Genomic DNA, 57,671 nt, shown 5'->3' with positions numbered 1-57,671 from the left:
ATTATCACAACAAAACCTGATCAAATGGTCCAAGGTATCTATGATAAAATGCGGCGTGGTGTCACAATCATTAACGACGCGCGCGGTGGTTATACGGGTGAAGGGCGTTATGTTTTGCTTACTGTTATTACCCAGCAAGAACGTTATGAACTACGTGAGGCGATTAAATCTGTTGATGAAAAAGCATTTTCTTCGACATGGAAAATTGAACACACAGTTGGTCGATTTTATGAGCCGGAGCTATAAAAAAAGCAGAATCTGATGATTCTGCTTTTTTATTACTTACGATTTTCCAGCAAATTTTCTATGCGCTAATGTACCAAAAATCAAGGTGAAAATAATTGCGCCGATGGCTGGCATTCTTGAGTCGGATTGGAAAAAGAGGCTCACATAAATAGCAGCGAAGAATAATAAAGTGAGCGGGCTCGTTAATGAATAAGCGGGCATGGTAAAGCCATTAGGTAGGTAGTCAGATGATGCGCGGAATTTTCGGTGTGCATACATCGTCATTGCGTAGACAATAATATACATGTTTGAAGAGACGGCGGTAATGAAGCTAAATGATGATGTGATTTGGGGAATGGCGTTGATGACTGGAGACAATAAAACTAAAGTGGCAGTCAGCAAAATTGCATTTGCAGGCACACCGTGTTTAGAAATTTTTTCAAATCTTGACATCACAGGAATATGCGATTCTTGTGCTAATTGATAGAAGTGTCGTCCCGCAGAATAGATAGCAGAATTTAAAGCAGAAGCAGCTGAGGTCAATACGACAAAGTTAATTACAGCGGCGGCGGCCTTGAAACCAGCCAATTGAAAGACCATAACAAAGGGACTTTGTTCAGGCGTTTTGGCAATAACATGCCAGTCAATAATGGACATAATAATCGTCATAGCACCAAGATAGAAGATTAAAATACGTAAAATAATTGTATTGATTGCACGCGGTAACACGCCGCGAGGGTTTTCTGTTTCTGCGGTTGTAATACCAACGAACTCCATTCCTTGAAAGGCAAAGAATACCATTGGGAAAGCAGCGAAAAACATAGCAGGGCCATTTGGAAATAATGAAAAATGATGCGTAATATTGCCAAATGATGCAACCGTATTACCACCCGACGCAGGGGCTTTAAATCCAGTAAAAATTAGGAAGAGACCAGTAACAATCATAGCGATAATAGCAATAATTTTAATCATGGCAAACCAATATTCGGTTTCTCCAAAAACTTTAACAGCAACCAAATTCACCAGTGTCAGAATAGCTAAAAAGAAAATTTGGATTAACCATGTTTGCCATGTCGGAAACCAGAATTTAACATAAGTTGAAACAGCTGTAAGCTCGGCCATGGCAACGAATGTCAGACCAATCCAATAAGACCAGCCCGCAAAGTAGCCAGCACCTGGACTGACGTATTTACTGATGAAGGCAACGAAAGTGTGTTGAGAAGGATCAGCATACAACATTTCGCCAATACCACGCATCATCAGAAAGAAAAATAGACCTAAAATAGCATAAACAATTAAAATTGAAGGTCCTGTCTTGGCGATTGAGTTACCTGCACCAAGAAATAAGCCAGTGCCAATTGTGCCACCTATGGCAATCATTTGCACATGTTTCTTTTTTAATCCACGTTTTGTGCCGTCTGCGTTGATTGCTAAATCTGAATATTCAATCATAAAAAGCCCTCCGTCATAAAGCATATGATATCGTGTTGTTTAACAATATTAACATGACATAGTCTCTTGAAGTGTCTAAAGTTAACAATTTATTAATTCGTTTTTGTTAAATCTGCACAATCACAATAGCATCAAAGCCAATCTAATATCTAGCAGCACATCGGGCATTTCTAAATCGACCCCGAGTATATCACTAACACGTTTAAGTCGATAAGTTATTGTATTGCGGTGTACAAATAAGGTTTTGGCAACCGCAGTGACATTTTGGTGTAAAAAAATATATGTCTTCAAGGTATCAAGCAATTCAGAATTACTAAGAATAGGGCCTAGTGTTTGCTCGATAAATGTTTGCGATTCTTGCTCTGGGAGGAGATGTAACAATTCTTCGGCACTTTTTGGACGGAAGCGCATGATTGGCTGTTGTATAGAAGTTAGTTTTAATGCATGATTGGCTTGACTGTATAACTCGGCTAAATTATGAATTGATTCAGATATTCTAGAAAAGCCTATTCGTAGCGGGTGATGCAAAGTTTGCTGCGCAGACAAAAAATGACGTAAAGCTGTCAAAAATTCTTGTGGTGCAATGGTTTCATGCATGAGTAAAACAAGTTGTTGACGATGTGAGAAAGTTAAAACGTGCCAATGAAATTCTTGTATAAACCAACGTGTTAATTGTTGACGAATATCGAGTTGATGAGATTCAATAATTTTTTCTTTTTCCGCAAAGTCGACAATTGCGACACGAAAATGCTGTTTACTATCAATTTTTGCTTCATACAAATAATTGTCAATGGCTTCAGTGTTAAGACCACCCTGCATCACATTTAAAAAGAACCCAGAACGATTACGAAATGCAGTTTCGTTTAATAAGTCTGTCCGTGAATTAGCTAAGCCAAGTGTGTTCATGACTTGTTGTCGTTTAAGAATTTGAAAGCTAGAAGGTTCATCCTCGTTCACTACAAAGGCAGCAAAAGCTTTATTTTCATTCAATGCTGAAAAAATGGGTAAGATATCAATCGCGCGGTGGTTAAAAGTGACACGTGTAGGTGTAGTTAAGTTAAGATAATCAATTTTAGAGTCATGGCGTAAAAAGTGTGTTAAAAATTCACGTTGCGCAACCCATTCACTGCTGGCGTACAGTGCGGTAAAGTGAGCATTAAGTAGGGCCAATGATGTATCTAAAATATGTGCACTTTGGTCTAGTAAATGTTGGTACGTAATGTTTTGTGCGTTTAGATCAGATAATTGTTGATTAATTGAGATAATTTGTTTGAGCTCGGTGTTTTGTGTTGCCAATATAACGGCGGTAAGACGTTTTACAGTAAGCGACAAAAAATCACTTGCAGGTGTCCACAATATTGGTATATTGAGTTCATCAGCTAACTTCAGAATATTGGCTGGTATCGTTGTCATATAACGGCCTTTTTTAATCGCAATACCACTCGCGTTATTTTTGGCCATACCAATTATGAGGTCTCGTAAAAGCGATGGTTGCTGTTGAAAATGGTAACCAGAAGTTACCAATAATTGACCGTCAAATAAGAAGTCCGTAATGTCTGGGGCATCAATCATGCCGACCTGAGAAACATCTCGTGTTAGTCCGTCAAAGCCAGCAACAACTCTGATATTGGCTAAGACCTTGTGATTGAGCATCTCATTTAATTTCATATTCTCACCTCACATTAGTTTTTTCTTATTCTACTCTTATTATCCAATGTGCACAAATTTAATCAGTTTATGCTGCACTTTGCATGACACTCTGCTTTTCATAAGCGAATAAGTTGCGCTATAATGATTAAAAGGAGTGTACCTTATGCGAACTGAAAAGAAGATTATAAGTAATGTATTAAAGGGTTCTTTGGGTAATCTCATTGAATGGTTTGATTGGTATGTTTATGCCTCATTTGCCGTTTATTTTGCACCATCGTTTTTCCCAGCACATGATAAAACGGCAGAGCTATTGAGCACGGCAGCAGTCTTTGCCATTGGTTTTTTGATGCGACCTTTAGGCAGTTTAATTCTAGGTAAATATGCTGATCAACATGGCCGTCGAGCGGCTTTAACCTTATCAGTTTTGATTATGGCTGCTGGGTCATTTGTGATTGCTATTACGCCTAGCTATGCCAAAATCGGTATTCTCGCACCAATTATTTTGGTGTTAGCGCGATTATTCCAAGGTTTATCCTTGGGTGGTGAGTATGGCACCTCAGCGACTTATTTGTCAGAAATGGCTAGCCCAGGACATCGCGGTTTTTATGCGTCGTTTCAATATGTCACTCTAATTAGTGGGCAGTTAATTGCCTTAGGGGTTCAGATTGTGTTGCAAATGACCTTATCTGAAAGCACTTTGCTACAGTGGGGCTGGCGTATACCTTTTGTAATTGGTGCGTTGGGTGCTATTATTGTGTTATTTCTTCGTCTTAGTATGGAAGAATCAGATCAATTTACCGCACAAGAAAACCATGATAAAGGGCAGTTGCGGGCATTGCTACGCTACCCTAAAGCTGTGCTGACAGTTGTTGGTCTAACATTGGGGGGAACCATTGCGTTTTATACGTATACGACTTATCTTCAAAAATTTATGATTAACACTGTGGGATTGCCTAAACAAGAGGTCACTTGGATTAACTTTGCAGCATTATTTATCTTTATGATGATACAGCCTATTGCCGGAGCGTTATCAGATAAAATTGGTCGTAAACCTTTATTATTCTGGTTTGGTGGCCTCGGCACGCTCTTCACGATTCCTATTTTTACTGCATTATCACACACAAAAAATGGCTGGGTTGCTTTTGGCTTGATGTTAGCTGGGCTTGTGATTGTTAGTGGTTACACATCAATTAATGCCATTGTCAAAGCAGAGATGTTTCCAACAGAAATTAGGGCATTGGGTGTTGGCTTACCTTATGGATTAACAGTTGCCATATTTGGCGGAACTGTTGAATATCTTGCTTTATATTTAAAGAAAATTCAGCATGAATCTTTGTTTTTTGTTTACGTAACAGTGGTTATTGCGATTAGTTTAATTGTTTATTGGCGAATGTCTGACACAAAGCATACATCCACCTTAGATGCACGATAGATTGAGAGGGCACCAAAGCTAACGCAATCGATTGAAAATGTCATTGACACCAGAAGATATTATTGATAAAATTAATAAGTATTTACAGCATGTCGTTAAAACGAAATAAAATGCGAGAAAGGAGGGTTATCACATGGCAAAGGTCATCGTACGTAAGAACGAATCTTTGGATGATGCATTGCGTCGCTTTAAGCGCGGTGTTTCAAAGGACGGTACTCTCCAAGAATACCGTAAGCGCGAATTCTATGTTAAGCCTTCAGTTGCTCGTAAATTGAAGTCTGAAGCAGCACAAAAGCGTAACAAGAAGAAGGGCCGTTAATTGGTTCTAAACGTCACTTAGGTGGCGTTTTTCTTTTGTATTCTATGTTAAAATAAAGGCATACAAACTAGAAAGAAGAAATATAATGAGCTTATTAGAAACACTAAACGCTGATATGAAGCAAGCAATGAAGAATAAGGACAAGGAGGCTTTATCTGTCATTCGAATGGTTAAATCAACGGTGATGAATGAGGAAATTAATTTAGGGCACACTTTGACAACGGATGAAGAATTAACTGTTTTGTCACGTGAGGTTAAGCAACGTCATGACTCCCTTTCTGAATTTGAAAAAGGTAATCGTGAAGATTTAGCGGCAGGTATTCGTAGCGAACTTGATGTATTATCTAAGTACTTGCCAAAGCAGCTATCTGATGATGAAGTGAAAGCCATTATTCAAGAAGCGATTACGCAGACAGGTGCTACAACACCCAAAGATATGGGAAAAGTTATGGGGATTGTTACACCCCAAGTTAAGGGGAAGGCAGATGGCAAGTTAGTTGCTAACTTGGTCAAAGCGGCATTGGCATAAGCGTTTATAAGTATGTAGGTAAAATCGGCTCAGCCGATTTTTTAGCATAATGTCAACAAGACATGTTAAACTAAAGTATTAAAGAAAAACGCGTGAAGTTGCGCGTCAGAGGAAAAAATAATGACGAACCCAACAGTTGGCGAAATAATCAAAGCCCAAGTAACAGATGAAAATGACGCCTATTTTTTTGCCCAAGTAGACGGTTACACATACGAAGTAGATAAACTCGAACTAGAAAAGCCGCTAAAATTAGGTGGTTTTGTGACGGGTTTTGCTTACGAAAACGAAAATCATAAGTTGCAGATTACAAAAAAAATACCCACAGTGCAAAAAGACAGTTATGGCTGGGGCACAGTCGTCGCTACGCGCCATGACTTAGGTGTGTTTGTAGCTATCGGTTTACCTAATAAAGATTTGGTTGTTTCATTAGATGATTTACCAACGATAACCACATTGTGGCCACAAAAAGGTGACCGCCTGATGGTGGCAATGAAATCTGATAGTAAGGGACGTTTGTGGGGCGAGATTGCACAGCAATCGATTTTTGATGCCGTTTCACGACGCGCACCAGAAGAAATGAAATCTAAAAAGGTGAAAGCAACCGTTTATCGTAACAAAATTGCGGGAACACTCATTGTGACAGAAGAGTACTATCTTGGCTTTATTCATCCTTCGCAACGATACGATGAACCCCGCTTAGGTCAAGTTGTTGACGCGCGAGTAATTGGCGTTCGAGAAGATGGCAGCTTGAATCTATCTGTTAAGCCATTAGCGTATAAGACAATGGATGAAGATGCGCAATTCTTACTGCTACAGTTACAACGTCGTGCTGATCATTTTCTACCTTTTAATGATAAAAGTGCCCCTGAAGCGATTAAAAAGCAGTTTGGCTTTAGTAAAAGTCAATTTAAACGGGCACTGGGTCATTTATATAAAGCACGTTTAATTACGCAAGTGGATCAAGGTATTCAGTTAGTTGAAAGTGATGACACAACAAATTGAAGATGCAATTTCGGATTATATACACTACATTCGAATCGAACGTGGGCTATCCGAAAATACCATTACAAGTTATCGTCAGGATTTGAATCAATTCGGTATGTATTTATCCCAAGAGCATTTACTATTGGGAGAAGTTGATCATATCGTTGTTTTGTCGTGGTTAAATCGCTTACGAACAAACGGTAAATCCAACAGTTCAGTCATCCGAATGGTCACCTCTTTACGTCGTTTTTTTGGCTATCTCACTCAGGAAAATATGATTACGCATAATCCAATGAGTCATGTAAAGCCGCCTAAGAAAGCCGCACATTTACCCGCAGTTTTAAGTTTTGAAGAAATTGATACACTTTTAGGCGTGCCAGTACCTAGTACACCTTTGGGAATGCGAAATCGGACCTTATTAGAGGTGATGTACGCTACAGGTTTGCGTGTGAGTGAGCTAGTTAATCTGAAAATGAGTGATTTACATATACAATTAGGTCTCATTCAGACGCTTGGTAAGGGCGATAAAGAACGGATTATACCAATCGGTGAAGTGGCAGTTGATTGGTTAGAACGATACTTTGCTGGTGCTCGTTTAACGCTGTTAAAAGCGCAAGAATCACCTTACGTATTTGTTAATGATCGTGGTGGTCAGTTAACAAGGCAAGGTGTTTGGAAGATTATTAAAAAATTGGTACTGGAAGCTGGCATTACAAAAGATGTTTCACCGCATACATTGCGTCATTCTTTTGCAACGCATATTCTTGAAAATGGTGCTGATTTACGTATTGTGCAAGAGTTATTAGGCCATGCCGACATTTCGACAACTCAAATATATACTCACATTTCAAAAAAGCGATTAAGTGAAGTATACGATGAGTACCACCCACGCGCATAAACAGGGTCATCTAGTAGTGATACAGGAGAATATATGTTAACGCAGGCAAGAAATGACAATGAAAAAACAGTGATGGGTATTTTATCATTACTACCAGGTCTAAGAGAATTACAACATCTTAACGCTGAAATCGCTTGGTATAATGACCGTGATACAAGACGATTATATATTTGGCGTGGTGAAGAACAAGCGCAAGGCGTTTTGGGTGTAGAATTCTTAAAAAAAGACATTGTACTCATTCGTCATCTAGCATTGACACCGGAGGCACGTTCAGCGAGCCATTATTTTGCTATGCTCACTGAGTTTCAGAAACAAAATCCAGATGTTTTCTTAATGGGTACTTTGGATAATCAAAAGTTGATTAATAAATGGAGAAGAACATTGTGACTCAGCGTTTAACAATCAAATTAAGTGAATTTGAAGGGCCATTAGATCTGCTGCTACATCTTATTAAGAAAGCGGAATTAGATATTTTTGATCTGCCTATTGCTGTGATAACTGAACAATATCTATCATTCATTCAAAAACAACAGAGCATGCAATTAGATGTTGCTAGTGAGTATTTGGTCATGGCAGCAACGCTTGTTCAAATTAAATCATCTGATTTACTGCCAAATGACACAATTGAAGTTGACGATATTGAAGTGGATTTTCTTGATCCTAAAGAGACACTAATGTTGCAATTGTTAACGTACAAGCAATTTCAAGTGGCAAGTGAATCCTTGCGAGAACGTGAAAATACCAACCAACAATCATTTTCGCGTTTACCAGCCTTGTCACCGGAATTCAATCAAATGGCGCTAAAGCCGCTCGCACCAGGGCTTGAACTGATAGATTTACAAGTTGCTTTTGAACATCTTTTACGTAAAAAAAGGCAGCAACAACCAATTAGTAGACGTGTTGTCAGTGAAAAATTTACGTTAGCGATGGCATTTGATTATATTGCCCAACAGCTACACGGACAACCCAGAGGCGCAATTATAGCCTTTGATGACTTGTTTGAGAATATGGCTGATAAGGAAGCAATGGTTATGATTTTTTTGGCTTTACTTGAAATGGCTAAGGAAACTAAAATTTCGTTTCACCAAGCTGATGCATCAGCTGATATTTTTTTAGAAATTGAGACATTAAGTGATGATGAATAATTTAGCGCAAATAGAGGCCTTGTTATTTGTGGCTGGCGATGAAGGGATTACTAGTCAAGCGTTATGCCAAATAACACAATTTGATAAGCCGGCAGTGATTGCATTAATTGAACAATTAGCTAATAAATATGCTAATGACACGATGAGCGCTCTAGAAGTAAGAGAAACTGATGGCGCTTACCGATTGGTCACCAAGCCTAGCTTAGGGGGCATAGTTAAAAACTTTTTTGATGCACCTGACAATGCCACACTGTCCCAAGCACAGCTTGAAACATTGGTTATCGTAGCTTATAAACAACCTGTGACACGTGTGGAAATTGACCAAATTCGTGGTGTACAGTCGGCGGGCACGCTTCAAAAATTGATGTTACGCCAGTTGCTTGTTGAAACGGGGCGAAAAGATGAACCGGGACGGCCAATTATGTATGGTACTTCAGCGATGTTTTTAGATTATTTTGGTCTCAAGTCGTTAACTGAGTTGCCACCGTTACCTGATTTTGAAACGTTAGATGTTGATGATGGTGGGACATTATTTGCAAACGTACTGGAATCAGAAAATTTAGAAATGAAAGAAGGGTAAAAAAATGTCTGAAGAAGAAATGCGTTTACAAAAAGTTGTTGCCCAAGCGGGGCTAGCTTCACGAAGAGGAGCTGAAACAATGATTACTGAGGGGCGTGTCAAAGTCAATGGTGAGACTGTCACAACACTTGGTGTCAAAGTTGGCATACATGACACTGTGGAAGTAGATGGTGCGCCGATTGAAGGACGTGAAAAGCTAGTTTATTACCTATTAAATAAACCCCGTGGTGTCGTTACCACAACTAGCGACGAGAAGGGTCGTAAGACAGTTCTGGACTTACTAGAAGATATTGATCAACGTGTTTACCCTGTTGGACGACTAGACTATGATACGACTGGCGCCTTGTTACTGACTAACGATGGCACTATTGCTAACCAATTAATGCATCCAAAGTCACGTGTCGACAAAATTTATCTTGCTAAGGTGTCTGGGATTGCGACTGTTGAAAAATTAGCGCCTTTGAAGCAAGGCGTTATCATCAAAGGCCGAAAAACAGCGCCAGCTCGTGTCACGATTGAACGTGTCGACAAAGATAAAAAAACTAGTATGGTACGTATTATTATTCATGAAGGACGTAATCATCAAGTCAAAGATATGCTGCAAAAAGTGGGCTTACCAGTGGATAAATTAACGCGTGAACAATATGCTTTCTTTGATTTAATTGGCTTACAGTCCGGTGAATATCGTAAATTAACTGGTGTTGAGGTTAAACGACTCAAAGCACAGGATTATAAAAATTATCGTAGAAAATAAATAGATTGCTTTTAATCAGTAATTTTGTTATGATATCAGTTGTAAAATTAAATATTACTTCAGGGTCGGGTGTAATTCCCAACCGGCGGTGAGACATGTTGAACATGGTAAGCCCGCGACCTGTGCAAACAGCTGATCTGGTCAAATTCCAGAGCCGACCGTAAAGTCGGGTATAAAGAAGTTAAAAAAGAAAGTTAAGACTGCCTTTTTGTGATACCCTGACAAATTGTGCAGTTTTTTTGAGGCAAAGAATATGTCTATTTCATTTACACGTACACAGCATTTGACGTTGATTGCTATTTTAAGCGCAATCTCATTTGGTCTAATGCTTTTTCCGCAGATACCCTTGATTCCGGGAGCGGATTTCTTAAAGCTTGATTTTTCCATTGTGCCTGTCTTACTAGCTGGTTATTGGCTTAATGTCACGGCCGCTATGTGGGTTGTCATACTGCGAACAGTCTTAAAGCTCATTTTGGCAAATGAGGGAATTAATACCTATCTGGGGTTGCCTGTCAATTTAGTAGCAGTAATGGTATTTACCTTGTTAATGTTTTGGGTCATGCCAATGTTTGAAACGCGTCAATTCCCACGCCAATTATTAGCAATAATCATAGCAACAGTTGGGTTAACTGTTGCTGCTGTGTTGATGAATTGGTTCGTTGCTGTGCCACTTTATTCGCAGTTTGCACATTTTGACATTGCGCGAATCATTGGCCTGGGACGTTATTTTATAGCCATGGTGATACCATTCAATATTGCACAAGGTATTATTTGGGGGCTAACAAGTATTATTGTGCTTTCGGTTATGAAACCGATGCAACGTAAAGTGATATCTTAATGAAACGTTATAAACAGAGACGACCTCAATGTGGTAAACTTTTAAGTGAACCTATTATAATGGAGGTCGTTTTATTATGAGCGATTTTGAGCCAAATAACATGAGCCGTATGGCACGTTCAAAAAAACAAAAAGTTGAGCCTGAATTTGCGCGCCAATCAGATAGAAGTAGCCATAAGCATAAGGGCTTTAAAATATTTTTGATTGTTTTGGGATTTGCTATTTTATCAAGTGTGCCCATTTATGGTGCACTTAATCACCAGAAAACGCCACAGCAGATAGCGACAGCAACTAGTAAAAAGTCGACATCACAGTCTCAAAAAGCTTCATCTGAACAATCATCTGAGACATCAGCACAAAGTTCCTCAGAACAAGCAAGTTCATCGGAAACAGTGGCTAGTAGCACAGAAGCGCCAGCTGCGGCTTCAAGTGAAGTAGCTGCCAGCAGTGCACCGACGGCACCAAGTACGCCAACAACTAATTCAGCAGTGTTGGGCGCTAGCCAAACACTATATAATTTTGCCGTGACACATGGCATGACAACGGATCAAGTCATTGCGCTTAATCCTGGTTTGTCAGTGAATAATTATACACAATATGCTGGCAGAACACTAAATGTTAAATAACTAATTTTAGAGGTTGATATGAGTCACAATTTTCAGATTGCAATTGATGGGCCAGCGTCGGCTGGAAAATCAACAATTGCTAAAATATTAGCAACAAATTTAAAGTATGTTTATGTCGATACAGGAGCCATGTACCGCACCATGACTTTAGCCGCTAAACAGGCAGGTCTGGCTTATGAAGATGAACAAGGTGTTGTTGATTTACTTGCAAAAACAGTGATTCGTTTTGAGCCCGGAGTGCCAACGCAGCGTGTTTTTCTGAACGATAGTGAAGTGACAGAGGCGATTCGTTCGACTGAAGTCACTAATAACGTGTCGTTGATTGCTTCTTATAAAGCTGTCCGAGCAGACTTGGTTCGTCGCCAACGTGACATAGCCAATAGTCAAAATGTCATTATGGATGGACGTGATATTGGGACAACGGTGTTACCAAATGCTCAAGTTAAAATTTTCTTGGTAGCTAGTGTGTTAGAAAGAGCAGAGCGACGTTACAAAGAAAATAAAGCCAAGGGCATGACAGTTGATTTAGAAACACTAAAAAGTGATATTGAAACACGAGACTACAAAGACTCTCATCGAGCGATCAGTCCTTTGATACAGGCAAAAGACGCGATTTTGGTAGATACTACCGGACAAAGTATCCAAGCTGTAGTATCAGAGATTACAAAGATTATTGAAAAAAAACAGAAACCCTAAGTTACAGCGTGAAAACGCTGTTTTTTACTATACAAGTGGCAATTATTCTGGTAAACTATACCCATAGTGTAAATTGTAGGAGGACGTTAGACGTCATGAGTGAAACAAACAACGAGTTCTTAGCAGCTCTCGAAAGCGCAGCAGATCAAATTAAGGTGGGAGATGTTGTCACTGGTGAACTTTTAGCCATTGATAATGATAACCAAGCGGTTGTTGGTTTGTCTACCGGTGAAGAAGGAGTTGTGCCAGCACGTGAGTACTCAGACGATCGTAACATCAACCTGGCAGACGAATTGAAAATTGGAGACAGCATTGAAGCTGTTGTTATTTCTAATGTTACTAGCGACAAGGAAGGCGTAGCTTACTTGTTGTCAAAGAAGCGTTTAGATGCACGCAAAGCATGGGAAAACTTGGACTTTGCTGAAGGCGACACTGTCGATGCAAAGGTTGTTAATGCAGTTCGCGGTGGCTTGATTGTCATGGTTAACGGCGTACGCGGTTTCGTGCCAGCATCAATGGTTGCAGAACGCTTCGTTTCTGATTTGAACCAATTTAAGAACAAAGATATTAAAGCACAAGTTATTGAAATTGACGCTGCTAATGCACGTTTGATTTTGTCACGTAAGGCTGTTGCTGCGCAAGAACGTGCTGCTCAGTTGGCTGAAGTATTTAGTAAGTTGTCAGTTGGTGAAGTGGTTGAAGGAACTGTTGCTCGCTTGACAGACTTCGGTGCTTTCGTTGACTTGGGTGGTGTAGATGGTTTGGTTCACGTATCAGAAATCTCACATGATCGTGTCAAGAACCCAGCCGATGTTTTGACAAAGGGTGACAAGGTTAACGTCAAGATTTTGGCTTTGGACACTGAAAAGGGTCGTATTTCATTGTCAATCAAGGCAACACAGCGTGGACCTTGGGACGAAGCAGCTGATAAGATTGCTGCTGGATCAGTGCTTGAAGGTACAGTTAAGCGCGTGAAAGACTTTGGTGCCTTTGTTGAAATTTTGCCTGGTATCGAAGGACTTGTCCATGTATCACAAATTTCAAACAAGCGTATTGAAAACCCTTCAGAAGTTTTGAAGTCAGGTGACAAAGTACAAGTTAAGGTATTGGATATTAAGCCAGCCGAAGAACGTATTTCATTGTCAATGAAAGCTTTGGAAGAAAAGCCACAACGTGAAGACCGTCGTAACAATGATGGTTCAGCATCACGTGCGGATATCGCTGCATACAAGCAACAAGATGATTCAGCTGCAACATTGGGTGACATCTTCGGCGATAAGTTGTAAGATATGACTAGGTAAGAGAGCTGGTTCGCCAGTTCTTTTATTTTGAACAAAGTTGAGTGGATAGTTTTTGGTAGTCCACGGTAAGAAAAAAGGAGGTGTCAGCATGGCAGCACCAGTAGTAGCTATTGTTGGTCGACCAAACGTCGGCAAGTCAACGATTTTTAATCGTATGGCTGGTGAACGTATTGCGATTGTTGAAGATAAACCTGGCGTAACGCGAGACCGCTTGTACGCGCCAGCAGAATGGTTGAACTATGAGTTCAGAATGATTGATACAGGTGGTATTGAGCTTGGAGATGAACCATTTCTAGCTGAGATTAGAGCACAAGTTGAATTAGCCATTGATGAGGCTGACGTCATTGTCATGGTAGCATCTGGTCGAGAAGGTGTAACCGCAGCTGACGAAGTTGTCGCAAAAATGTTATACAAGACAGATAAACCAGTGATTTTAGCTGTCAATAAAGTAGATAATCCTGAGATGCGTCAGGATATTTATGATTTTTATTCACTTGGTTTGGGTGATCTATTTCCTGTTTCTGGATCACATGGCCTGGGTCTAGGAGATTTACTTGATGCTGTTGTTAAGCATTTTCCTGATGAGGCAGCCGAACAAGAAGATGACGGAGCCATCCGTTTTAGTATTATTGGTCGCCCAAATGTCGGGAAATCATCTATTGTTAATGCGATGCTTGGTGAAGATCGTGTGATTGTTTCTGATATTGAAGGGACAACACGTGATGCCATTGATTCGCGCTTTGTGACGGCAGAAGGCGATGAGTTTATCATGGTTGACACTGCCGGTATGCGTAAACGTGGTAAAGTTTACGAGAATACAGAAAAGTATTCAGTCATGCGCGCGTTAAAAGCAATTGACAATAGTAATGTGATTTTAATGGTGCTAGATGCTGAAGCTGGCATCAGAGAACAAGACAAGCACGTGGCAGGTTTTGCTCATGATGCAGGTCGTGCGATGATTATTATTGTTAATAAGTGGGATGCGATTGAAAAAGACGGTCACACGATGAAAGAATTCGAAAATTTGATTCGTTCAGAGTTTAAGTTTTTGGACTATGCGCCAATTATGTTTGTCTCAGCAAAAACAGGTCAACGCTTAGATCGTATTCCACAGTTGGTTAAAGATGTGGACGATAATCATCGTAAGCGTATCTCGTCGTCAACATTAAATGATGTGATTATGGATGCCATTGCTGTTAATCCAACACCTACAGACAATGGGCGCCGTTTACGAGTGTATTACGCGACGCAAGTTGCCATTCAGCCACCAACATTTGTTATATTTGTTAATGATGTTGAATTGATGCACTTCTCATACGAGCGCTTCTTAGAAAACAAAATTCGTGAAGCATTTGATTTTACTGGCACACCAATAAAGCTGATTGTACGTGCACGTAAGTAAGCAGCATTGTTGCAATTAAAAAACGTTGTGCCCATCATCTTTTCGAACCTATGTTTTTTATGTGACAAAAAGATTACGAAACGCTGAAAACCCGCGTAAACACTACACATTGGGCGTTTCTTATGTTATTCTAATTACATGAAATAATGTTTCGGCACATTTCAAAACACTTCAAAACCGTATAGCGGTTAATAAATACTCTTAGGAGAAACAACATGGCTAACAAGCAAGAATTAGTAGATTCAGTTGCAAAGGCAACAGGTTTGACAAAGAAAGATGCTACGGCATCAGTTGATGCAGTATTTGCATCAATCGAAGAAGCTTTGAAGAACGGCGAAAAAGTACAATTGATTGGTTTTGGTAACTTCGAAGTTCGTGATCGTGCTGCTCGTAAGGGTCGCAACCCACAAACTGGCGCAGAAATCGAAATTCCTGCATCAAAGGTACCAGCATTCAAGCCTGGTAAAGCTTTGAAGGAAGCTGTTAAGTAAACTATTCCACGTCTAGCGGTTTATAGATGTTCTTATTAGTAGACATTTTTATGTGTTTAACTAATAAGCATACTTGGAGTAAGCTCTTAATGGGTTTGCTCTTTTATTTTACATAGACTAGGCTTTGATCTTTTCACACGTTCAAGATTAATCATGTATTTAAAGGGAGATACACCATGATTGTATTACATGTTTTATTTGGTTTAATGATTTTAGTTGGGACAATTTTGACTGGCATTTCTTTCCAAGGGGACACACAGAAGTTAACAAAGTTACAAAAATTTTCTTTGATTTTTACCACTTCAGCGATTGGATTGACGGTTATTGCTGTCATTAGTATCTCAAGTTCAGTTTACCTCGGAATAGCGTTGTTTGTTATTTTGGCAGTTTATGAATATTTTTCATTTCTACGTCAAACAAACTAATTATTATAAAAAGCCTAATCAGATCTGATTAGGCTTTTTTGATGCGCTGAAATTATTCGACATTGCGATTTCAGAAAGAAAAGTCTAGAATTGTCTTAAGTTAAAAATTATTATTATAGGAGGACGACATAATGTCAGTTGTATCATTAAGCGACGGTTTTAAGATACCACGTATTGGTTTTGGTACCTATAAATTAAATGGTTTTTCAGGGGCACAGGCGATTAGCTCAGCTTTAACAGTGGGTTATCGGTTAATCGACACGGCCTATAATTATCAAAACGAAGGGACAGTTGGTCGTGGTATTAAGGCGTCAATGGTGCCTAGAAATGAACTATTTATTCAATCTAAGTTGCCGGGTAAGTATTATGCAGATGAGCAGGCCACTATAGCATTGGTTCAAGAATCACTATATCGTACGGGGCTAGATTATTTTGATCTATATTTGTTGCATTGGCCAAATCCAATCGACGATCACTATTTAACGGCTTGGCAAACACTCATCCAGCTGCAAAAATTTGGGTTGGTAAAATCCATTGGTGTTAGTAATTTTTTGCCAGAACATATTGAACGCCTTCAGAGAGAGACTGGCGTTTTACCAGTAGTTAATCAAATTGAGCTGCATCCGTATTTCAATCAAAAAGAAATGATTCAGTACAATACAGAAAAAAATATTCTGACACAAGCTTGGAGTCCTTTGGGACGAGCAAGTCGACTTTTAAAGGATAATCTATTGTTAGAGATTGCTGAAAAATATCATAAAAATGTCGGTCAAATTATTTTACGCTGGGAAACACAACAGGGTGTCATTCCGATTCCTAAAGCAGTCAGTTATACCCGACAAGTTGGCAATTTAAATGTATTTGACTTTGAGCTTGAATCGGCAGAAATGTTAGCAATTGATTGTCTTTCTAAAAAGGATGGGCGTACGAACAACCAAGATCCTGCTGTTTACCAGGAATTTTAAGCATAACTTTTAGTTCTCTATCATTCATGAGATTTGTATAATGCCTTTCTGTAGCATTTCTCATCAATAATATGATATAATATAAATGTAACATCAAATAAATTTCAAGGAGAACATCAATATGTCAGTCGAAGAAAAGTTTGATAATGCTAAGGACAAGGTTGCTGGTAAGGCAAAAGAAGTAGAAGGCAAGGTTACCGGGGATAAGGCGCGTGAAGCCGAAGGTAAAGCGCAAGGATTTTTTGGCAAAGCCAAAGATAAGCTATCAGATGCTGCTGAAACAGTTAAAGATAAGGCAGAAGAGGCGGTTGATGCCGTTAAGGATAGCGTTGATAATTTAAAAAAGTAAGCAGTGACGTCAAGGCCATCTCTTAAGAGATGGCCTTTTTTAGTTGTTTAGACGGTTTATATGATAAAATTAAATGTTATTAAAAGTATGCGATGACTGAATGTCGAGAAATCAAACATAAAAAATGAGTCACCAAGCAAGGAGTATGTCATGGAAGTCAATTACGCCCAAGAAATGTTGGACGCCTTATCACAAGGACAAATGGATGCTGCGCAATCTGCGTTTGCCAAATCGTTGCGACAGGATAGTGATGAATTAATCTACAGTTTAGCTGAGGAACTGTATGCGCTTGGCTTTTTAAACCAGTCGAGGCGAGCATATAAAAAATTATTGGCAAAATATCCCGATGAAGATGACATTCGTACGGCGCTAGCCGATATTGCTATTGAAGATGGTGAAGTGGATGAGGCACAGAATTATTTAGCGCAAATCAAACCAGACTCGCCAGCTTATTTGCAAGCCTTGCTTGTCAAGGCAGACATTTACCAAGCCGAAGGGCTGACAGAATCGGCTGAATATAGCTTATTGCAAGCAGAAGATTTGGCACCAGAAGAAATAATCATCCAATTTGCTTTGGCAGAATTTTATTATGCTAACCTTGCTTACCAAAAAGCCATCCCCAGATATCGTAAGCTACTACTCCAAGGCGAGAGAGAAATTAGCCGGGTAGATATTGTTGCACGTTTAGGCGTTGCCTATGCTGCTGTTGGTAATTACGATAATGCGATTGGTTACTTGGAACAGATTAAACCACAGCAAATGACTTTGGATACACAATTTCAACTTGCTGTGCTGTATCAAGAAACAAATCGGGAAGAAGAAGCGATTAAGTTATTTAATGCGATTTTGGATAGCGACCCTAAATATACGTCAATATATCCATTATTGGGCCAGAGTTATGAACGATTACAACAACCTGAGGAAGCTTTTCGCGTTTATCAAGCTGGCTTAATTCAAGATGAAATGAACACGAAGCTTTACCATTTGGCTGGTCATGCAGCAGAAAAAAGTGGGGACGATACCGTAGCGGAGGCTTATTACCAAAAGGCATTGTCAATTGACGAGAGTGATACCACGGCGCTGTTTATGTTGGCTGACTTATACTTACAACATAATCAGTATGCGCAAGCGTTATCACTATTAGAAAAAGAGAATAAAGAAATAGAGGATGAGCGTTTCAATTGGTATTTAGCACGTATCTATCAGGCTATTGGCGATGATGGCAAGGCAAAGCAATACTGGCAAGAAGCTACACCGTTATTTCAAGAAAATTCAGATTTCATGTTGGACTTAATTAATTGGTATCATGAGCAAGGACAACCTGAAGCTGAGATTGAAGCACTTCAGCGCTATCTATTCCTCGTACCTGATGATTTAGATATGCAAATGCGTTTAGAAGATTTGGCTTATTAATTAAGTAGATATCGCATGATATAAATGATTATTGTTTTGTATACAGTAATTTTTGGTATAATAAATTCAAGGACTTTAACATGAAAATCAGTACGTTGCCACAAGAATTTATGCAAGCACAACCCATTTTGGAACATATCGAATCAGCTGGATTTGAAGCTTACTTTGTGGGTGGCGCTGTGCGTGATATGTTATTAAATAAGCCAATTCATGATGTGGATATTGCTACTTCTGCTTTTCCCGAAGAAATAAAAGCCCTATTTACTAAAACAGTTGACACGGGTATTCAGCATGGCACGGTTATGGTTTTGGATCATGGTGATGGCTACGAAATCACGACCTTTAGGACGGAGTCAACTTATACAGATTTTCGCCGACCAGACAAAGTTACTTTTGTACGTAGTTTAGCGGAAGACTTAAAAAGACGTGATTTTACAATCAATGCCATTGCAATGACTAAAGATGGTGACATCATCGATTTATTTGATGGGTTAACTGATATGGCACAAAAACGTATTCGAGCTGTTGGAGATGCTGAGGTGCGCTTTAACGAGGATGCCCTGCGAATTATGCGTGCGTTGAGATTCAGTGCACAACTTGGTTTTGATATTGCGCCACATACTAAGGCAGCCTTGAAGCAAATAGGCCCCAATCTTGAAAAGATTGCGGTTGAGCGTATTCGCGTCGAGTTTGAAAAATTGTTAATGGGGCAATATGCTTCAAATAGTTTGTCTGTCGCTATTGAAGCTGACTTAATCCGGTATTTACCCGGACACATTAAAAGAGAAGATTGGTTGACCATCACAGCTGATCTCAAGCGCAATCAGCCACAGGCAAGAACAGTCATCTGGCCTTACTTTTTATCACGGTTGTCGCTTCGACTAAATGAATTACAGTTATTTATGCGAAGTTGGAAGACTAGTCGGGAAGATATGCGTGCGGTATTAAGTATCGTCCCTATTGTTAAACATGTGCAAACTGTTAGTGTCTTTGAACTGTACGCAATTTATGATTATCAGGCATTATTGTTTGAAGTGTTAACCCTTGTTGGTACACCGTTGGCGACACAACAGCGTGTCAAACAAATATTTGATGCGCTACCTATAACACACAATCGCGATATGTGTATTAGTGGGGGCGACCTCCTGGCTAACAACATTGTTACTCCCGGACCACAAATGGGACGCATTTTGACACAATTAGAGCATGCCGTTATTCAGCGTATCATCAGTAATCGACCAGATAGTTTGTTAGAATATGCAAAGGAATTGGTAGATAATGAAAAAAATTAGAATGGTCTGGGCAGAAGATAGCACGCATGCAATCGGTAAAAACGGTCAACTCGCTTGGCATTTACCTGATGATTTAAAGTTGTTTAAAGCGGAAACTATCAATACATTAATGGTGATGGGGCGAACGACTTGGGATACAATTGGTCGCCCATTACCAGGACGGACGAGTTTAGTTTTAACACATCAAAAAGATTTTAAAACACCGTATGATGATGTTATCATTGCGCACTCTGTTGATGAAGTCCTAGATTATATTGAAAAAGAAACTAGAGATATTTCCATTGCTGGTGGCGCTGCAATATATCATGCGTTCATGCCCTACGCAACTGATTTGATTGTGACGCGCATTGACGTGACAATTGCCGGTGATACTTTTGTTGATGCGATTGACTTATCGCAATTTAAGCTAGTCAGTGCAACAGCACATGACAAAGATGATAAACACGATTATAGTTTCGTTGTTGAACGCTATGAACGTCAGAACTGAGGAGCCTTATGTCTAATATTAGAATTGTAACGGATTCAGCCGTTGCTTTAACACCAGAAGAAATTCAAAAGTATGAAATTACTGTGGTACCATTGACAGTACAAATTGATGGCGTAGTCTATGAGGACGGTGTGACACTACAGCGTGAAGCTTTTTTGGAGCAAATGGCAGTTAGTCAAAATTTACCGCAGACATCGCAACCATCTATTGGTAAATTTCAAGCAGCATACGAAGATATTCGTACACATTATCCCGATGCAGAAATTTTAAGTATTCATTTATCTTCTGGTCTGTCAGGGACAGTTCATGCTGCTGAGCAAGCGGCTGCTTTAACTTCAGCTGAAATTACTACGTTTGATACGTTAAACGCGGATCGTTCTCAAGCCTTTCAAGTGCTTGTAGCAGCTAAAATGGCGCAATCGGGGGCAAAAATGTCTGATATTTTGACTGAACTGGAACAAGTCCGTCAAGAGTCACATACTTTCTTGAGTTTCACCTCGTTAGATAACATGGTCGCCGGTGGGCGCCTTAGCAAAGCATCTGGTATCATTGGTAATCTATTGAATATTAAAGTTGGTGCCGGTGTGGATGCTACTGGTTCTGTAGAAGTCTTAGCTAAGGGCCGTGGTATGAAAGCCATTGCTAAGTTTAATGACGGCGTGATTGCTAAGATGCAGGACTATTCAGAAATGTTAGCTATTGGTGTGTCGCATGCGGGCGTACCGGAAGTCGCCGAAAAAATGGCGCAGCGTTTAAATGCTATCTGGCCAGAAATAAAAATTGAAGTGATGACGACTGGTCCAATTATCTCAACGCATACTGGTATCGGTGCTTTAGCGATATTATATCGTGCACGTTAAATAAAACCCAAAACGGTGAAAAATCGTTTTGGGTTTTATTTTGCTCATTTTTCTGCTATGCTTAATAAGCATTTATCAAAAGCAACACAATGTGTTGGACTAGTTCGGAAACTTCCTAGGATAAAAAACCAAGTAACCTTGAAAGGTAGGAGAGATAATGCAAAAACAAAAAGTAATCATTGATGCCGACCCAGGAATTGATGATAGCCTAGCACTACTTATGGCGCTCAATTCACCAGAGTTGGATGTCATCGGTATATCTATTGTCGCGGGTAATGTGCCAGTAACAATTGGCGTACAAAACGCTTTAAAAGTGTTACAAGAAGCAAAGCGTTTAGATATACCAGTATTTGCGGGGGCAACACACCCACAACATCATGAGTATGTCAGTGCGCAAGACACACACGGTATGGATGGTTTGGGTGAAAGCGATTTATCGTCAGTTGAAGGCGTTACGACCTATAATTTGAACGAGGTCGATGGCTACAGTCAATTGCTGGCATCGGCGCAAGATGTTTGGTTTATGGCACTTGGTCCGCTAACAAATGTTGCAGCATCTATACAGCGACAACCGGCATTGTGGCAACATGTGTCACGTTTAATTATCATGGGTGGGGCGTATAAAACAAATGGGAATACATCGCCTGTAGCAGAATATAATTTTTGGGTCGATCCTGATGCAGCCGATTATGTCTTACAAAACAGTCCTATCATGATTGAATTAGTGCCATTAGATGTCACAAGAAAAATAGTGATGACGCCTAATATATTGCAAATGATGCAATACATTAACCCAGAAAAATCAGAATTTGTAACAAAGATTATTCAATTTTATTTTGATTTTCATTGGCAGCAGGAACATGTTTTAGGCGCAGTCATTAATGACCCATTAGTTGTTTTTTATGCGCTACATCCAAAATTATCAAGACAGCTTACAACCTTCATGACAGTCGTCACGAGTGGCATTGCATTGGGTCAGAGTATTGTTGATATCGCTGACTTTTGGCATGAAAAGCCAAATGCCATACTTCTACAAGAAATTGATGCGCGAGCAGCGATGGCCTTTATAATAGCTCGCTTACTGAATATTTCCTTAGAAAGAGCTATGGAAGAGTTAGACAACATTGCGACTGATTTGGAGTGCTTATCATGACTAGGCATATTTCAGCACAGAAAATAGCTTTAATCGCACTTTTTATTGTCATCAATATTGTTGGAGGCCATTTGGCTTTATATACAAAATTGCCAATTTATCTTGACACTATTGGCACTTTACTAGGCAGTGCATTTTTTGGTCCGGTTGGTGGCTTAATCACTGGTGTGTTAACGGCTTTAATTAACGGCACAACCGGTGATTTATTTTCAATATATTTTATGCCAAGTCAAATGACAACAGCGCTAGTCTCTGGTTTTATTTATCGTCGTGTACGGGCAACGGATGTAAAAAATATTTGGTGGCTAGCCTTGATTATCTCTGTACCGGCGACAATCGTGAGTACAATTATTACAGTGATTCTATTTCATGGGATTACTTCTTCAGGTTCGAGTTTACTGGTTCAAATACTGTATGGTCTCGGTTTCAATCAAGCCTTATCCGTCTTTATTATTCAAGTTGGGACGGATTTTCTTGATCGCTTAATCGGGGTCTATGTTGTTGCAGCTGTTTATAAGACCATAACGCATTATATTAAATGAGATTTAATCACATTTCATTTTAACATAGTGGTTGACAATTCTAATTAATCATTATATGATATAAACATTAACAGAAATGAGAAAAATTATGAACACATCAATCTTGAAAAGCAATCGTTATTATTACTTCTGGTTTATGTAGAACCGTCGCATGTTAAGTGCGTCGGTATACGACGCACTTAGCGACCAGAAGCTTTTCGAGGCTGAGTCACTAGGTGAGCATCACTTAGTGGCTTTTTATTTGTCAATTGATGACTATTTAGAAAATCGTACTAGGTGAACTGCACCTAGTACGATTTTTTTGGAGGAATAGTATGAGTGAATTATTAACTACGACTGAGACTGACTTGAAACATGTGAATCATTTACGTGTTTTAGCAAATCAAATGATTACCGAAGCTGGATCTGGTCATCCTGGTATTGTATTAGGTGCTGCACCCATATTATATGAATTATATGCTAATCAAATGCGTATTAATCCGCAAGATCCGGGAATGCTCAACCGTGACCGCTTTGTTTTGTCTGCTGGTCATGGCGCGGCTTTATTATACGCTACGCTATATGCTGCTGGTTTTGATATTAAGCCATCTGATTTATCACAATTTCGTACCCTGCATTCGAAAACACCCGGTCATCCAGAAAAAGGGGTAACACCTGGCGTTGAAGCGACGACAGGGCCGTTGGGGCAGGGGTTAGGCATGGCTGTTGGTATGGCCATGGCAGAGGCACGACAGCATGCATTATTTCCTAGCGTTATTAATCATTTAACATTCGCATTAGTTGGTGATGGTGATTTAATGGAGGGGGTTAGTCATGAAGTAGCTAGTCTCGCAGGTCAACAACAATTATCTAAACTGATTGTGTTATACGATGATAATGACGTCACGTTAGATGGTTCGAAATCACGTTCGGATACATCAAATCAACTACAACGTTTTGAAAGCTACGGCTGGGATATACGCCATGTTGCTGATGGTAATGATATTAGCATGATTCACGATGCGATTGAAAATGCCAAGTTATCACCCGAACCAACGTTGATTGCTGTTAAGAATATTATTGGCATTCATGGACCATTTGAAAATAGTCACAGAGCGCATGGCACGCCTTTGACAGCCAAACAGTTAGAGGATTTATCAGCTGTACTTGATGTGCAAATGACACGATTTACATTAGATGAAAATATCTTGTCTTCAATACGTACACGTATTAAACACCGTTTGTCTACGATGCCTGTCCCAAGGAAAGCTGAGTTGATAGCTTATAAGCAGCAGATGGCCGAGATCCCGTTAGAATTACCAAATCTATCAGAACATATCAAGTCACGCCCTGGACGACAAATAGCGGGTCACGTTTTACAACAGTTTGCAAAACAAATGCCCCAGATATGGGGTGGATCGGCTGATTTAGTTGCTTCCACGCAAGCCGAGATAGTTGGTTCTGGTTTATTTTCACCTGATAATCGCACGGAACGTAACATTGCTTTTGGTGTCCGAGAATTTGGTATGGGCAGTATTATGAATGGTATTGCACTACACGGTGACACAAAAATATTTGGAGCAACATTCTTAGCTTTTTCGGATTATATGAAAGCAGCTATTCGTTTAAGTGCTTTACAGAAGTTACCAGTGATTTACGTTTTTACGCATGATAGTCTTACCGTAGGTGAGGATGGCCCGACACACCAACCAATAGAACAGTTAATGGGGTTGCGATTAATACCAGGCGTTGATGTCTTGCGGCCTGGTACAGCAGAAGAAATTGCTTCCGCCTGGCAATTTGCTCTATCATCGAAAAAGCGACCAACAGTATTGATTCTGAGTCGCGGTGTGATTGGCACACAAGGCGATAAATTATCGGGACAATTAGCCATTCAACATGGAGCGACACAAATAGTGGCACATGAAAGTCCTGTGGTCAATATCATCGCTTCTGGGTCTGAAGTACAATTAGCTTTGGCAGTTAGTCAACAACTACAGCAAACTAATCGTGTCATTTCTATGCCTAATATGACTCGCTTTTTAGCTCAAAGTTCAGATAGTAAAGCAGAAATCATACCCAAAGATGGTGCGAAAAATGTGATAATAGAGGCAGGCACAACGCTGGGATGGCAAGCCGTAGCAGGTGATAATGGTCTAGTCATCGGTATTGATGAGTTTGGCTTAAGTGCCAAGCCACAGACACTATTAGATACTTTCGGCATGACCACCAGTTGTATTGTTGCTAAAATTAATCAACATTTGGAGAAATAACGCATGACTTTATATGGCTTAATTGCTCACCCAGCAGCACACTCGTTATCACCTATCATGCAGAATGAGATGATGATAGCACGACAAATTAACGGTCATTATCATAGTTTTGATATTATACCCAGCGATTTAGAATCAGCAGTTTTGGGTTTGCGTGCCTTGCATGTGGGTGGCTTTAACGTATCGACGCCATTTAAATCAGCTATTGTACCATTTTTAGATGAATTGACGCCTTTAGCGCAACGATTACAGGCTGTTAACACAGTTAAAAACATTAATGGCCGTTTGGTAGGTACATCAACAGACGGTGATGGTTTTTGGCAAAGTATTAATCCGCATCAACCACATGAACATGTTGTCATACTTGGTAACGGTGGGGCTGCTAAATCGGTTATTGCTACAGCACATCATTATGGTGTACGTCATTTAGCAGTTTTTAATCGTTCACACACTGATTGGTCGCAACGAGAGACACAAGTTGCTTACCTAAGCCAAGGTATTGGTCAGTTATCAGATTTAGCTGACAATCAGGCGTTGACTGACGCGTTAGTCAATGCCGACATGCTAATCAATGCCACAACCGTTGGGATGAATGATGCCAGAACACTACTTACAGACTATCAAATTAGTCTATTACCACAACATGCATTGGTTGTGGATATGATTTATCGCAATCAGCAAACTGGTCTGCTTAAGACCGCACAAAAACAACAACTTTTAATACAAAATGGCCTGTCGATGTTAATTAACCAAGGCGCACTAAGCTTCGAATTTTGGTTTAATCAACCGGCAGACCGTCAATTAATGGCAAATGCAGTAAGAGGAAAAGATAATGATATTAGTAACTAAAGACAATGATACAGCTCATAGAATCGCACAGAAACTTGACACAAATAATCCCATCAAACCTGTTTTTGTACATCATAATCGGGTGGCGTTGGCTGGTGTTAAGATTTTACCTGAAGCAACGTTAGACGATTTAAAAAATGATATTTTAGAAGTGATTACCAATCACCATACAGCTATCGCATCATCACGAGATTTTCATCCAGAAGACACCATCATTAAAACGAAGCACAGTATGATTGGTGGTAAACATTTTGTATTCATGGCAGGACCAGATGCCATTGAAAGTGCAGCACACGTGCTTGAGATGGGAAGAGCTGTGAAAGCAGCCGGTGCAACTGTTTTACGTGGTGGTGCTTTTAAGCCAAGAACGTCGCCTTATTCATTCCAGGGGAATGGTGAAGCGGGCTTAAAGGCTCATCGTGCGGCAGCTGATGCTTTAGGAATGGATATGGTAACAGAAATACTAGATACCAAAGATGTCGATTTAGTTGCCGAATACACAGATATTTTTCAAGTTGGCACACGTAATATGCAAAACTTTGCTTTACTAAAAGCACTTGGACAAAAACGCAAACCAGTGGTCTTAAAACGAGGCATGTCAGCAACAATAGACGACCTATTAAATGCTGCTGAATACATTGTAGCTGGTGGTAATAATCAAATTATTTTAATGGAGCGCGGTATTCGTACTTATGACAACAAGTACACTAGAAATACTATCGACGTGTCAGCCATACCAGTGCTGCAAAGTTTAACTCATTTTCCAGTTATTGCTGATGCATCACATGCTGCTGGCGTTGCAAAGTTTGTCACACCACTAGCATTGGCCGCTGTGGCTGCTGGTGCGCAAGGACTCATGACAGAAATACACGATGATCCAGTGCATGCATTCGTTGATGGCGCACAGGCGTTAACACCTGATCAATTTGCCAAACTGAGTCAGAAAGTTAATGGCATTCGTGCGGTGATAGAAGAATAAAAGACAAAAAACGAAGGGAATTTTGACGCATGACAGTCATCACAGTGTCCTTAGAAAAAAAACAGTATCAAGTGAAAATAGACCGCCGTCTACATCAAGAAATTGGGCAAGCAGTTAGCCTTGTCTGGACACCAAGACGAATAGCGTTACTGACAGATAGTCATGTTGGGCCACTTTATTTAACAGCGGTGCAACAACAACTTGAGATGTCTGGATTTGAGGTTTTACCATTACAAGTACCAGCTGGGGAAAGTTCTAAATCCTTGAAGACAGTAGGTGAATTGATTGGCAAGATGGCCGAAAAAGGTTTTACGCGTGATGACGGTTTAATTGCCTTAGGTGGTGGTGTCATTGGTGACTTAGGTGGTGTTGTGGCATCGCTTTACATGCGCGGTATTGCTTTGATACAAATTGCGACATCACTTACTGCACAGGTCGATTCATCTGTCGGCGGCAAAACGGCTATTAATTTGTCGCACACGAAAAATATTGCAGGTACTTTTTATCAACCTGATTTAGTCCTTGTCGATCCGACCTACCTTGATACACTAGCAGATCGCGATTTGGTTGAAGGTTATGCAGAAGTTGTCAAGACATCGGTGTTAGCCGGTGGTAGTTTCTTTGATTTAACAGGCCGTATTTATGGTGTGACTGACATACGTGACAATGCGGAAAAATTATCGACCCGTGCGGTTGCATATAAAGCACAAGTGGTAATGGCTGATGAAAAAGAAGCAGGACAAAGGCAATTTTTGAACTTTGGTCATACTATTGGTCATGCCATTGAATTATTGGCTCATGGTGAATTACGCCATGGTGAAGCTGTTGCTATTGGTATGATTGCTATGTCATCACGTATGACACGTGACGGTCTGACACCGGCTTCATTAACCGCGGCTTTGCGTGCCAGACTTGAAACAGTTGATTTACCAACAACATCTGATTTGATTGGCACGCCAGCTTTTTTCAAACACATGGTTAACGATAAAAAAAATCGCGGTGGGCGATTAAATTTAGTTGTACTTAAAGATATAGGTCAGCCGATGATTGTGCAAAAAGCGATTGTCGACATGCCAGATTTTATTAATGAAAATGAAGGGAATAACAGATAGCAATATTTATTTGTTAGATAAAACATCATGAGATATACAACTGCTGGTGAAAGCCACGGACCAGAAGAAATTGCGGTTATTGAAGGTATTCCTGCCGGATTACACATCACACAGGAAGATGTTAATGCGCAATTGGCTAGACGACAAAAAGGATATGGCCGAGGAGAACGACAAAAAATCGAAACGGATACAGTCACTTTTCTGACTGGCATACGTCATCAAAAGACTTTAGGTTCGCCAATTACCCTAAATGTACATAATGATGACCACAATAATTGGTCAAAGATTATGGCACCAAACGAGCCACAAACACCAGAGAATAGTCTTCGTAAGGTCTTACGGCCCCGTCCAGGTCACGCTGATTTAGTTGGTGGGATTAAATATCGTCACCATGATGATTTGCGTAATGTTTTAGAAAGATCATCTGCACGTGAAACAACAATGCGAGTAGCAGTTGGTGCTGTGGCTAAAAAATTATTAGCCGAAATTGGTGTTGATGTACATGGCTTCGTTGTTAATGTTGGCCCAGCTAAATCGGATTTATCAACGTTAACACAATATCAAGATTTAGAAGCATTACGTCAGGTGACTGAGAGTTTTGAGACGCGTGCATTAGATGCTGCTGCTGATAAAGCGATTCGAGATGTAATTGATAGCACTAAACGTGATGCCAATACCGTGGGCGGTCAGGTTCAAGTAATGGCAACAGGGGTGCCTGTAGGCTTAGGTTCCTATATTTCAGCTGACGATAAATTAGACGCTAAAATTGCACGGGCTATTGTTGGCATTAATGCTTTTAAAGGGGTGCAATTTGGTGGTGGTTTTGATAATGCAGAAAAGTATGGCGACCAAGTCATGGATGAAATTTTTTGGCGACCTGAGAAGGGATTTTATCGTGGCTCTGATAATTTAGGTGGGTTTGAAGGGGGGATGACCACAGGTGAAGCCATCGTTGTACGAGGTGTTGTTAAGCCCATTCCGACACTCTACCGTCCAATGCAATCTGTTGATATTGATACACATCAAGATCATCGGGCATCAATTGAACGTTCTGATACAACGGCTGTGACTGCTGCGGCTGTTATTGCTGAAGCGATGGTAGCTATTGAGTTGGCCAAAGCGGTTTTAGATAAATTTGATGCCGATAACATCGATCGTATGAAAGAGCAAGTTGCTGCCTACCGTCAAGAGGTCAAAGCATTTTAATAGACAATAATGATATCATTTCAGGAGGAATAGCATGATTAGACTCACGCCTGCCTCAGCACATGGGTTACATGGACATGTCACTGTGCCTGGTGACAAATCAATATCACATCGTGCGTTAATGTTTGGCGCTATTGCCAAAGGGCAAACGGTAATTACTAATTTTTTAGCTTCAGATGATGTGTTACACACGATGACAGTTTTTCGTAATTTAGGTGTGGCTATTCAACAAAATGAAAATAGTGTGCGTATTCAAGGGCAAGGATTTGACGGTTTAACACCACCTAAAAAGCCACTTGACATGGGTAACTCTGGTACATCCACACGGCTGCTCATGGGGTTACTGAGCAAACAAAATTTTGATATGTCAATCATTGGCGATGAATCATTAAGCCAGCGACCAATGACACGTGTGATGAAACCCTTAACAGAGATGGGCGCCAAAATTGATTTAACTGCCAACGGGACTTTACCAGGTGTCATTCAGGCTAATGCAACACTGCGTGGCATCACTTACGATATGCCAGTAGCCTCAGCACAAGTTAAAAGTGCTATTTTATTAGCGGGTATTCAGGCTGAAGGTGAAACGCGTGTGATTGAAAAAATAGCATCACGAGATCATACTGAGCGTATGTTGCGACAATTTGGTGGTCAACTTGAATCTAAAAACGGTGTTATCACGCTAAAAAAACAGCAACAACTTCAAGGGCAACATGTTGACGTACCGGCAGATATCTCCAGTGCAGCCTTTTTCTTAGTGGCTGCCTTAATTACACCAAACTCTGAATTAACCATTAATCGTGTTGGTATTAACCCAACGCGTGATGGTATCTTAAAAATATTAACGCGCATGGGCGCTAGTATTGAAGTGACGCCGATAGACACGCAAGGTGAACCCTTAGCTGATTTGACAGTTAGAACACAAACTTTGCATGGTATTGATATTACGGCTGCTGATATACCCAGTGCAGTAGATGAACTACCAATTATTGCTCTAGCAGCGACACAAGCCGATGGCGATACGATAATTTCTGGCGCAGAAGAGTTACGTGTCAAAGAGACAGATCGTATTGCGACTGTTATCTCAGAGTTAAGTAAGCTTGGAGCCAATATTGAAGAAAAACCCGACGGTATGATTATTCATGGTGGTCAGTCATTGACTGCAGATAATGATGCTGTGCTGCTCGATTCCTGTGGGGATCATCGTATTGCAATGATGAATGCCATCGCTGCACTGATTACAACAGGCGATGTGATATTGACTGGCGAAGATGCGATGAGTGTATCTTATCCTGGCTTTTTAGAAGATTTATCTGAGGTTATGCTATGATTATTGTGATTCAAGGTCTCGGGGAGATGGGGGCGTCATTAGCAAGTGCTTTAAGTCAGCGTGTTGAGAATCACGTGATAGGGATTGATAATCAGCTGTTATCACGCCAATATGCGATGGCAAACAACATTGTAGATGAGACGGCTACTAGTTTAGCTGATGTCGTCAGTCGCGCCGAAGTTATTATTTTAGCCACACCGATTGCTGTCATTAAGCAAACACTAAAACAATTAGCAGTGTTACCACTTAAACCCAATGTTATTATTACAGATACGGGGTCGACTAAGTCAGAAATTATGTCACTGGCTGAAGCGTTTGTCCCTAAAACAGCGACTTTCATTGGTGGCCATGCAATGGCTGGGACACAGAATAGCGGTGTTAGCGCCGCAAATAGTGATTTATATCGTGAAGTACCATATTTTCTAGTGACAAAACATGCGCCAAAAGAGACGGTTATCAAATTACAGAGTATTCTGGCACCGATAGCGGCACGCTTCATTGAAATAGATGCGCAGCAACATGATGAATTGGTGTCATGGATTAGTGATGTGCCACATATTGTCTCATTTGCCTTAATGAATGCAATTATGCAACATTTCCATTCAGTTTCTGATTTTGGTCCCTATGTGGCCGGTGGTTTCAAAGACACAACACGTATTGCAGCAAGTAATCCAGAAGTTTGGCGTGATATATTACTCAGTAATAAAGCTGCTATTTTATCGAGTAATCAGGACTTGATTGATGAATTGCATCGCTTTAATCAAGTTTTACGTCAAAATGACAGTCTTGGTTTAGAAAAGCTCATCACACAAGCGCAACACGCACGACAACAATTATGAGGTAATAATGATGATTAAAGAACCAGAAACACTCATTTTAGTTGGCTTTATGGGAGCAGGAAAAACAACCGTTGGCCAAGAAATTGCCCGTCAACACCACTCACAGTTTGTAGATATTGATTCTGAAATTGAACGTATAGCTAAACAGTCTATTCCTGAACTCTTTCGGTCACGGGGTGAAGCAGGTTTCCGCCAGATTGAATCAGAGGTATTAGCTAGTTTACAAACATTTAAAGGTATCGTAGCAACAGGTGGCGGTGTGGTTGAACGCATGGAAAATTTAGAGATACTGAAGCAATCTGCTGCAACAGTTATTTACTTGCACGGTAATTTAGAGAGTACCATTAATCGACTATTAATAGAAGGCCAGCGGCCGTTATTACAAGAAAAATCAACAGCTGACTTTTTTAATTTATGGCAGTTACGTGATCCTAAATACAAAATGATTGCTAATTTTACAGTTGAAACTGTTGGCAAAACACCGGAAAGAATTGCCGCAGAGATTATTGCGCTATTTAGTACTAATGAAGATGAGTTGGCATTACTGCAATTACGTTCAGAAATAGATGCGTTCGATCGTCAAATTTTTCAGATTATTGAACGGCGGATGCAAGTGGTCACAGCTGTCGCTCACTATAAAGCGCAATTTGGTATGGCAACCATACAGCAGGAAAGAATGCGTAACATGCGTACGTTACTAAAATATGATTTTGAACAATCTGAAGATATTACAGATGAAATGATTGATCAGATAATGACAATTTTGACGTCATCAGCTATTGCAAAGGAAAATAAGCAGTTGAAACGATGAAATTACACACATTAGGCCCTACAGGAACGGATTCACAACGTGCTGCAATGCATTTCATAACGACGCAAAAAATAGTACTGCATGACAGTTTTGAAGAAATTTTTTTACATTTAGACGATTATGTCGGTGATCAATTAATTGTGCCTGTGGCATTTAAATCTAATCGTTTACCCGAACTCAATTGGGCTGATATTAATTATTCAGAATGGCAACGCCTTGCTATAGTGACAACTTTTGCTTTACCATTACTGACACTTAGTTTGGTTGAAAATACAAAGTTTAAGCGAAATGTGGCAATTATCCACGCTGCCACAGAAGGGTTGCTTTTGCGCTACTTACGTGAGCAAGGTTTAGATAATGCTTGGGGGCCTTCTGTCGTTTTTTCACCAAGTAAGCCAGTTGCCTTGGCGGGCTTTATAAATGATCAGAATCGGTTTACAATAGTATCGGAAGAACAGTTTCTAAAATTACCAGAAAGTGAAGACCCTAAGTACCAAGTACGCCAAAGTTTGCAGCCGCAGATGGTATGGGTCGTTTATCAAATTAAATGACGTTAAGAGAATTATTGAAGTTACCAGCTAGCTTAGATGATAAGCCAATTATTGCCGTGCCATTGACATTGGGACCAACTGATAAGTTAACGCCCTTTGCTCGGGCGCTACAAGAAAAAAATCCAGATATTGTTGAATGGCGCGCTGACTATATTGCTGATGAATTTAGTCAAGTCATGGTGTGGCAGCAAGTCAAAGCGGGCGCACAAGCAGAGTTATCACAGAAAAATGTATCGGCAATGACAGAAGCTAAAAAGCTGGCTGAGATGGACCGTGCTCAGGAAGAGTTTAATGCAAACTGGCCAATCATGAACAGTCAAATTATTAAAGAATTGGCTGGGTCCGTCTTTAACACCATTGGTAGTTTTCCAATTATATTGACTTATCGCACAAAGGCGCAAGGTGGACAAGGCGAACTTTCACCGATTGAATACACTACTTTCATGGTTTCAGCATTGCACTCAGGTTACCATTTTGCTGCTGTTGATGTTGAGTATACACTTGCAAGTGAGTTGCGAGATAAAATTATTGCTGCTGCCCATGAAACAAACACACCCGTTATCTTGTCGTATCACGATTTCAATGAAACACGGGCAGTTGATCAGTTGATAACCGATATGAGTCGTACAGGCGCTGATATTATCAAGTTAGCTGTCATGCCAAAAACGTTAGCAGATGTGCAACTATTACTTGATGCAACGCAGGATGCATCAGTCCAACAACCATTAATTACGATAAGCATGGGACTGATTGGCCAGCAGTCACGTGTAGTTGGTTATCGCTATGGCTCAGAAATGACATTTGCCACATTAGATAATCAACAAACAAGCGCACCCGGTCAATTAACAATAGATGAATTATTACAAGCTTGGCAAAAATAAAAAAGACGCGCAAATTCGCACGTCTTTTTTATTTTTCAGCTAACGTTTCTTTTGAGGCAGCTGAACCAGAAATAGCAGGTATCGCAACAAGTGCAATTTCGCCAACAACAATGGCGATAATGGCAACGGTTGTAAATGAATAAGTGCCTGCTGTTAATTGGGAAACGATGTAGCCTAAAATTTCGCCGAAAATAGCTGACCAGACAGCAACTGTAATAAATTTCATGTGTTCCACCTCTTTACAAAACTATCATACGCCTTTTTGTGAAAAGCGCAACCTTTTTAAGAGGTTTTCGTGTATAATTAAAGGGAACAAAGTTTCGTATTAGAATACGGCAAGTAACGGAGGCCTAATGTACGCACCTTTACAAATTTTAAGCGCATATAGCTTATTGAAAAATCCTAATACAATAACGCAAATTATTAGAACTGCGAAAGACCGCCATTATGAGGCTATTGCTTTAACGGACATTAATGTCATGTATGGGGCGGTTGAGTTTTATCAAAAAGCAAAAGACATGGGGATTAAGCCACTCTTTGGTGTCACGCTTCAAGTGAATGGCTTAGTTAATACATCAACGACATTTCCACTGGTACTGATTGCAGAAAACCAAACTGGCTATCAAAATCTGATGTGGTTATCATCCGCCAAAATGACAGCTCAGGACACGACGATGACTTTTGACCTGTTGGTGGAGCATTTGCAAGGTATTCATGTCATTTTACCGCATGATAGTGAGTTATCACAATTAATTGCCTCTGAGTATCAAGAGGTTGATAATTATTGGCATCAGCTATCGAATAAGATTGATGATCAACATTTATATATTGGCATTCATCCGCAACTTGCGCCACAAATACGGGCGCGACTGGCACAGTTTAGTCAAATACATCAAGCGTCATTGGTAGCTTTAGACGATGTTGATTATTTAAACGCTGACGATGCCTTCACAACACAAGTTTTGAAAGCAATTGATGCTAATGTTAAGTTAGATGGTATCAAGGCTTTAGCACAACAATCGGGCTCACATGTTTTAGTAGACTTTGAGCAATTAAGACAAAGCTATCAAGATGATGAGGCGCTTAAGCTAGCTTTTAAAAACAATGAACAGCTTGTTGCACGTAGCCATTTTTCATTAACATTTAAGCAAACAACAGCTTTACCATCATTTCAACTCCCACCTGAAACAGCCAATGCGGCTGAATATCTCAAAAATCTAGCTATGACAGGCTTGAATGCTAAAATGCATATTACAAGCCAGCAACACGCCCAGTATTTAGAGCGTTTACACAACGAATTAGCAATTATTAATAAACTAGGTTTTAATGATTACTTTTTGATTGTGTGGGATATTGTTAATTTTGCCAAACAAAATCACATTCAATTGGGTGCTGGCAGAGGTTCTGCTGCTGGGTCACTTGTAGCGTTTTCATTAGGAATTACCGATATTGATCCTGTTAAATTTGGTCTTTTGTTTGAGCGCTTTTTGAATGCAGAGCGTGTGCAAATGCCGGATATTGACATTGATTGGCCAGATAATCGGCGAGAAGATGTTCTAGCATATCTTCATCAAAAATACGGCCAGCGTAATTTTGCGCAAATTATTACTTTTGGTACACTGGCTGCTAAACAGGCTTTGCGTGATACCGCACGTGTTTTTGGCGTATCACAAACGATGATGAGTCGTATTAGTAATGCCGTACCACAGGGTAAGCAAGGAAGAAGGGTAACAATTGGGGACGCTTTAAAAGACTCTGATGCGTTATCTCGTGTTTTAGATGATATTGATAATGGTGATTTATTGCTGAAAACGGCACAAAAGATAGAAGGTTTACCACGAAATTATTCAACACATGCTGCAGGTGTGGTTTTGAGTGATTCGCCACTTGTGAATACATTGCCCGTACAATCAGGCTCGGAATCGCGATTGTTAACACAATTTGAGAAAAATCCAGTTGAGGCATTAGGACTATTAAAAATTGATATTTTGGGCTTGTCAAACTTAACGATTTTGGCACAGACCTTGTATTATGCAAAACAATATTTACCTGATCGCTTTGATATTGGCCACGTGCCTTTAGATGATAAAGCAACGTTGGCATTATATGCCAAGGGTGATACTAATGGTGTCTTTCAATTTGAATCATCAGGTATTAAGCATGTTTTGAAGCAACTACAACCTGCTACATTTGAACATATTGTTGCCGTAAATGCGCTTTATCGTCCAGGACCAAGTCGTAATATTGAATCTTTTATTAAGCGTCGTCACGGTCAAGAAACTGTTACCGTCTTAGACCCGAGCTTAAAAACTATTTTAGCCCCTACTTTTGGTATTATTGTTTATCAGGAACAGGTTATGTTGGTAGCAGAAAAATATGCCGGATTCACTTTAGGTGAAGCCGATGTCTTGCGTAGTGCTATGTCTAAGAAAAAATTAGCACAAATGGCCGATATGCACGGTAAATTTATTTCCGGGGCGGTTAGTCAAGGCCATGACCAATCACAAGCGGAGCAGATTTTTGCATATATTGATGAATTTGCCAATTATGGTTTTAATCGGTCTCATGCTGTAGCGTATAGCAAATTGTCATTTCAATTGGCGTATATGAAAGTACATTATCCCATTGCTTTTTTTACAGCATTACTTAACGCTAATCTAGGGTCACCTGACAAAATTCGACTTTACGTCACAGAAGCAAAAGCACGTGGCATTGTTGTGAAGGCCCCTAATGTCAACCAATCAGACCGTTTTTGGACTATCAATAAAGATTTTCTACAAATGGGTTTGCACAGCATCAAGGGTGTACGTACAGATTTTGTAGCAGCACTCATTGACGAAAGAAAAAATAATGGTCCGTTTGAGTCGATACAGTCACTCGTTCGCCGTCTCCCAGAAAAATTTCGCAAGCGGGATATTTTAACGCAAATGGTCTATGCTGGTGCACTTGACAGTTTTGGTTATAATCGTGTTGAGTTAGTCACTGCATTAGATGATTTAATTGAGGCTGCCAGTTTCGGTGAGTTAATTTTGAGTGAGACTAAAATCAAGAAAATGGCCGACATAACGCTCACTGAAAAATTAGTGCATGAAAAAGAGACTATCGGCGTTAATTTATCAGGTCATCCATTAGACACTTTTGCCAGTATTATAAAACAAAATGATTTTCAACAAATTGCAGATGTGTCGCTGGCTAAAGAACCAGTGAAAATGATTGTCATGATTGATAGTGTTAGACAAACACGTACAAAAAAAGGTGAAACAATGGCCTTTGTCACTGTCTCAGATACTACTGGAGCAATTAGTCTGACTATTTTTCATCAACTATTTGTCAAAATTAGTGACATGTTGAAGACAGGCAACATGATTCAAATAACTGGTCAATCTGATAGTTATAACGGCAAAATGTCAGTTATTGCACGTCAGATAACGGCACCACCGCAAATACCGACTGCTGAAAGTGGTACCTGGTTTTTGCGGTTTGATGAAGAACACGATAACGAGGCTAACCGACACGCTGTGATAGAGATTTTTAAAAAACATCATGGTGATAATCCTATCATCATTCACTGGCAAAAAAGTGATCAAAATCAGCAAATTGACGCGAAGTTTTGGATGAATAGTGAAACCGCTATCATTCGTGAACTAGCGCCATTACTAGGCTACGACAATATTGTATTCAGAAGAAGTCGTTAAGATTATGGCTTGTATAAATAAATAATAATGTATAAAATAGAGTTTGGGTAGAGTTGCACAAGCAACAACCAAGATAACTAAGGAGCTATTTAACCATGAAAAAGACGAAAATCGTCTCAACACTTGGTCCGTCATCATCTGATGTCGAAACAATCGTTAAGTTGATCGAGGCGGGCGCAAACGTATTCCGTTTCAACTTCTCACACGGAGATCACGAGGAACATTTGGGTCGCATGAACGCAGTTCATGAGGCAGAAAAGATTACTGGTAAGACAGTAGGTATTTTGTTGGACACAAAGGGTGCTGAAATCCGTACAACAAAGCAAGTCGACGGTAAGATTGAATTCCATACAGGTGACACACTTCGTATCTCAATGGATGATAACATTGAGGGTACTAAAGAAAAGATTGCTGTGACTTACGCCGGATTGTTTGATGACGTTAATGTCAATGGACAAGTTTTGTTTGACGATGGTTTGCTTGGTACGACTGTTCTTGAAAAAGATGATGCCAACCGTGAACTTGTTGTTCGCATTGACAACGATGGTATCTTGGGATCACGTAAGGGTGTTAACGCACCAGGTGTATCAATTAACTTACCAGGTATTACAGAAAAAGATGCTGATGATATTCGTTTTGGTTTAGACCACGAAATCAATTATATTGCAGCATCATTTGTTCGTAAGCCAGAAGACGTGTTAGAAATTCGTGAACTTTTGAAAGAAAAGAACATGGAACACGTTCAAATTATTCCTAAGATTGAATCACAAGAAGGTATCGACAACTTAGATGCTATTCTTGAAGTTTCAGACGCCTTGATGGTACCACGTGGTGACATGGGTGTTGAAATTCCTGCTGAAAATGTGCCTTTGGTTCAAAAGGACATGATTCGCAAGATGAACAAGATTGGTTTGCCAGTTATTACAGCAACACAGATGCTTGACTCAATGGAAGAGAACCCACGTCCAACACGTGCCGAAGCTTCCGATGTTGCCAATGCCGTCTTTGATGGTACAGATGCAACAATGTTGTCAGGTGAATCAGCTAATGGTGATTATCCAGTTGAATCTGTTGCCACAATGGCTGCTATTGATGAAAAGGCTGAAACATCATTACGTGAAAATGGTCGTCATGAAGAAATCGTCTTCGATGAATCTGATTCAACTGAAGCTGTTGCTTCAGCTGTCACACGTATTGCACGCAGTGTTAATGCCAAGGCAGTTGTTGTTTCAACAAACTCAGGTTACACTGCCCGCATGGTATCAAAACACCGTCCTGATGTGAATGTTTTGGCCGTAACGTACTCAGAACGCGTACAACGTGGCTTGACTTTGAATTATGGTGTGTTGCCAGTTGTTTATGATGCACCATCAACAATTGATGAAATGATTGCGTTAGCTAAGACAGCTGTTAAGGAACAAGGCTTGGCAGAAAGCGGTGATACAATCGTTATCGCTGCCGGTGTGCCAATGTCACAATCTGGTACAACTAACATGATTACTGTGCAAACAGTATAATGGTTTTAAAGACTACAGAAGTGTAGTCTTTTTTGTGTCATCGTTTTCTGAAATGACATGTCACAAAACCTATCATCTTTCATTTATATAATTGGTCTACCTGATAAAATTATATCAATGAGAAATGGAGGCATGTTCTTTTATGAATACAGGTGATTTGGCTTGGGTATTAATATCAGCGGCATTAGTTTGGTTAATGACACCGGGATTGGCACTGTTTTACGGCGGTCTTGGTGAAAAACGCAATCTATTACATACTATGTTTGTGCCAGTTTTAATTATTGGTATTGCTACTTTGGTTTGGTTTTTTGCAGGTTATTCGCTAGCGTTTGGCGGTAGTGGTGATGTGATTGGTAATTTAAATCATATTTTGATGTTCGACGTTTCCTTTAATCGATCAAGTAGAGGGTTAACAATACCTGATGGTGCTTTTGCATTATTTCAAGGCATGTTTCCAATTATCACAGCTGCTATTATCACTGGCTCAGTCATAGGACGTGTTCGAATTAAAGCAATGATTGTCTTTATGATTTTATGGTTAATTGTTATCTATTCTCCTTTGGCACACATGGTTTGGGGTGGTGGCTTCCTGGCTAAATTAGGAGCAATTGACTTCGCTGGTGGTACTGTTGTGCATATTTCTAGTGGTGTTACAGGTCTTGTCTTAGCGCTAATGATTGGTCATCGGCACCAATCCAAGCATATTCCAGTTCGGCCGTCTTACGTCTTGATTGGTGGTGCCTTACTATGGGTTGGGTGGTTTGGATTCAACTCAGGTTCTGCACTAGCTGCTAATGGAACAGCGGTATTGGCATTGGTCAACACTTGGCTAGCTTCGGCTGCTGCCGTCTTAACGTGGGCATTAGCTGAATACTACTTACACCAACGTGCGACGTTAACCGGCATTACAAGTGGTGGTGTGGCTGGTCTAGTCGCCATTACACCTGCTGCTGGCTTTGTTGCACCATGGGCTGCGGTAATTATGGGACTGATTGCTGGCTTTGTAGGATTCGCTGGCATAACATTTGTTAAAAATAGTTTTGGGTATGACGATACCCTTGATGCCTTTGGGATACATGGTATTGGTGGCGCTGTTGGTGCGTTACTAACAGGTGTTTTTGCAGATAAACAAATTGGTGGCGTGGCCGGCTTAATTAGTGGTGACGCTTCACTACTTTGGAAACAGTTAGTGGCTATTTTATTTACAGTCGTCTTTGCTGCAGTGGGTACTTTTATATTAGCTAAAATTACTGAAATTATTGCTGCACCATTGCGGTTAACTCCTGAAGAAGAGGCTAAGGGCTATGATGTGATTATGCATGATTTAACAGTGGAATAACGGGCATTAGCCCTTTTTTTGTGTTAAAATGAAAAGAAATAAGGTAAAGGGGATTTGCAATTTGTCAGCACAAATACAGCAAATTTTTACATTTGAAAACGCAGAACAACAGACAAAATTGATTGGGGTTAATGACAATTTCCTCCGTTTAATTGAAGAAGGACTATCAGTTCAATTACATGCGCGTGGCGATCAAATGACCATTTCTGGCGATGAATCGCAAGTGCAGTTGGCGCGGGCAGTGTTATCAGAATTAACTAACTTGATTAAACATCAAATCAATCTGTCGCCGACAGATGTCGTTAGTGCCGTAACAATGGCACAAAGAGGGACGCTGGAGTATTTTGGCGATTTATACTCGGAAACATTAATCAGAGATAACAAGGGACGAGCTGTTCGAGTTAAAAACTTTGGCCAACGTCAATATATACAAGCAATCAGAAAGAATGATATAACCTTTGGTATTGGTCCGGCAGGTACGGGAAAAACCTACCTAGCCGTTGTTATGGCAATTTCATCTCTAAAACGTGGTGAAGTTGAACGTATTATTATTACACGACCTGCTGTTGAAGCTGGTGAATCATTGGGATTTTTGCCTGGTGACCTTAAAGAAAAAGTTGACCCATATTTGCGTCCAATATATGATGCTATGAATGCGATTATTGGTGCTGAGCAAACACAGCGTTTGATGGATCGGGGTGTAATTGAAATTGCGCCACTGGCTTATATGCGTGGCCGTACTTTAGATGATGCATTTATCATTTTGGATGAAGCGCAAAATACAACAAATCAGCAAATGAAAATGTTCTTGACCCGATTGGGTTTTGGCTCTAAGATGATCGTTAACGGCGATGTGTCCCAAATTGATTTACCTCGTGGGGCCAAGTCTGGTTTGATTTCAGCACAAAAGATTTTGGCAGATGTGAATCGTATTGCATTTGTACGCTTTAGTAGTGCAGATGTTGTTCGTCATCCTGTTGTTGGTCTAATTGTTAATGCTTATGAGGCAGCAGAAGAGCGACTTGCATTGCTGAAAAAGGAGCATTAAAAATGGACTTAGCTATTATTGATCAAACGCATGATGGTGTTAGCCGTTACCATCATGATTTAGTTGAAAGTGTTTTGAATTTTGCTGGGGAGGCTTTGAAATTACCCGTTAATACTGAAATGTCCGTGACATTTGTTAACAATGATGAAATTCAGCGCTATAATCGAGATTATCGAGGCGTAGATAAACCAACCGATGTTATTAGTTTTGCAATCGAAGAAGGGGAAGATGATTTTGATATAATATCAGATGATGCTTGGACTGAAGATATCGCTAAGAATATCGGAGATATTATTGTTTCGGTAGATATTATTGGCGCGCAAGCCGAATATTTAGGACATAGTTATGAGCGTGAATTAGGCTTTTTGGTAGTCCACGGCTTCCTACATTTGAATGGTTATGATCATATGTTAGGTGACGCTGAAGAAAAAGAGATGTTTGACTTGCAACGGGAAATTCTGGATAATTATGGCCTCAAGAGATAATGAAAAAACGACATTAGAAGGCATGCCTGAATCACAAAAAAAACAGACGACTAGAAATAGTAATTTTTTTAGAGCTTTACGTAATTCTCTCAATGGTATCTGGATGATTTTGGTCCGGGAACGCAATATGCGGATTCATATTTTGTTAGCCTTTTTGATATTGGTCACAGGTTTACATTATGGTTTGTATCGTGCAGATTGGCTCTGGGTGACAATGGCTGTGTTTATTGTAATTTTTAGTGAGTTTTTGAATACAATTATTGAAGCAGTTGTGGACTTAGTTGTTGAAAAAAAATATCATCCACTTGCAAAATTAGCTAAAGACGTCGCTGCCGGTGCCGTCTTAGTGGCCGTTGGTGTTGAAATTATTATTTTGTTATTAATATTTCAACCATATATATGGCGTCAGTTTGGTATTGTTACTAATTTTTCTGATTTGTTACATCATTTTCAGAAGTAATGACATTGCCAACATGCTTGAATGAGAAGATGAATAGGAGAAAGTCGACCATTAGGTCGCAATAAATTTATGGCAGAGAGTACTTTCAAATCAGGATTTGTAGCTATTATTGGACGTCCAAACGTTGGTAAATCAACTTTACTCAATCGTATTGTTGGTGAAAAAATCGCAATTATGTCTGATAAAGCACAAACAACAAGAAACAAGATACAAGGAATTTATACAACAGATAATGCTCAAGTTGTCTTTATTGACACACCAGGTGTTCACAAGCCACAAAATTCTTTGGGTAATTTTATGGTGAAATCAGCTTTTTCTGCCTTACATGAAGCTGATGCCATTTGGTTCGTTGTCGATGCATCAATGCCAAGAGGACGTGGCGATGACTTTATTATTAGTCGATTAAATGAAGTCACTGAAACACCAGTATACTTGCTAATCAATAAGGTTGATCTCATTGCGCGTGAAGAATTATTAGCAATTATCGAAAGCTATCAAGTTGACGCACCGACATGGACTGAAGTATTTCCAATTTCTGCTACTGAAGGTGATAATGTACCGGAACTGTTAGATAATGTAGTGTCTCATTTAGATGAAGGGCCACAGTATTTTGATGCCGACCAGCTAACGGATCATCCAGAAAGATTTGTCATTGGCGAATTAATTCGTGAAAAAGTACTGCAATTGACACGTCAGGAAGTGCCGCATTCAGTAGCAGTAGTTATTGACAAAATTGCCCGTGAAGATGAAGAAAAAATTCATATTCAAGCTTCCATTATTGTTGAACGGCCAACGCAAAAAAATATTATTATTGGGAAGCAAGGGACAATGATTAAAAACATCGGTACACGTGCCCGCAAAGATATTGAGCGACTGATGGGAGACAAAGTCTTTTTAGAAACTTGGGTAAAAGTAGAGCCACGATGGCGTGACAGGCCACAGGCATTACAAACCTTAGGTTATAATGAAGAAAACTATTAACACTATTTTGATATAAACCACATTATTTGTTTATCCTGTGGTTATTGGTTAATAAATAATGACAGTAATTAACGGGATTATCCTTAGTACGCGACAATATAAAGACAACGATCTATTAGTTCGTATTCTCACCGAGACAGGTGGTCTGCGAACTTTTTTGGCGCGTGGTGCTAAAAAACCAAAGTCCGCATTAGGCTCAGCATTACAGCCACATGCAGTGCTTAGCTTTGAAGGTGCTTTTCCGAAAAATAATCAAGGCTTAGGTTATATTAACGATATACAGACAATAAAAATATATCAACGGCTTATTGATGATATTGAAGTCAATGCTTATGCAGCTTTGATTGCTAGTTTAATTGATCAAACATTTGAGGAGGGTGAACAATTAACACGTTGGTACAATCAATTCGTGTTAGGTTTACAGAAGTTGGATGAAGGAATGGATCCGCAGATTATAGCCAATATTTTCGAAATCCAACTCTTAGTCCCATTAGGTGTTGCACCTAATTGGCGTCAAGACCCAATTAGCGGTGAATCGGTTGGTCAGTTTGATTATTCTGAGAAGTATAATGGCATTATTTCGGACAAACATTACGACTTAGATGATCATCGATTAATGTTAGATCAGAAAACTGTCTTTTATTTGAGACAATTTAGTATTATTGATTTGCGGCAAATTAATCAAATCAATATTTCGGAAACGACTAAGCGTGGGTTACAGCGTGTTATTGACCATATTTATGATAATCAAATCGGTTTGAAGCCAAAGGCTAAAACGTTTATCGAACAAATGCATGCTTGGCAAAATACGTTGATTAATTTTAGGCAAAATGGGGAAGGAAAGTCAGAATAATGAAGAAAATATTAGTACTCCACACGGGTGGTACGATTTCAATGCACGAAGATGAAGATGGAGATGTGGAGACAGGTATTGAAAATCCATTGACAGGGGTACAGGTTACGTTACCTGATGTGGATTTGACGGTAGAAAATATTTTTAATCTGCCAAGCGAGCATATTGGGCCGATACATATGTTACAGCTGCAACAACGTATTTTAAAAGCTGAGGGTGCTTTTGATGGTGTCGTTATTACACATGGCACAGATACCCTGGAAGAAACATCGTTTTTCTTAGATAGCACATTGGATGTGTCAATGCCAATTGTTATGACAGGTGCTATGCGTTCATCTAATGAACTAGGCTCTGATGGGCTGTATAATTATCAATCGGCCTTACGCGTTGCAGCTGAACATGAATCTCAGCATCGTGGTGTTTTGGTTGTGATGAATGATGAAATTCATGCGGCACGTTTCGTCACTAAAACGCATACGACTAATGTGGCCACATTTGGCTCACCAATTAGTGGAACTATGGGTTTACTAACTAAAAGGCAAATTATCTATTTTTATGATCTTCCTAAGCGACACATACTGCCCATAGCCCATGTTGATAAAAGAATTCCTGTTCTAAAGGCTTATGCAGGTATGGATGGTCAATTATTGGAATTGCTAGCGGCTTCGAATATTGATGGCATTATTATCGAAGCGTTAGGAGCAGGTAATTTATCCAGAGAAGCTGCGCAAGGCGTGCAATATATACTGTCACGAAACATTCCGGTCGTTGTTGTATCAAGGAGTTTTAATGGCGTTGCTGAGCCAGTTTATGATTATTTAGGTGGTGGTGTGCAGCTTGAAAAAGCAGGCGTCATCTTTGCTACCAGTATTAATGGTCAAAAAGCAAGGTTGAAGTTACTAATTGGGTTAGACAATAGGTTAGATGATTCGGCCTTGCACACTTATTTGCATCAACTTTAAGATAATTAAAGTAAAAAGCATTAACAATCTGATATTTGTTAACGCTTTTTGTTTTATTCAATTTTAAAAATATTATTATAGATCGCCTTTACTGCACTATCTGCAAGGTCTGGTTGAATACCTAACATAATTGAAATTTCACTTGCCCCTTGATTGACCATTTGCAGACTAATGCCATTTTCTTTTAATGGTGTGACAATTTCTGTTAACGCACCAATACGGTTTCGCATACCTTCGCCAACAATCATGATAATGCCATAACTGGGCAACCATTTCAGCGTGTCTGGCTTGATGTCTGCAGCAATATCAGCCAGCATGGCATCGACTTTATCTTGAGAAAGATTTGTTTTGTCAAAAATAATGGTCAAATCATCAATTCCTGACGGCATATGCTCGTAGGAAATGTTATGACGCTTTAAAATTTCTAGAATACGAAGCGTGAAGCCAACTTCCTTGTTTAGTAAGTAACGATGTAAGTATAATGCAGCAAATCGGTTAGAGTTGGCAATACCAGTTACAGGTCGCGTTTCTTGGACTTCAGTTGGTGGCACAATAAATGTTCCGGGTGCATCAGGATCGTTTGTATTTTTAATATTAATACGAATACCACCTTGGATAGCAGGAATAATCGCTTCATCGTGAAATACAGCAAAGCCAGCATAAGATAATTCACGCATTTCATCGTATGTCATCTGGTGAATAGCAGCAGGATGAGTAATAATATTTGGGTTAACAGCATAAATTGCACTAACGTCTGTGAAGTTTTCATATAAATCAGCACTTAAAGCGCGTGCCATAATGGCGCCAGTGATGTCAGAACCACCTCGTGAGAAAGTTGCCATATCACCATTATTTGTATAGCCAAAGAATCCTGGGATAATGAGTCTTTCACTGGTGGAAAGATCTAATTTGGCAATTGTTTCATAAGATTGTGTATTGAAAGTTGCAGAACGTGCATTATCATCAACTAATAGACCAATTTGCTTTGGGTCAATGAAACGGGCGGGTAAGCCCAAGTAAGTAAAAACTTTAGCAATTAACTGCGCATTGAGGTATTCACCATGTGCAGCAAAAGCAGCAAATAAATAATCAAACGAACGATAATGCTTTTTAGCCAAATGATCAATTTGTTGGTCAATATCTGTCAATGATTCCTGTGGTAGACCAAAATGATAAGCAATATCATGATAGCGTTGTTTGATGTCTGAAATAATTGTCTCTGTATTTTGGTCGTTGATTGTGGCCTCAGCATATTTAATGAGCAGGTCAGTAACTTTAATATCATCTGTAAAACGTTTACCCGGCGCAGAGACAACAATTATTTTACGGTTGCTATCCGCATTAACAATATTAAAAACACGCTGTAACTGGTGTCCATCAGCTAGTGATGAACCACCAAACTTTGAAACCTTCATGTGATTATTCTTCTTTCGTAATAGTTAAGCCGGAACGATTTAAATGGCACTGTATAGTCCTTCCAGACGTTGTAAGATGGGTTAAGGCTGGGAGTAAAATTTTGGCCTCATTTTCTGGTGCCATAATGATAACGGTTGGCCCAGCCCCAGATAAATAAGTTCCTAGTACATCATACTGATGTGCAATGTGACGAATTTCTAATAAATGAGGAACTAGATGATGACGTTGTTGTTCATGAAACTGATCTTTTTCAATCAATTGTTTTGCAGTTTGCCAGTCATCATTGGCTAGTGCCGCAATCAGTGTGTTACTAATGGCACTACCAGCAATGCTCTTTTTAAAAGGGAAGTCATCAGGTAAAGCATTTCTGGCTTCAGCCGTTTTTAATTCATAATCTGGAATAAATACCGTAAAGATGATGTTTTCAGGTATGTGGAAACTGCTGTTATAGACCTGATGACCGTCATAATAAGCTGAAATGGCGCCACCAAGCAAAGCAGGCGCCACATTGTCAGGATGTCCCTCTAACATTGTAGCTTGCTTGAGTATTTCTTTTGGGGATAAATTAAGATCGGCAAGTATGTTAGCCATAGTTAAACCAGCTAATAAAGCAGCCGATGAAGAACCAAGGCCTCTAGCCAAGGGGATATCTGACTTCACCACAAGACGATGTGGTTGCATGTTGCTAGTTAATGTTAGCGCTGCTTGCACAATAAAATGGGTGATATCATGTGGTAAATCTGGCTCTTCATGAATGACTTGCCAGGTTGTTGTTGCCTCATGTATTTCAAGGGTGAGAAAAAGATCTAGCGCAAGACCCAACGAATCAAAACCAGGACCAATATTGGCGCTAGTAGCTGGTACTTTAATTTTTATCATGAGAAAATTTTATACTCCGCTGCTAGGTTAATACCATCCGCATTGCGTATTGTCGTTTGAATGACATTAAGTTGTGCATCGCTTGCTGGATGAGTGAGTGCAACTAATCGCGCTGTGCCGTTAGCTGCTGGTGTTTGTTTTAAATCAGAAAAACTAATCTTTGCTGCCGCAAACATGCCCGTTACTGAATACATAGCACCGGGTGTATCATCGACTTCAATTACAATGAATCGTCTTGATAGGCGTTGAGAGGGTTTGGCGATATCTAAGTTTTGATTAAATGAATTGAATGGTCTGCCTGGTGTGTTTAAAGCAATATCCGTGGCAATGTTGGTTAAGTCACTCAGAACAGAGTTGGCGGTTGGTAGTTCACCGGCACCGGGACCATACAACATGATTTCTCCAACAGATTCACCATTAACAAGGACAGCGTTATTCTCATTATGAACTGTTGCCAGAGGATGTGTGAAAGGAACTAAATAGGGTGATACATCAATGCTAATAGCATTAGCATCTTGACCAACACGTTGTGCAACACCTAGCAATTTAACAGCATAACCAAAAGCATTAGCGTCTTCAATATCGGCATCGGTAAGGTGTGTGATGCCATTGATAGTGAGATCGTCCAAAGCTGGCTGAACACCGAAAGCAAAATTAGATAGAATGATCAGTTTATAGGCAGCGTCAAATCCTGCCACGTCATTGGTGGGATCAGCTTCAGCAAAGCCCTTTTTTTGTGCTAACTGTAAAGCATTTGCATATGATAATTTATTGGTTGTCATTTGTGTCAATATAAAATTGCTCGTCCCATTAATAATACCGGCAACACGAGAAATTTCATCAGCTGTAAAACTATTGGCGAGGGTTCTGAGAATTGGAATACCACCGGCAACTGCTGCTTCAAAAAATAAATCCACGCCATTAGCTTCAGCAATAGCAACTAGTTCTTGTCCACGACTGGCGATAAGGTCTTTATTAGCGGTCACAACATGCTTTTTAGCAGTGAGGGAATCTTTAATAATTTTATAAGCCTGATCTAATGTCCCCATGACCTCAACTACAATTTGAATTTCCGGATTGTTTAAAATATCTTTGGCATCATTTGTAATGGGGAAGTTGTTAATAAATCCAGTGCGCTTTTTCTCTAAATTATTAACAACAGCATGCTTAACAAGTAGATGAGTGCCAGTACGTTTCGCTATTTGGTCAGCGTTATCTTGTAGTATTTTTACGACACCACTGCCCACGGTGCCTAATCCAAAAAGCCCAATTCCAATATCCATAGTTAATTCCTTTTCGTGTTATTCTTAATAATACTATCATTTTTCTTCATAATTTTGAAGTTTTTTGTTATAATTTAGTCAATAATGCAAAAGGAACCAAGATAAGATGAACTATATTTCTACGCGTGGTCAAGCACCAGCGGTGACAGCTAGCCAAGCTATAATCAATGGCATAGCACCTGACGGCGGACTATATGTACCAGAAAGTTGGCCAAATATTGAATTGGATTGGACGCAACTGCAAAAACAAACTTATGCTGATATCGCAACATTAATCTTTGACGGTTTCTTTGATGACTTTAGTGTTAATGAAATCGATTGTGTGATAGACAAAGCTTATGGTAAACAGTGGACGACTGAGGACATTGTGTCATATCATCAAGCCGATGATTTGTTTTATATTGAACTATTTCATGGCCCAACATTAGCTTTTAAAGATGTTGCATTACAGGCTTTGCCACATTTGATGACAACGGCTGCCAAAAAGCAAGGTCTTGATGATGGCATTGTCATTTTAACTGCAACTTCTGGTGATACCGGAACAGCTGCTATGAGTGGTTTTGGAGATGTACAACATACTGATATTGTTGTATTTTATCCAGAGGTTGGTGTTAGTGACATTCAAAGACGACAAATGCAAACCGAGCCAGCGCACAATGCTCACGTAACGGCTATTAGTGGTAATTTTGATGATGCGCAGAAAGCTGTTAAATCATTATTGTCAGACCAATCGTTAGCAGCCGATTTAGCCGACAAGCATTTGCGATTCTCTTCGGCAAATTCCATTAATATCGGGCGGTTAGTGCCACAAATTGTTTATTATATTCATGCCTATGCGCAATTAGTTAAACAACATCAAATTGCAAGTGGTGAGGCCATTAATATCGTTGTACCTACCGGTAATTTTGGTAATATGTTGGCGGCTTACTATGCTAGTCAGATTGGCTTGCCTGTTGCACAATTTGTTGTGGCGTCAAATGAAAATAATGTTTTAACAGACTTCTTTAACACTGGCACATATGATCGACAACGCACATTTAAGGTAACCAACGCCCCTGCAATGGACATCTTAGTTTCCAGTAACTTAGAGCGTCTATTATACTTTGCGTCTGGTCGTAATACTGAGGAAGTAAGAGAATATATGAATGCCTTAGATGAACAAGGGCATTACACTTTAAAACCGTCAACACAGGCCAACTTATCACAGTTTAAAGCCGCGAGTGCTTCACAAACAGAAGTTTTGAAGACAATTAAACGTGTGTTTGAAGAGGGAAATTATGTAATTGATCCACACACAGCTGTTGGGCAATATGTTTATAACCAACTTGACATATCTGGGACAACTATCTTAGCTGCTACTGCTAGTCCGTTTAAATTCGCTGATACGGTACTCAATGCGCTAGGTGAAACACCCCTGAATGAATATGATGGCCTAAAGCAACTCGCTGACAAAAGCAATGTTGTCATACCGGAACAAATTCAGTTGCTTTTTCAGCGACCAGTGATTCATACGCAAACTATCGCACCAAATCAAATGACAACAGTTTTAAGGCATCAAATCTTTTAATGACGAACATTTCTAGATAAAAAAACCAATAATTCGTTTTTACACGTATAATTAAAAGTGAAAAAAGTCAAAAAACAAGTTATAATTAAGCTATTAATGAATTTAGGAGAACGTCATGTCATTTAAAGAACTAGACCCTGAGGTATGGAGTGCTATTCAACAAGAGGGTGCCCGTCAAAATCGTACAATCGAGTTAATTGCATCTGAAAATTTCGCGTCAAAGGGTGTTCGTGCAGCCCAAGGATCAGTATTGACGAACAAGTATGCTGAGGGATATCCTTACAAACGTTATTATGGCGGAACGGAATATGTTGATGTTGTCGAGCAATTGGCTATTGATCGTTTGAAGGCACTTTTTGGTGCTGAATATGCCAACGTTCAACCACATTCTGGTTCTCAGGCTAATGCAGCTGCATACATGGCATTTTTGCAGCCAGGCGATAAGATTTTAGGTATGGATCTTGATGCCGGTGGGCATTTAACACATGGTGCCAAGGTATCATTTTCAGGTAAAATGTATCAATCATATACTTACGGTCTAGATGCAGAAAGTGAACAGTTAGATTATGAAGCAATTGCTAAACAAGCTCGTGAAGTACAACCACAAATGATTGTTGCTGGTGCTTCTGCTTATTCACGTATCATTGATTTCAATAAATTCCGTGAAATAGCTGATGAAGTGGGTGCTTATTTGATGGTTGATATGGCGCATATTGCTGGTTTAGTGGCCGCTGGGTTACATCCAAATCCAGTTGGTATTGCTGATGTAGTCACTTCCACAACACATAAAACATTACGTGGACCACGTGGTGGTGTGATTTTGTCGCAAGAAAAATATGCGAAAAAAATTAATTCTGCCATTTTCCCAGGTTCTCAGGGTGGTCCATTAGAGCATGTTATTGCAGGAAAGGCTATTGCATTTGGCGAAGCATTGCAGCCTGAATTTAAAGCGTATGCGGCACAAATTATTAAAAACGCACAAGCTATGGCTGAAGTTTTCACAGCAACCGAAGATATTCGTGTTGTTGCTGGCGGTACAGACAACCATTTGTTTAACTTAGATTTGACAAAAACTGGTTTGAATGGCAAACAGACACAAGAACTCTTAGACAGTGTTTCGATTACAACAAATAAAGAAGCACTTCCCAATGAAACATTGAGTCCATTCATCACTTCAGGTATTCGTATTGGGACACCAGCAATTACGACACGGGGATTCAATGAAGCGGATGCACGCCATGTGGCAGAACTTATTGTGACAGCTATTCATCATTACGATGATGCAAAAGTGCTGAAAGACGTTAAAAAAGAAGCTGAAATTTTAGCTATGACACATTTATTTGAATAATATAATCAGCTGGGTTACCAGCTTTTTTATATTGGAGATTAGTCATGTTAGATAAAAAAAAATTACGAATACAGCAAAAAGAACGCTTAGTTGAATTTGTTGGGGTGCCTAGACAAACCGAAGAGAATAACTTACGCCGTCAATTATTTCATTCATCACAATGGCAACAAGCACAAGTTATTGCTGTCGTATTAAGTACAGCTTTTGAACTAGATACGCAACCTATCATTGAAAAAGCATGGGATGAACATAAAGTGGTGGTGGTACCAAAAATCATGGATCATCAAATGCAATTTATTGCTATTAACGCTGATTCAATGTATACTCGTGCAGCATTTGATATTAAGGAGCCGACAAGTAATCATACTTTTAATGCAGCGGCCATTGATTTGGTTATTGTACCCGGATTAGCATATACTATATCGGGTCAGCGCTTAGGATTTGGCGCGGGGTATTATGATCGCTTTTTAGCTCAGTATACTGGCAATAGTGTGGCATTGGCTTTAAGTGTACAAATGTTAGCAGTATTACCAGTTGAGCAGCATGATCAAAAAGTGGCACATATCATAACAGTATAAAAAGCACATGTAATCTGATAAGATCAGCATGTGCTTTTTTAGCATTTCATTCAACTAGAGGTAAAATATTAACAATTGCGATACGGTCGCTATCGTCATTTTTTAGGCGTTCGATAATTTCGTGATAGCGCTGTTCTGATAACGGCTCTTTTTTATCAAAAGTCAAAATTTTATTATCGATATGATTGCTTGTGCTAGGATATTGTTCAATGCGGTAGATGATGAGTAGTTTTTTATAAGCGAAGGGCTGTACGAGTAAACCTTCTAAATGTGTTTCCACCTTTTCGGTAGTTTGCGTATCAATTGTAGCTTTTAATTTTTGTTTTGCTTTGTTAAAAAGTGGCATTATTTTCTCTCCATGGTTTGTTTGAAATAAGATTGCAGACCTGCAGTTACAGCGTTAGCAATTTCTTTTTGATAGACTGCTGTACGAATATGTTTAAAATCAGAAGGATTATTAATGTACCCTAACTCTAAAAGCGTTGCAGGGCGAGTCACTTGATCTAGGACAACGTACTTAGCGGTATCACTTCCTCGGTTAGGTAGCGGGAGTTGGTTTAACGACTGATGTAATGCTTCAGTGAGTTGCTTACCATTGTTATGATAATAGTATTGGGAAATTCCCGTGGCACTGGTTGCATTGTTTTCATCCCCATCATGATCAAAATGAATAGATATTTGCGCGTCTGCTTGGTACTTTTCTGTTAGGCGTGGAATGTGTAGTAGGGGGATGATAACGTCTGAATCGCGTGTCATGAAAACGCGAGCGCCGGTCTGTTGAAGTTTGTCGCGAATTGCTCTGGCAGTGCTAAGTGTATATGTTTTTTCGAAATGCTTTCCGTCAGCTGAAGATGAGCCATTATCACCTGGCAAGCCATCATACCTTTTATCTGGATCACCACCATGCCCAGGATCAAGGACAATTGTTGCCTCGCTGATAGGGGTGGCAACACGCAATGTTTTCGCTTCAGCGACCCAACTTGCAACCCAACCAATTTTTTCATTGTCTGTACGACGCACTTTGTACCAGCCACGTACTTTCTCCATAATTAGTAAGTTGGTACCCTTTTTTAACGTTGCTGCTGATTGATATTGTATACCAGGACCAGTTCGCAATTGTACGTTCATTGGTCGCGTTGTGATACGGTCTTTGTTAGCAAGCGTGTATATTGATCCAAAAGTGCTTATTAAAACAAAAACCGTAATAATAACACCGATTAAATTGCTTAACAACCATTTTTTTATCATTTCTTACCTACTGAAAATACTTTTTAATGTATAAATATTGTAACATATTACTGTTATATCAACGTGTTCTTTATTTTCAAAAAATGTTACAATGTTTTTATGACATAATAGGGTAAACACTGTTATGAATACATTTAAAGGTTAAAAAGGTAGACACGATGTCAAAAGTCATGGCGGTTAACGCTGGTAGCTCATCATTGAAATTCCAATTGCTAGAAATGCCTGAGGAAACAGTATTGATGCAAGGAATTATCGAACGTATTGGTCAAGATAATGCCGAAATTACAATTAAGTACGGTAAAGATATTGAACCAAAGCGTTTAATTGGTGCCGAAGAAGGTCATATTTCACTAACAAAAAATGGTGGTCAAAAATTTGAACATGAGATGGCAATTAAAAATCACGATCAGGCCATTGATGTCTTACTGCAGAAGTTAACAGATCTTGGTATTGTTAAGGATTTCAGTGAAATTACAGGGGTTGGACATCGTGTTGTTGCCGGTGGTGAGTGGTTTAATCACTCAGTTGTTGTCACAGAAGAAGTCTTGGCAAAAATTGATCGTTTAGCAGACTATGCACCACTTCACAATCCAGCGAATGCGATGGGTATTCGTGCTTTCCAAAAGCTATTGCCAGATGCGCTCTCAGTTGCTGTTTTTGATACATCATTCCATCAAACAATGCCTGAAAAGAACTATCTTTATAGTATTCCTTACGAATATTATGCACGTTATGGCGCACGTAAGTATGGTGCTCATGGTACATCACATCGTTACGTTACAGAACGTGCTGCTGAAATGTTAAACATACCATTAGAACAGTTCAACGCGATTTCTTTCCATTTGGGTGCTGGAGCATCAATTACAGCAATCAAAAATGGTAAATCGTATGACACGTCTATGGGATTCACACCTTTAGCAGGTGTCACAATGGCAACGCGTTCGGGCGATGTTGATCCATCATTGGTTTATTATATTCAAGAACGTGAAGGATTATCTAACGAAGAGATGCTATCTGTTTTGAATAAAAAATCCGGCCTACTGGGTATCTCAACTATTTCAAGTGACATGCGTGATTTAGAAGATGTTCAAGACACAAATACGCATGCCAAGTTAGCATTAGATATGTTTTATGATCGTGTTATTCGTTACGCTGGACAATACTTTGCTGAACTGGGCCGTGTTGATGCGGTTATCTTCACAGCTGGTATCGGTGAAAACGATGCAGTAACACGTGCTAAGGTGTTAGAATCACTTGCTTTTGCTGGTGTGAAGCTCGACGCTGAAGCCAATAACGTTCGTGGTAAAGAAACTATTTTGACAACACAAGACTCATCTGTTGCTGGATTATTGATTCCAACTAACGAAGAGTTGATGATTGCACGTGATGTTGAAGCATTACGTTAACTAAAAAAAGCACGAGTCAATGCGCAGAGACATTTGGCTAGTGCTTTTTTTGTTGGGCATATGAGAATGATTTGCCTAATCAAATAACGCTACCTTAAAGATAGATTTTTTTCATTAGTTTGCTATTATAGCTCAAAAATCAAGTATAATAGAAATATGAAACAATTTAGAGTAGAAAACTTAAAAAGTACATACGGCGAAAAAATTTTATTTGATGACATCTCGTTTTTAATCACCGAGGGTGATCGCGTTGGACTTATCGGCGTCAATGGCTCTGGCAAGACATCATTACTGAATGCTATTTCGGGTGTTCATCTTGCTGACGGTGGCACGATTACCACACAAAACGACTATACCATTGGCTATTTAACTCAAGACCCGAAATTAAACGATGATGCTTTAGTAATGGATGCCATTCTATCGGGAAGTCAACCTATTTTTAAAACAATTCGCGCTTATGAGTATGCTTTACAGCAGTTTAGCGCAAATCCCACGGATCCCAAAATTGCCCAAAAATTTGAAATTGCTCAGAATGAAATGGATACGGAGGATGCGTGGACAACAGAGGCGCATATCAAATCGATTTTAACGCAGCTACATATGCCAGAATTACAACATCGCGTACGCGAACTTTCTGGTGGTCAACGCAAGCGTGTTGGTTTAGCGCAAGTACTAATTGAAGCACCGGATTTATTGATTCTAGACGAGCCAACCAACCATCTTGATTTTGATTCTATCGCTTGGTTGGAAAAATTTTTGAGCGACTATAAAGGTGCAGTTCTGGTGGTGACGCATGATCGTTACTTTTTAGATGCTGTCACAAATCGTATTTTTGAATTATCTTTCGGTCAGTTATACGAATATAAAGGTAACTACCAAGATTACATGACCGGTAAAGCAGAGCGCGTTGCACAAAGTAAACTAGCTGAACATAAGCAACAACAGTTGTATAAGCGCGAATTAGCATGGATGAGAAAATCTGCCAGAGCACGAACAACAAAACAGACAGCCAGAGAAAATGCTTTTGCCGAGTTAGAATCACAAATGGGAAATTTACAGGTCGATGAAGATGTTGCTGTTAACCTTGGGCAACAGCGACTTGGTAAGAAAGTCATTGTCATTGAACATGCTGGCGTGACGTTTGGACAACAAGTTATTTTAAATGACTTTAATCTGCGTGTGTCTTCTGGCGATCGCATTGGCATTACTGGTGCAAATGGTGCAGGAAAATCAACGCTTCTCAATGCTATCGCAGGGAAATTACCCTTAACCAGTGGCACAATAGAACTAGGAGATACCGTTAAGTTAGCCTATTATACTCAAGTCACAGAAGATATTCCTGAGGATAAGCGTGTGATTGCTTATCTTTCTGATGTTGCTAGTGCTGTAACAGACAAAGATGGCAACCAAATTAGTGTATCTGACTTATTAGAGCAGTTTTTATTTCCACCGTTTATGCACGGTACGTTAATTCGTAAGTTATCTGGTGGCGAGAAACGGCGGCTGTATTTGTTGAAACTACTTTTGCAACAGCCAAATGTTTTGTTACTTGATGAACCGACAAACGATTTAGATATTGGCACGTTAACCGTTTTAGAAGATTTTTTGTCCCGTTTTTCTGGTGCTGTCATTACGGTTTCCCACGATCGTTATTTCTTGGATAAGGTAGCAACAAAACTATACATGTTCCAAGGTAATGGTAATATTGAGCAATACAATGGTTTATTTAGTGACTATTTAGATGAGCAATTATTACAGTCACCAGAAACTGATAAAATAGCGCCGAACGCCAAGCCTGTGATAACCAAAGCAACCAAGAAAAAATTGACTTATCAAGAAAAAAAAGAGTGGGCCACGATTGAAGATGAAATTACTGAAATCGAGTCAAGCATTCGAACCATTCCTGATAAAATGGCACAGTTTGGTACTGATTATGTTAAATTGGGTGAATTACAAAAAGAACAAGAGCAACTAGAAAAACAGTTAGATGAAAAAATGACACGCTGGAGTTATTTGAGCGAGATTGTTGAGGGATAGGCAGATGATTAATCAATCATCTGCTTTTTTAGCGTTTTTAGATTGATTTCGTATTATTTGTGGAGGTAATCATGATGAATTTAAGAACACAATTATTAGCACTAACAATGACCGAAGGGATTGGTCTAGTCACCCGCACGCGCTTATTGCATTTTATAATTTCTGGTAATTTACCAACACAGTATCCTTGGTCGTTAGAAACGATTACACGATTAGCTGAACCACAACAATGTATGCGTATTGCGCAATCTTATGATAAAGCGCTGGATAGGGCGTCGACTTTTCAATTACCTTATCTTAGTTATTTTGATGAAGCCTATCCTGAGGCATTACGCGAAATCCACCAGCCACCGTTGATATTGTTTTATGAAGGTAATTTAGATGCACTTAAATTACCAAGTTTATCTGTTGTTGGGACACGGCTAGCTACACCATACGGACTAGAAACGATTCGGCATTTATTACCAACGGTGATTTCCAAGGGTATATCAATTGTGTCAGGTCTAGCGCAAGGGATAGATGTTATGGCACACCAGATAACTTTTGCAGCGTGTGGTGTGCCTATTGGTGTCATTGGTACAGGATTAGATGTGGTATATCCTAATCGACATGCTGCCTTACAAAAACAAATAGCGAATTCAGGCTTATTGATTAGTGAGTATCCAGCCGGTAGCAAACCACTCAGGTCACATTTTCCCGAGCGTAATCGTATTATTGCTGGTTTATCATCTGCAACATTAGTCATTGAGGCTAAAAAACGTTCGGGTAGTCTAATTACAGCTAATTTAGCGTTACAAAATAATCGTGATGTTCTGGCGGTGCCTGGTAGTATTTTTTCAGAGACAGCGCAAGGCACCAACGAACTATTGAGCTTGGGTGCAAAACTCGTCGTTCAGCCGGAAGATATTTTAGAAAGTGTGCAATTACTTAATACAATCTGATATGCTATATA

The 57,671-nt window shown here is 39.7% G+C and carries 58 protein-coding genes and 1 riboswitch (1 of these 59 only partly in view); of the genes, 50 read left to right on the top strand and 8 right to left on the bottom strand.

The window, feature by feature from the left end:
* On the top strand, positions 1–246 hold the 3' end of the coding sequence (locus C5L21_RS06690) for a YitT family protein (RefSeq protein WP_004904072.1). Its footprint begins 621 nt before the window's first position; 246 of the gene's 867 nt are visible here — the last part of the coding sequence; its start codon lies beyond the left edge, outside the window; it ends in the stop codon at positions 244–246.
* A gap of 36 nt (positions 247–282) precedes the next feature.
* Here C5L21_RS06690 and C5L21_RS06685 read toward each other — a convergent pair whose 3' ends face one another.
* Together C5L21_RS06685 and C5L21_RS06680 are read right to left on the bottom strand one after the other, a co-directional pair.
* Positions 283–1,677: an amino acid permease gene (locus tag C5L21_RS06685; RefSeq protein ID WP_004904071.1), complete on the bottom strand. Its 1,395-nt coding sequence runs from the start codon at positions 1,675–1,677 to the stop codon at positions 283–285.
* A 120-nt stretch (positions 1,678–1,797) separates the two neighbouring features.
* A complete protein-coding gene (locus C5L21_RS06680) occupies positions 1,798–3,345 on the bottom strand; it encodes a PucR family transcriptional regulator (protein ID WP_004907208.1) in 1,548 nt (515 codons plus the stop codon).
* Between the two features lie 145 nt (positions 3,346–3,490).
* On the opposite strand from C5L21_RS06680, the gene C5L21_RS06675 reads away from it, so the two are divergent.
* The 34 genes from C5L21_RS06675 (at position 3,491) to C5L21_RS06510 (ending at position 33,617) form a co-directional block, all read left to right on the top strand.
* Positions 3,491–4,759 carry an MFS transporter gene (locus C5L21_RS06675; RefSeq protein WP_004899904.1) on the top strand — a complete coding sequence of 423 codons (1,269 nt, stop codon included), beginning with the start codon at positions 3,491–3,493 and terminating at the stop codon, positions 4,757–4,759.
* A 133-nt stretch (positions 4,760–4,892) separates the two neighbouring features.
* Positions 4,893–5,078 (top strand): 30S ribosomal protein S21, encoded by a 186-nt coding sequence (rpsU, locus tag C5L21_RS06670; RefSeq protein ID WP_004899901.1) that lies wholly within the window; start codon positions 4,893–4,895, stop codon positions 5,076–5,078.
* A gap of 85 nt (positions 5,079–5,163) precedes the next feature.
* A complete protein-coding gene (locus tag C5L21_RS06665; protein ID WP_004899894.1) occupies positions 5,164–5,607 on the top strand; it encodes a GatB/YqeY domain-containing protein in 444 nt (147 codons plus the stop codon).
* A gap of 120 nt (positions 5,608–5,727) precedes the next feature.
* Positions 5,728–6,609, top strand: a complete 882-nt coding sequence (locus tag C5L21_RS06660) for a CvfB family protein (protein WP_004899892.1) — start codon at positions 5,728–5,730, stop codon at positions 6,607–6,609.
* Positions 6,593–7,489 carry a site-specific tyrosine recombinase XerD gene (gene xerD / locus C5L21_RS06655; protein WP_004899891.1) on the top strand — a complete coding sequence of 299 codons (897 nt, stop codon included), beginning with the start codon at positions 6,593–6,595 and terminating at the stop codon, positions 7,487–7,489. Before C5L21_RS06660 ends, xerD begins: the two co-directional genes overlap by 17 nt.
* A gap of 33 nt (positions 7,490–7,522) precedes the next feature.
* A complete protein-coding gene (locus tag C5L21_RS06650) occupies positions 7,523–7,876 on the top strand; it encodes a hypothetical protein (RefSeq protein ID WP_004904068.1) in 354 nt (117 codons plus the stop codon).
* Positions 7,858–8,634, top strand: a complete 777-nt coding sequence (locus C5L21_RS06645) for a segregation and condensation protein A (protein ID WP_133286216.1) — start codon at positions 7,858–7,860, stop codon at positions 8,632–8,634. Before C5L21_RS06650 ends, C5L21_RS06645 begins: the two co-directional genes overlap by 19 nt.
* Entirely contained in the window at positions 8,627–9,214 is a 588-nt protein-coding gene (scpB, locus tag C5L21_RS06640; RefSeq protein WP_085699292.1) for an SMC-Scp complex subunit ScpB, read from the top strand. The genes C5L21_RS06645 and scpB overlap by 8 nt, the downstream gene beginning before the upstream one ends.
* A 4-nt stretch (positions 9,215–9,218) precedes the next feature.
* The gene (locus C5L21_RS06635) at positions 9,219–9,968 is read left to right on the top strand and encodes a pseudouridine synthase (RefSeq protein ID WP_004899882.1); all 750 of its coding nucleotides are present in this window, start codon (positions 9,219–9,221) and stop codon (positions 9,966–9,968) included.
* A gap of 51 nt (positions 9,969–10,019) precedes the next feature.
* A riboswitch (FMN riboswitch) is annotated at positions 10,020–10,155 on the top strand.
* Positions 10,156–10,221: 66 nt separating this feature from the next.
* Positions 10,222–10,806 carry an ECF transporter S component gene (locus C5L21_RS06630; RefSeq protein WP_085698944.1) on the top strand — a complete coding sequence of 195 codons (585 nt, stop codon included), beginning with the start codon at positions 10,222–10,224 and terminating at the stop codon, positions 10,804–10,806.
* 76 nt (positions 10,807–10,882) lie between these two features.
* Positions 10,883–11,431 (top strand): brain acid soluble 1 family protein, encoded by a 549-nt coding sequence (locus C5L21_RS06625; RefSeq protein WP_085698946.1) that lies wholly within the window; start codon positions 10,883–10,885, stop codon positions 11,429–11,431.
* An 18-nt stretch (positions 11,432–11,449) separates the two neighbouring features.
* A complete protein-coding gene (gene cmk, locus C5L21_RS06620; RefSeq protein WP_004899873.1) occupies positions 11,450–12,127 on the top strand; it encodes a (d)CMP kinase in 678 nt (225 codons plus the stop codon).
* Positions 12,128–12,222: 95 nt separating this feature from the next.
* On the top strand, positions 12,223–13,413 hold the full coding sequence (gene rpsA / locus C5L21_RS06615) for a 30S ribosomal protein S1 (RefSeq protein ID WP_004899870.1): 1,191 nt from the start codon (positions 12,223–12,225) through the stop codon (positions 13,411–13,413).
* A 103-nt stretch (positions 13,414–13,516) separates the two neighbouring features.
* The gene (gene der / locus C5L21_RS06610; protein ID WP_004899868.1) at positions 13,517–14,830 is read left to right on the top strand and encodes a ribosome biogenesis GTPase Der; all 1,314 of its coding nucleotides are present in this window, start codon (positions 13,517–13,519) and stop codon (positions 14,828–14,830) included.
* Between the two features lie 215 nt (positions 14,831–15,045).
* Positions 15,046–15,321, top strand: coding sequence for an HU family DNA-binding protein (locus tag C5L21_RS06605; RefSeq protein WP_004899865.1), 276 nt, complete (start codon positions 15,046–15,048; stop codon positions 15,319–15,321).
* 176 nt (positions 15,322–15,497) lie between these two features.
* Positions 15,498–15,746: a hypothetical protein gene (locus C5L21_RS06600; protein WP_004899862.1), complete on the top strand. Its 249-nt coding sequence runs from the start codon at positions 15,498–15,500 to the stop codon at positions 15,744–15,746.
* Between the two features lie 131 nt (positions 15,747–15,877).
* Positions 15,878–16,711: an aldo/keto reductase gene (locus tag C5L21_RS06595; RefSeq protein ID WP_085698950.1), complete on the top strand. Its 834-nt coding sequence runs from the start codon at positions 15,878–15,880 to the stop codon at positions 16,709–16,711.
* 121 nt (positions 16,712–16,832) lie between these two features.
* Positions 16,833–17,060, top strand: coding sequence for a CsbD family protein (locus C5L21_RS06590; protein ID WP_004899857.1), 228 nt, complete (start codon positions 16,833–16,835; stop codon positions 17,058–17,060).
* Between the two features lie 150 nt (positions 17,061–17,210).
* Entirely contained in the window at positions 17,211–18,473 is a 1,263-nt protein-coding gene (locus C5L21_RS06585; RefSeq protein ID WP_085698952.1) for a tetratricopeptide repeat protein, read from the top strand.
* 80 nt (positions 18,474–18,553) lie between these two features.
* A complete protein-coding gene (locus C5L21_RS06580) occupies positions 18,554–19,765 on the top strand; it encodes a CCA tRNA nucleotidyltransferase (protein ID WP_085698954.1) in 1,212 nt (403 codons plus the stop codon).
* Positions 19,752–20,252: a dihydrofolate reductase gene (locus C5L21_RS06575; RefSeq protein ID WP_036069277.1), complete on the top strand. Its 501-nt coding sequence runs from the start codon at positions 19,752–19,754 to the stop codon at positions 20,250–20,252. The genes C5L21_RS06580 and C5L21_RS06575 overlap by 14 nt, the downstream gene beginning before the upstream one ends.
* Before the next feature lie 8 nt (positions 20,253–20,260).
* Entirely contained in the window at positions 20,261–21,112 is an 852-nt protein-coding gene (locus tag C5L21_RS06570) for a DegV family protein (protein WP_085698956.1), read from the top strand.
* A gap of 157 nt (positions 21,113–21,269) precedes the next feature.
* On the top strand, positions 21,270–22,265 hold the full coding sequence (locus C5L21_RS06565) for a nucleoside hydrolase (RefSeq protein ID WP_085698958.1): 996 nt from the start codon (positions 21,270–21,272) through the stop codon (positions 22,263–22,265).
* Complete coding sequence (locus C5L21_RS06560) at positions 22,262–22,807, top strand: ECF transporter S component (protein WP_004899844.1); 546 nt, start codon at positions 22,262–22,264, stop codon at positions 22,805–22,807. The genes C5L21_RS06565 and C5L21_RS06560 overlap by 4 nt, the downstream gene beginning before the upstream one ends.
* 314 nt (positions 22,808–23,121) lie before the next feature.
* A complete protein-coding gene (locus C5L21_RS06555; RefSeq protein WP_085698959.1) occupies positions 23,122–25,059 on the top strand; it encodes a transketolase family protein in 1,938 nt (645 codons plus the stop codon).
* Between the two features lie 3 nt (positions 25,060–25,062).
* Positions 25,063–25,908 carry a shikimate dehydrogenase family protein gene (locus C5L21_RS06550; protein WP_040176829.1) on the top strand — a complete coding sequence of 282 codons (846 nt, stop codon included), beginning with the start codon at positions 25,063–25,065 and terminating at the stop codon, positions 25,906–25,908.
* Positions 25,892–26,887, top strand: a complete 996-nt coding sequence (gene aroF / locus C5L21_RS06545) for a 3-deoxy-7-phosphoheptulonate synthase (RefSeq protein WP_085698961.1) — start codon at positions 25,892–25,894, stop codon at positions 26,885–26,887. The genes C5L21_RS06550 and aroF overlap by 17 nt, the downstream gene beginning before the upstream one ends.
* A gap of 29 nt (positions 26,888–26,916) precedes the next feature.
* On the top strand, positions 26,917–27,999 hold the full coding sequence (gene aroB / locus C5L21_RS06540) for a 3-dehydroquinate synthase (RefSeq protein ID WP_085698963.1): 1,083 nt from the start codon (positions 26,917–26,919) through the stop codon (positions 27,997–27,999).
* Between the two features lie 27 nt (positions 28,000–28,026).
* Positions 28,027–29,205 (top strand): chorismate synthase, encoded by a 1,179-nt coding sequence (aroC, locus tag C5L21_RS06535; protein ID WP_085698965.1) that lies wholly within the window; start codon positions 28,027–28,029, stop codon positions 29,203–29,205.
* 34 nt (positions 29,206–29,239) lie between these two features.
* Entirely contained in the window at positions 29,240–30,535 is a 1,296-nt protein-coding gene (gene aroA, locus C5L21_RS06530) for a 3-phosphoshikimate 1-carboxyvinyltransferase (protein WP_085698967.1), read from the top strand.
* Positions 30,532–31,374 (top strand): prephenate dehydrogenase, encoded by an 843-nt coding sequence (locus C5L21_RS06525; RefSeq protein WP_085698969.1) that lies wholly within the window; start codon positions 30,532–30,534, stop codon positions 31,372–31,374. Before aroA ends, C5L21_RS06525 begins: the two co-directional genes overlap by 4 nt.
* 10 nt (positions 31,375–31,384) lie before the next feature.
* On the top strand, positions 31,385–32,185 hold the full coding sequence (locus C5L21_RS06520; protein WP_036058330.1) for a shikimate kinase: 801 nt from the start codon (positions 31,385–31,387) through the stop codon (positions 32,183–32,185).
* Positions 32,182–32,736, top strand: coding sequence for a hypothetical protein (locus tag C5L21_RS06515; protein ID WP_004904053.1), 555 nt, complete (start codon positions 32,182–32,184; stop codon positions 32,734–32,736). Before C5L21_RS06520 ends, C5L21_RS06515 begins: the two co-directional genes overlap by 4 nt.
* Positions 32,733–33,617 carry a type I 3-dehydroquinate dehydratase gene (locus C5L21_RS06510; protein WP_085698971.1) on the top strand — a complete coding sequence of 295 codons (885 nt, stop codon included), beginning with the start codon at positions 32,733–32,735 and terminating at the stop codon, positions 33,615–33,617. Before C5L21_RS06515 ends, C5L21_RS06510 begins: the two co-directional genes overlap by 4 nt.
* 28 nt (positions 33,618–33,645) lie before the next feature.
* Here the strand turns inward: C5L21_RS06510 and C5L21_RS06505 are convergent, their stop codons facing one another.
* Complete coding sequence (locus tag C5L21_RS06505) at positions 33,646–33,843, bottom strand: YjzD family protein (RefSeq protein ID WP_004899807.1); 198 nt, start codon at positions 33,841–33,843, stop codon at positions 33,646–33,648.
* Between the two features lie 127 nt (positions 33,844–33,970).
* Between C5L21_RS06505 and C5L21_RS06500 the strand changes: the two genes are divergently transcribed.
* The 9 genes from C5L21_RS06500 to C5L21_RS06460 all read left to right on the top strand — a co-directional run bounded on the left by C5L21_RS06500 (position 33,971) and on the right by C5L21_RS06460 (position 44,957).
* Positions 33,971–37,312 (top strand): DNA polymerase III subunit alpha, encoded by a 3,342-nt coding sequence (locus tag C5L21_RS06500; protein WP_133286215.1) that lies wholly within the window; start codon positions 33,971–33,973, stop codon positions 37,310–37,312.
* A 95-nt stretch (positions 37,313–37,407) separates the two neighbouring features.
* Positions 37,408–38,829: a pyruvate kinase gene (gene pyk / locus C5L21_RS06495; RefSeq protein WP_004899803.1), complete on the top strand. Its 1,422-nt coding sequence runs from the start codon at positions 37,408–37,410 to the stop codon at positions 38,827–38,829.
* 142 nt (positions 38,830–38,971) lie between these two features.
* Complete coding sequence (locus tag C5L21_RS06490; RefSeq protein WP_004907014.1) at positions 38,972–40,168, top strand: ammonium transporter; 1,197 nt, start codon at positions 38,972–38,974, stop codon at positions 40,166–40,168.
* A gap of 61 nt (positions 40,169–40,229) precedes the next feature.
* A complete protein-coding gene (locus tag C5L21_RS06485; protein ID WP_004899800.1) occupies positions 40,230–41,216 on the top strand; it encodes a PhoH family protein in 987 nt (328 codons plus the stop codon).
* A 2-nt stretch (positions 41,217–41,218) separates the two neighbouring features.
* Positions 41,219–41,701, top strand: coding sequence for an rRNA maturation RNase YbeY (ybeY, locus tag C5L21_RS06480; protein ID WP_004899798.1), 483 nt, complete (start codon positions 41,219–41,221; stop codon positions 41,699–41,701).
* Entirely contained in the window at positions 41,685–42,161 is a 477-nt protein-coding gene (locus tag C5L21_RS06475; protein ID WP_004899795.1) for a diacylglycerol kinase family protein, read from the top strand. Before ybeY ends, C5L21_RS06475 begins: the two co-directional genes overlap by 17 nt.
* A gap of 69 nt (positions 42,162–42,230) precedes the next feature.
* Positions 42,231–43,142, top strand: a complete 912-nt coding sequence (gene era / locus C5L21_RS06470) for a GTPase Era (RefSeq protein WP_085698975.1) — start codon at positions 42,231–42,233, stop codon at positions 43,140–43,142.
* A gap of 58 nt (positions 43,143–43,200) precedes the next feature.
* The gene (gene recO, locus C5L21_RS06465; protein ID WP_085698977.1) at positions 43,201–43,995 is read left to right on the top strand and encodes a DNA repair protein RecO; all 795 of its coding nucleotides are present in this window, start codon (positions 43,201–43,203) and stop codon (positions 43,993–43,995) included.
* Positions 43,995–44,957, top strand: a complete 963-nt coding sequence (locus C5L21_RS06460) for an asparaginase (RefSeq protein ID WP_085698979.1) — start codon at positions 43,995–43,997, stop codon at positions 44,955–44,957. Before recO ends, C5L21_RS06460 begins: the two co-directional genes overlap by 1 nt.
* Positions 44,958–45,010: 53 nt before the next feature.
* On the opposite strand, the gene C5L21_RS06455 is transcribed toward C5L21_RS06460, so the two are convergent.
* The 3 genes from C5L21_RS06455 to C5L21_RS06445 are packed head-to-tail and all read right to left on the bottom strand — an operon-like array spanning position 45,011 to position 48,535.
* Positions 45,011–46,372, bottom strand: a complete 1,362-nt coding sequence (locus tag C5L21_RS06455; protein WP_040176838.1) for an aspartate kinase — start codon at positions 46,370–46,372, stop codon at positions 45,011–45,013.
* Positions 46,373–46,376: 4 nt separating this feature from the next.
* Positions 46,377–47,252: a homoserine kinase gene (thrB, locus tag C5L21_RS06450; RefSeq protein WP_085698981.1), complete on the bottom strand. Its 876-nt coding sequence runs from the start codon at positions 47,250–47,252 to the stop codon at positions 46,377–46,379.
* On the bottom strand, positions 47,249–48,535 hold the full coding sequence (locus C5L21_RS06445; protein ID WP_004899783.1) for a homoserine dehydrogenase: 1,287 nt from the start codon (positions 48,533–48,535) through the stop codon (positions 47,249–47,251). The genes thrB and C5L21_RS06445 overlap by 4 nt, the downstream gene beginning before the upstream one ends.
* A 106-nt stretch (positions 48,536–48,641) precedes the next feature.
* Between C5L21_RS06445 and thrC the strand changes: the two genes are divergently transcribed.
* The 3 genes from thrC to C5L21_RS06430 all read left to right on the top strand — a co-directional run bounded on the left by thrC (position 48,642) and on the right by C5L21_RS06430 (position 52,028).
* Positions 48,642–50,102 carry a threonine synthase gene (gene thrC, locus C5L21_RS06440; protein WP_004906990.1) on the top strand — a complete coding sequence of 487 codons (1,461 nt, stop codon included), beginning with the start codon at positions 48,642–48,644 and terminating at the stop codon, positions 50,100–50,102.
* Positions 50,103–50,217: 115 nt separating this feature from the next.
* Complete coding sequence (glyA, locus tag C5L21_RS06435) at positions 50,218–51,450, top strand: serine hydroxymethyltransferase (RefSeq protein WP_004906989.1); 1,233 nt, start codon at positions 50,218–50,220, stop codon at positions 51,448–51,450.
* A 44-nt stretch (positions 51,451–51,494) separates the two neighbouring features.
* Positions 51,495–52,028, top strand: coding sequence for a 5-formyltetrahydrofolate cyclo-ligase (locus C5L21_RS06430; RefSeq protein WP_085698983.1), 534 nt, complete (start codon positions 51,495–51,497; stop codon positions 52,026–52,028).
* Positions 52,029–52,074: 46 nt separating this feature from the next.
* Here C5L21_RS06430 and C5L21_RS06425 read toward each other — a convergent pair whose 3' ends face one another.
* Both C5L21_RS06425 and C5L21_RS06420 read right to left on the bottom strand, forming a co-directional pair.
* Positions 52,075–52,374, bottom strand: coding sequence for a hypothetical protein (locus C5L21_RS06425; protein WP_012305119.1), 300 nt, complete (start codon positions 52,372–52,374; stop codon positions 52,075–52,077).
* Positions 52,374–53,276: an N-acetylmuramoyl-L-alanine amidase family protein gene (locus C5L21_RS06420; protein ID WP_085698985.1), complete on the bottom strand. Its 903-nt coding sequence runs from the start codon at positions 53,274–53,276 to the stop codon at positions 52,374–52,376. Before C5L21_RS06420 ends, C5L21_RS06425 begins: the two co-directional genes overlap by 1 nt.
* 158 nt (positions 53,277–53,434) lie before the next feature.
* Between C5L21_RS06420 and C5L21_RS06415 the strand changes: the two genes are divergently transcribed.
* The 3 genes from C5L21_RS06415 to dprA all read left to right on the top strand — a co-directional run bounded on the left by C5L21_RS06415 (position 53,435) and on the right by dprA (position 57,660).
* Positions 53,435–54,682, top strand: coding sequence for an acetate/propionate family kinase (locus C5L21_RS06415; protein WP_004899766.1), 1,248 nt, complete (start codon positions 53,435–53,437; stop codon positions 54,680–54,682).
* A gap of 156 nt (positions 54,683–54,838) precedes the next feature.
* A complete protein-coding gene (locus tag C5L21_RS06410) occupies positions 54,839–56,719 on the top strand; it encodes an ABC-F family ATP-binding cassette domain-containing protein (protein WP_133286214.1) in 1,881 nt (626 codons plus the stop codon).
* A 71-nt stretch (positions 56,720–56,790) separates the two neighbouring features.
* Positions 56,791–57,660: a DNA-processing protein DprA gene (gene dprA, locus C5L21_RS06405; protein WP_004899762.1), complete on the top strand. Its 870-nt coding sequence runs from the start codon at positions 56,791–56,793 to the stop codon at positions 57,658–57,660.
* The last annotated feature ends 11 nt before the right edge of the window (positions 57,661–57,671 follow it).

Source organism: Leuconostoc citreum (genome assembly GCF_004354555.1).
Lineage (GTDB): Bacteria > Bacillota > Bacilli > Lactobacillales > Lactobacillaceae > Leuconostoc > Leuconostoc citreum.
The sequence above is the reverse complement of the archived record's forward strand: the minus strand, read 5'-3'. Positions and strand labels throughout refer to the sequence as shown.

Coding starts and splice junctions, on each gene's coding strand:
- C5L21_RS06575 (WP_036069277.1), top strand. CDS start 19,752: ATGAAAAAAATTAGAATGGTCTGGGCAGAAGATAGCACGCATGCAATC.
- C5L21_RS06660 (WP_004899892.1), top strand. CDS start 5,728: ATGACGAACCCAACAGTTGGCGAAATAATCAAAGCCCAAGTAACAGAT.
- C5L21_RS06680 (WP_004907208.1), bottom strand. CDS start 3,345: ATGAAATTAAATGAGATGCTCAATCACAAGGTCTTAGCCAATATCAGA.
- aroF (WP_085698961.1), top strand. CDS start 25,892: ATGATATTAGTAACTAAAGACAATGATACAGCTCATAGAATCGCACAG.
- C5L21_RS06625 (WP_085698946.1), top strand. CDS start 10,883: ATGAGCGATTTTGAGCCAAATAACATGAGCCGTATGGCACGTTCAAAA.
- scpB (WP_085699292.1), top strand. CDS start 8,627: ATGAATAATTTAGCGCAAATAGAGGCCTTGTTATTTGTGGCTGGCGAT.
- C5L21_RS06675 (WP_004899904.1), top strand. CDS start 3,491: ATGCGAACTGAAAAGAAGATTATAAGTAATGTATTAAAGGGTTCTTTG.
- C5L21_RS06585 (WP_085698952.1), top strand. CDS start 17,211: ATGGAAGTCAATTACGCCCAAGAAATGTTGGACGCCTTATCACAAGGA.
- pyk (WP_004899803.1), top strand. CDS start 37,408: ATGAAAAAGACGAAAATCGTCTCAACACTTGGTCCGTCATCATCTGAT.
- ybeY (WP_004899798.1), top strand. CDS start 41,219: ATGGACTTAGCTATTATTGATCAAACGCATGATGGTGTTAGCCGTTAC.
- C5L21_RS06560 (WP_004899844.1), top strand. CDS start 22,262: ATGACTAGGCATATTTCAGCACAGAAAATAGCTTTAATCGCACTTTTT.
- C5L21_RS06590 (WP_004899857.1), top strand. CDS start 16,833: ATGTCAGTCGAAGAAAAGTTTGATAATGCTAAGGACAAGGTTGCTGGT.
- C5L21_RS06490 (WP_004907014.1), top strand. CDS start 38,972: ATGAATACAGGTGATTTGGCTTGGGTATTAATATCAGCGGCATTAGTT.
- thrB (WP_085698981.1), bottom strand. CDS start 47,252: ATGATAAAAATTAAAGTACCAGCTACTAGCGCCAATATTGGTCCTGGT.
- C5L21_RS06515 (WP_004904053.1), top strand. CDS start 32,182: ATGAAATTACACACATTAGGCCCTACAGGAACGGATTCACAACGTGCT.
- C5L21_RS06420 (WP_085698985.1), bottom strand. CDS start 53,276: ATGATAAAAAAATGGTTGTTAAGCAATTTAATCGGTGTTATTATTACG.
- C5L21_RS06600 (WP_004899862.1), top strand. CDS start 15,498: ATGATTGTATTACATGTTTTATTTGGTTTAATGATTTTAGTTGGGACA.
- C5L21_RS06430 (WP_085698983.1), top strand. CDS start 51,495: ATGTTAGATAAAAAAAAATTACGAATACAGCAAAAAGAACGCTTAGTT.
- C5L21_RS06685 (WP_004904071.1), bottom strand. CDS start 1,677: ATGATTGAATATTCAGATTTAGCAATCAACGCAGACGGCACAAAACGT.
- C5L21_RS06570 (WP_085698956.1), top strand. CDS start 20,261: ATGTCTAATATTAGAATTGTAACGGATTCAGCCGTTGCTTTAACACCA.
- C5L21_RS06410 (WP_133286214.1), top strand. CDS start 54,839: ATGAAACAATTTAGAGTAGAAAACTTAAAAAGTACATACGGCGAAAAA.
- recO (WP_085698977.1), top strand. CDS start 43,201: ATGACAGTAATTAACGGGATTATCCTTAGTACGCGACAATATAAAGAC.
- C5L21_RS06425 (WP_012305119.1), bottom strand. CDS start 52,374: ATGCCACTTTTTAACAAAGCAAAACAAAAATTAAAAGCTACAATTGAT.
- C5L21_RS06650 (WP_004904068.1), top strand. CDS start 7,523: ATGTTAACGCAGGCAAGAAATGACAATGAAAAAACAGTGATGGGTATT.
- era (WP_085698975.1), top strand. CDS start 42,231: ATGGCAGAGAGTACTTTCAAATCAGGATTTGTAGCTATTATTGGACGT.
- cmk (WP_004899873.1), top strand. CDS start 11,450: ATGAGTCACAATTTTCAGATTGCAATTGATGGGCCAGCGTCGGCTGGA.
- C5L21_RS06565 (WP_085698958.1), top strand. CDS start 21,270: ATGCAAAAACAAAAAGTAATCATTGATGCCGACCCAGGAATTGATGAT.
- aroA (WP_085698967.1), top strand. CDS start 29,240: ATGATTAGACTCACGCCTGCCTCAGCACATGGGTTACATGGACATGTC.
- C5L21_RS06415 (WP_004899766.1), top strand. CDS start 53,435: ATGTCAAAAGTCATGGCGGTTAACGCTGGTAGCTCATCATTGAAATTC.
- dprA (WP_004899762.1), top strand. CDS start 56,791: ATGATGAATTTAAGAACACAATTATTAGCACTAACAATGACCGAAGGG.
- C5L21_RS06595 (WP_085698950.1), top strand. CDS start 15,878: ATGTCAGTTGTATCATTAAGCGACGGTTTTAAGATACCACGTATTGGT.
- C5L21_RS06455 (WP_040176838.1), bottom strand. CDS start 46,372: ATGAAGGTTTCAAAGTTTGGTGGTTCATCACTAGCTGATGGACACCAG.
- aroB (WP_085698963.1), top strand. CDS start 26,917: ATGACAGTCATCACAGTGTCCTTAGAAAAAAAACAGTATCAAGTGAAA.
- der (WP_004899868.1), top strand. CDS start 13,517: ATGGCAGCACCAGTAGTAGCTATTGTTGGTCGACCAAACGTCGGCAAG.
- glyA (WP_004906989.1), top strand. CDS start 50,218: ATGTCATTTAAAGAACTAGACCCTGAGGTATGGAGTGCTATTCAACAA.
- thrC (WP_004906990.1), top strand. CDS start 48,642: ATGAACTATATTTCTACGCGTGGTCAAGCACCAGCGGTGACAGCTAGC.
- C5L21_RS06460 (WP_085698979.1), top strand. CDS start 43,995: ATGAAGAAAATATTAGTACTCCACACGGGTGGTACGATTTCAATGCAC.
- C5L21_RS06510 (WP_085698971.1), top strand. CDS start 32,733: ATGACGTTAAGAGAATTATTGAAGTTACCAGCTAGCTTAGATGATAAG.
- xerD (WP_004899891.1), top strand. CDS start 6,593: ATGACACAACAAATTGAAGATGCAATTTCGGATTATATACACTACATT.
- rpsU (WP_004899901.1), top strand. CDS start 4,893: ATGGCAAAGGTCATCGTACGTAAGAACGAATCTTTGGATGATGCATTG.
- aroC (WP_085698965.1), top strand. CDS start 28,027: ATGAGATATACAACTGCTGGTGAAAGCCACGGACCAGAAGAAATTGCG.
- C5L21_RS06555 (WP_085698959.1), top strand. CDS start 23,122: ATGAGTGAATTATTAACTACGACTGAGACTGACTTGAAACATGTGAAT.
- C5L21_RS06635 (WP_004899882.1), top strand. CDS start 9,219: ATGTCTGAAGAAGAAATGCGTTTACAAAAAGTTGTTGCCCAAGCGGGG.
- C5L21_RS06550 (WP_040176829.1), top strand. CDS start 25,063: ATGACTTTATATGGCTTAATTGCTCACCCAGCAGCACACTCGTTATCA.
- C5L21_RS06525 (WP_085698969.1), top strand. CDS start 30,532: ATGATTATTGTGATTCAAGGTCTCGGGGAGATGGGGGCGTCATTAGCA.
- C5L21_RS06665 (WP_004899894.1), top strand. CDS start 5,164: ATGAGCTTATTAGAAACACTAAACGCTGATATGAAGCAAGCAATGAAG.
- C5L21_RS06580 (WP_085698954.1), top strand. CDS start 18,554: ATGAAAATCAGTACGTTGCCACAAGAATTTATGCAAGCACAACCCATT.
- C5L21_RS06645 (WP_133286216.1), top strand. CDS start 7,858: ATGGAGAAGAACATTGTGACTCAGCGTTTAACAATCAAATTAAGTGAA.
- C5L21_RS06500 (WP_133286215.1), top strand. CDS start 33,971: ATGTACGCACCTTTACAAATTTTAAGCGCATATAGCTTATTGAAAAAT.
- C5L21_RS06445 (WP_004899783.1), bottom strand. CDS start 48,535: ATGGATATTGGAATTGGGCTTTTTGGATTAGGCACCGTGGGCAGTGGT.
- C5L21_RS06475 (WP_004899795.1), top strand. CDS start 41,685: ATGGCCTCAAGAGATAATGAAAAAACGACATTAGAAGGCATGCCTGAA.
- C5L21_RS06520 (WP_036058330.1), top strand. CDS start 31,385: ATGATTAAAGAACCAGAAACACTCATTTTAGTTGGCTTTATGGGAGCA.
- C5L21_RS06605 (WP_004899865.1), top strand. CDS start 15,046: ATGGCTAACAAGCAAGAATTAGTAGATTCAGTTGCAAAGGCAACAGGT.
- C5L21_RS06630 (WP_085698944.1), top strand. CDS start 10,222: ATGTCTATTTCATTTACACGTACACAGCATTTGACGTTGATTGCTATT.
- rpsA (WP_004899870.1), top strand. CDS start 12,223: ATGAGTGAAACAAACAACGAGTTCTTAGCAGCTCTCGAAAGCGCAGCA.
- C5L21_RS06505 (WP_004899807.1), bottom strand. CDS start 33,843: ATGAAATTTATTACAGTTGCTGTCTGGTCAGCTATTTTCGGCGAAATT.